Origin of the sequence: Dyella sp. 2RAB6, assembly GCF_052115385.1 — a bacterium.
Classification (GTDB): Bacteria; Pseudomonadota; Gammaproteobacteria; order Xanthomonadales; family Rhodanobacteraceae; genus Dyella_D.
Window position 1 is genome coordinate 391,460 of the sequence record NZ_JBFRGP010000004.1, and the last position, 56,701, is coordinate 448,160.

Consider the following 56,701-nt stretch of genomic DNA (forward strand, 5'->3'; position numbering starts at 1 on the left):
CAGTCCTCGGAGTTGGGCGTGATCAGGCCTAAGTGATAGCGCAGCGAACCGGCGAACGGATCGCGGTGCGGATTGAGCTTGCTGCCCGGCGGCAGCAGGGCGAACATCGCCGCCTTCACGCTGGGGATCGCGTTGAGCAGCTTCACCGTCTCCGGGCACAGCGTCTCGGCCGAAGCCAGCGGCTCGCCGTACCACTTCAGGTAGAAGCGCTTCCAGCCCTGCTTGAAGAAGCTGTTGAAGCTGGCGTCGTTATGCTTCTCCGCCGCGCGGATAAAGCCCTCGTCGAACAGGTGCATGGCCTCGTCGCGGATGGTCTGCCAGTTCGCCTGCAGCAGGTCCAGCTGGGGGAAGCCGCGGCGGTCCAGGATCGGCCGCGCCGGCACCGCCGAGAAGGTGTACATCAGCAGGTTGTACGGGGCGAAGAGCGCCGAATGGTCGACCAGCTGCCGGTCGAAGCGCAGCCGCGAGCGGCCGCGCAGATGCACCGCGAGCACGCACAGGGCGAACACGGCGAAGATGAGCAGCAGGATCAGGCGCGGGGCGAGGATCATGGAGTGGGCGGTGACGGCAGCAGACCAGCCGCCATTCTACTCCGAAGGCCGCCGGAGCCCCGCGCGCTCAGTGCCGCAGCACGCGCACGGCGCCCTTGCCGGGGCGATAGCCCTGGGCCAGCGCACGCTGCACGTAGGCCACCGCCTGGCGCACGGCGGCGCGCGGCGTGCGTCCCTTGGCCAGTTCCGCGGCGATTGCCGAGGCCAGGGTGCAGCCGGTGCCGTGGCCTTCCACGCGCAGGCGCGGGTGGCGCAGTTCCATCACGCCGGCGGCGTCGTAGAAACGATCGATCACTTCGCCGCCGCGGGCGTGGCCGCCCTTGAGCAGCACGGCGTCCGCGCCCAGTGCACGCAAGGCGGCGCCGGCACAGTTGTAGTCGCGGGCCGTGCGGATCGGCTGGCCGAGCAGCGCTTCGGCTTCCGGCAGGTTGGGCGTGAGCAGGTCAGCGAGCGGGATCAGCTCACGCACTACCGCCTGCACGGCGTCTTCGGTCAGCAGGCGCGCGCCGCTGGTGGCGATCATCACCGGGTCCACTACCAGCCACGCCGGTTGGCGGCGACGCATCTCACGTGCGACCAGCCGGGTGATCGCCGCATTGCCGAGCATGCCGGTCTTTACCGCGCCGATCGCGAAATCGTCGAATACCGCATCGAGCTGGCTGCGGATATGCGCCAGCGGCACCGGATGCACGGCGCTGACGCCGCGCGTGTTCTGCGAGGTGATCGCCGCGATGGCGGACAAGCCATGCACGCCGCGCGCATGAAAGGCCTTCAGATCGGCCTGGATTCCTGCGCCACCGCCGGAGTCGGAACCGGCGATGGTGAGGGCGATGGGGGGAATAGGTTCAGAGGTTTTCTGCATGGTGATCGCCGTCCGGCACAAGCCGGAACGGCGATTGTCCCATGAGTGCGCTTACAGCGCTTCGGAAGCGAAATCCGCCAACCGCGACCGCTCGCCGCGCCGCAGCGTGATATGCGCCGAATGTTCCCACCCCTTGAAGCGATCCACCGCGTAGGTCAGGCCGGAGGTGGTCTCGGTGAGGTAGGGCGTGTCGATCTGTTCCACGTTGCCCAGGCAGACGATCTTGGTGCCGGGGCCGGCGCGGGTGATCAGGGTTTTCATCTGCTTGGGGGTGAGGTTCTGGGCCTCGTCGATGATCAGGTAGCGTGAGAGGAAAGTGCGGCCGCGCATGAAGTTCAGCGAGCGGATCTTGATGCGCGAGGCGAGCAGGTCGTTGGTGGCCTGGCGGCCCCAGCTGCCGCCTTCCTCCGGGTTGGCGAGCACTTCGAGGTTGTCGGTGAGCGCGCCCATCCATGGCGTCATTTTTTCCTCCTCGGTGCCGGGCAGGAAGCCGATGTCCTCGCCGACCGAGACCGTGGCGCGGGTCATGATGATCTCGCGGTAGCGCTGCTGGTCCATCACCTGGGCCAGGCCGGCGGCCAGCGCGAGCAGGGTCTTGCCGGTGCCGGCGGTGCCGAGCAGGGTGACGAAGTCGACGTCCGGATCCATCAGCACGTTGAGCGCGAAGTTCTGCTCGCGGTTGCGCGCGGCGATGCCCCACACGGCATGGTTGGAGTGGCTGTGGTCGTCCAGCAGCACCAGGGTGGCTGCTTCCTCGTCGACGTGCAGCACGCGCAGCTCGACGCTGTTGTCGCCGGGCAGGAACAGGCACTGGTTCGGATGCCAGTCCTCGTCGTCGCGGCGCTTGACCTTGTAGAAGGTGCGGCCGCGTTCGTTCCACGACTGCACTTCCGGGTGGCGGTCCCAGAACTCCTCGGTCAGCTCGGTGGAGCCGGTGTAGAGCAGGGCGAAGTCGTCGAGCGCGCGGTCGTTCTCGTAGTCCTCCGCATCGATGCCGTAGATCTTGGCCTTGATGCGCAGGTTGATGTCCTTGCTGACCAGGATCACCGCGCGGTCGGGATTCTGGTCGCGCAGCTCGATCACCGCCGCCAGGATCAGGTTGTCGGCCTTGCCGTGGCCGTTGGTGGCGCGCTGCTGGAAATACAGCCGGCCCACCGTGTTGTTGCGTTTGAGCTTGATGCCTTGCGGGTTGCTCAGTTCCAGCCCGTTGCTGATGCCGTGGCCGTTGCCGCGTTCGATCAGCTCGTTGAGGAAGCGGCTGACCTGGCGCCCGTTGCGGGAGACTTCCGAGGCGCCTTTCTTCTTTTCGTCCAGCTCCTCCAGCACTGTCATGGGGATGAACACGTCGTGTTCCTCGAAGCGGAACAGCGAGGTGGGATCGTGCAGCAGAACATTGGTATCGAGAGCGTAAATGCGCTTGCTTCCGGTCATACGGAAGTTGCCTCGCTGGCTTGCTGGTGGATGGAACGCGGCATGCTGGATGCCGTGGGAATCCGGCCCCGCGGGCCAGAAAAAGCGTGTCCGCTGCGCCTGCGCGGGTGGCGCCGACAGAACCCAGCGGATAGGTCGGAAGGGTTCACTTGGCGGGGATGGCGTCGAGCACGGCCTGGGCGTGACCTGGGACTTTCACGTTGCGCCATTCCTGTACCAGCCTGCCTTCGGGGTCGATGAGGAAGCTACTTCGTACGACACCCATGTGACGTTTTCCATACAGCACCTTCTCGTGGATCACGTCGAAGGCCTGGCACCAGGTTTCCTCGGGGTCGGAAACCAGGGGAAACGGCAGTTCCTGCTTGGTGGCGAAGTTGGCGTGCGACTTGACCGAGTCGCGCGACACGCCAAGCACCTGCGCGTTGCGCTTGCGGAATTTCGGGTAGAGGTCGCGGAAGTCCTTGGCCTCGTTGGTGCAGCCCGGGGTGCTGTCCTTGGGATAGAAATAGACCACCACCCATTGGCCCTTGAGGCTGTCCAGTTTCAGCTCGGTGCCGTCGCCGAGCGGACCTTTGAGCTTGGGGACTTTCTTGCCGACGTCTGGCATGACTGCTCCTGCGGGGCCGCTGACGGGCTCCGTCTTGTGATTGTGATGGGGGAGGGAAGCTGGCGGCCGGCGGGCGGCACGGAGGGGAAGGCGGCGCGTCGTGCGATGGTGCTCGCTCGATCTGCGTACTGCATGCGCGCCGGCCCTCCGGTATTGCCTCTTCGGGGCCAAGACTAGCGCGCCTGTGGCGGCGGATGACAGCCCTTGCCAACCGCGGCGTGGCGGGGGCATGCTGGCTCTCCCGCGCGATGGGGCCCGAAGGAAGTTTCTGGCGGCCCCGCTGTCGAACAACAGCCCTTAGAACTTCAGCCCTTAGAACTTCACCGGATCCATGATGGCGTCCAGGTTGAGGCCGTCGCAGAACTCCAGGAAGTCGTCGCGCAAGGCGGCGATATGGGTGTCGGCGGGAATGCCCACCGTGATCTGCGCCTGGAACATTGCCGCGCCGGTCTGCATGGCCTGGTAGCGCATCGAGTGCAGCTGTTCCACCGCGATGCCGTGGCGGTCGAAGAAATCGATGATGCGCACCAGGATCCCCGGCCGGTCGGCCGAGATCACTTCCACCAGGTAGGGCAGCAGGCGCGAGGCCTGGCTGCGGCCGTCGGTGCGGTAGTGCATCAGCTGTATGTCTTCCTCGCGCGCGAACTTGGCCAGGGCGGACTCCAGCTTGGCCACCGCGTCCCAGGAGCCGGTCGCCAGCAGGGTCAGCGAGGTATCCACGCCGATGGTCGACACGCGCGCGTCGGCCAGGTTGCAGCCGGCGTCGGCGATGCGGCGGGCCAGGCTCAGCAGGGGAGTGCGCGGCGACGGGGTCAGGGCCTGGATCAGCAGCTGGTGGTCGTTGCCGGTACGCGAGGAACGGTTCAAGGATGTCGGCCTGTAGCGTGGGCCCGCGCAGCGCGGGACGGCGGCGCAGGGCTCGGCGAGCTTACTTGTCGCCCCTCCGAGGTCGCAAGTAACATGCAGGGCTTGGCTTCTGGCCGGAGTATGTCTTGAAGATTGGTGGAAGCATCTGCGCCCTGGCGACCCCGTTCACGTTGGACGGCGCGCTGGATCTGGACGCCTTCGGGCGGTTGCTGGACTACCAGATCGCGGGCGGGACGCAGGCGGTGGTGGTCGCCGGTTCCACCGGCGAAGCCCATATGCTCGAGCACGACGAATACGAAATCCTGCTGGCCTTCGCGGTGAAACGCGTGGCGGGGCGCATCCCGGTGCTCGCCGGCACCGGCGAAGCGGGCACGGCCAAGACCGTGGCGTTGACGCGCCGCGCGCGCGAACTGGGCGCCGATGCCGCGCTGGTGGTGGCGCCGTTCTACGTGCGGCCCACGCAGGAAGGCCTGCGCCGCCATTTCCTCGAGGTCGCCGATAAGGGCGGCCTGCCCGTGCTGCTCTACAACGTGCCCGGCCGCACCGGCTGCGACCTGCTGCCGGAGACCGTCGCCGCGCTGCGCGAGCATCCGGCCATCGTCGGCATCAAGGAAGCGGTGGGCAGCGACGAGCGCATCCGCGCCCTCGCGGAACTTGCGCGCGCGGATTTCGTCTACCTGTCCGGTGACGACCCGACCGCCGGCAAAGCCATGCTGGCCGGCGCGGTCGGCACCATCTCGGTGGTCGCCAATCTGGCGCCCAAGGCCTTCCGCGCGCTGTGCGACGCGGCGGTCGCGGGCGACCGGGCGGCTACCGCGCACTGCGACGATGTCCTCGCCGCGCTGGTTCAGGCGTTGAACTGCGCACCCAACCCGATCGCCGTGAAGGCCGGCCTGCCGGCGCTGGGGCTGGGTTCGGCGGCGCCGCGCCTGCCCCTGGTCGAACTGCAGGAAGGGCCGGAGCGGGCGCGCATCGCCGAAGCGCTGGCGGCTCTGGCATCCTTGGCAAACGCGGCCTGACGGCCGCCCGATCTCTCAACGGAACTCCAATTCAATGAAGAAATCCCCGCTCCTCGTCGCCATGCCGGCCCTGGCCCTGTCCGCCTTGCTGCTTTCCGGTTGCGGCATGTTCCGCTCGGAGAAGGCCTGGGAGGCCGCCAAGCAGGAAACGCCGCTGGAGATCCCGCCGGGCCTGGATACGCCGTCGACCAGCGCCGCCCTGGTGATCCCGGAGCAGGGCGCCAACACCCCGACCTCCAACGGCGCAACCGCGCGCGTGGGCAAGGGCGGCGGCGTGATCGCCGACGGCTTCGTGCTCACCGAGAGCGTCGACAACGCTTATCGCCGCGTCGGCCAGGCGCTGGAGCAGGGCGACATCGGCCAGGTGGTGAGCCACGATGACGCCGGCCACGCCTATACGCTGAGCGTGGTGGCCTCGGCCGTGCAGGGCAGCAAGCCGGGCTTCTTCCGCCGCATGTTCGGCGCCGGCAAGAAGGACAGCTCGGCCCCGGCACCGGGCGCCGCGCCGCACCAGGTGCAGGTGGTGGTCGGCCCCAGCGGCCAGAGCGCCAGCGAAGTGCGCGCGCAGGGCGATGCCGCTGCCGTGGCTAAGGTGGTGGATACGCTGAAGTCGCGCCTGGGCGGGAATTGATCCCATCCGGCGGCCTCGCCGCCAACGAAAAAGCCGCCCTTCGGGGCGGCTTTTTTCGTATTCGACATAGGAAAAGTCGGAATCAGCGCTGCAATTGATCCAGCTTGTCCGGCTTGTTTTCCCATTCCTTGGCGTCCGCCAGGCCGTCCTTGCGCTCGGTGATCACCGGCCAGGCCTTGGCCAGTTCGGCGTTGAGCGCCACGAAGGACTCCTGCCCGGCGGGCACGTCGTCTTCCGGATAGATGGCGTTGATCGGGCATTCCGGCTCGCACAGGGTGCAGTCGATGCACTCGTCCGGATCGATCACCAGGAAATTCGGGCCTTCGTGGAAGGCGTCGACAGGGCAGACTTCGACGCAGTCGGTGTACTTGCACTTGATGCAGTTGTCGGTGACGACAAAGGTCATGCGATCACGGGCCTGTATATGCCGGGGGGCCTGTGCAGGCCCGGAAGTGGCGCTCCCTACGAGGTTCGAACTCGTGTTCCCGCCTTGAGAGGGCGGTGTCCTAGGCCACTAGACGAAGGGAGCGAAAAGCACCGGAGCGCGCTAGTATAGCGAAATTGTTGCGGCCGGCAATGCCCTCCGTGACAGCTGTCTCATGCCCGAAGCCATGCTGCGCAGCCTCGGATTCACCCGACGCGAGCTTGAAACCGAGGCCATGCGGCAACCCTTCCGCTGCAAGGATTCAAACCGCTTGAACTTGAAAGCAAGGAACGAGGCCACGCCGTCGCTGCGCATCATTCCGCGCGAGCAGCACGTGATATCGCGCAAGAACATCAGCAAGGCCGCGCTGCGTGTGCTGTACCGCCTCCACGAAGCCGGCTATGACGCCTTCCTGGTCGGAGGCGCCGTGCGCGACCTCCTGCTCGGCGGCCATCCCAAGGACTTCGACGTGGCCACCAATGCCACGCCGGAAGACGTCAAGAAGCTGTTCCGCAACTGCCGCCTGATCGGCCGCCGCTTCCGCCTCGCCCACGTGGTGTACGGGCCGGAGATCATCGAGGTGGCGACCTTCCGCGGCACCGGCGAGGAAGACGGCAGCGAGGGCGGCGGCGACCGCCACATCGTCGACGGCCGCATCGTGCGCGACAACGTCTGGGGCAGCATCGAGGAAGACGCGCTGCGCCGCGACTTCCGCGTCAACGCGCTGTACTACGACATCAGCGACTTCTCCGTGCGCGACTACGTCGGCGGCATGCCGGACGTGGAAAACCGCGTGCTGCACCTGATCGGCGATCCGGTCACGCGCTACCGCGAGGACCCGGTGCGCATGCTGCGCGCGGTGCGCCTGGCGGCCAAGCTCAATTTCCGCATCGACGCCGCGGCCTTCGCGCCGTTCGAGGAACTGGGCCCGCTGCTGCTGGACGCCTCGCCGGCGCGCCTGTTCGACGAGTCGCTCAAGCTGTTCCTGAGCGGGCACGGCCTTAAGAGCTTCCGCCTGCTGGAGCACAGCGGCCTGCTCAAGTTCATGTTTCCCGCCACCGCGCGTTCGCTCAAGCGCGGCGACGAAGCCCTGCGCAAGCTGATCGAAGAGGGCCTGGGCAGTACCGATGCGCGCGTGGCCGAAGGCAAGTCGGTGACGCCGGCCTTCCTGTTCGCGGTGCTGCTGTGGGGCGAAGTGCGCGATCTGGCGCATGCCTGGATCGTCAAGGGCGTGGAGAGCACGCAGGCCTGGGGCCGCGCGGTGGCGCACGTGGTGTCCGAGCAGTGCCAGCGCGTGGCGATCCCGCGCCGCTTCACCATCACCATGGAAGAGATCTGGGCGCTGCAGCCACGCTTCGAGCAGGTGCAGCGCAAGCGCGTGTTCCGCCTGATGGCGCACCCGCGTTTCCGCGCCGCCTTCGACTTCCTGCTGCTGCGCGGCACCGAGTCACAGGCGATCGATCAGCTCGGCCAGTGGTGGGCGCATGCCCAGCAGCTGTCGCACGAGACGCTGGCCGCCGCGCTGTCCGGCAGCGGTGCCGACGTGCCGTCGGCGGGCGATGTCGAGCCCGCGCCGGCGAGCAAGCCGCGCAAGCGTCGCCGCCGCAAGCCGGGCGGCAAATCCGGCGGCAAATCGGGCGCGGCGTGACCGCTGCCTATGTGGCGCTGGGCAGCAATCTGGGCGATTCCCGGCGCTATCTGAGCGAAGCCATCGAAGCGATGGCGCGGCTGCCGTCCACCCGGGTGGAGGCGCGCTCGCGCGTCTACCGCACGCCGCCGTGGGGGATGCTGGAGCAGCCGCCGTTCCTCAATGCCGCCGTCCGGCTGGACACCGCGCTGTCCGCCGACGAACTGCTGGACGCCCTGCTGGCGATCGAACGCGCCGCCGGCCGCAGCCGCGAGGGCGAGCGCTGGGGCCCGCGCACGCTGGACCTGGACCTGCTGCATATGGACGGCGTGCGCCTGGCCGGCGAACGCCTGACCCTGCCGCATCCGCGCATCGCCGAGCGCGCCTTCGTGCTGCTGCCGCTGGCGGAATTGGCGCCGACGCTGGACCTGCCCGGCCAGGGCCAGGTCGCCGAACTGCTCGCCGCGCTGGACTGCAGCGGTTGCGAAGCGCTGCCTTGAGCCTTTTGTGCAATGCGGCGGATAATCTGTTTCTTCCCTACCTGAAGGCGTCCCCGTGTACGTCCAGAATGCCAACGCCCCCGCCCGCAAGCCCGTGACGGTGCCTGGCCTGCGGGCCATGAAGGCGGAAGGGCGGCCGATCGTGGTGCTGACCGCCTACGACTACAGCTTCGCCTGGCAGCTCGAAACGGCCGGCATCGACATTGCCCTGGTCGGCGACTCGCTCGGCATGGTGGTGCAGGGGCATGCGAGCACGCTGCCGGTGACGCTGGAACACATGGTCTATCACACCAGCGCGGTGGCCCGCGGCCTGTCGGCCACCTTGCTGGTGAGCGACCTGCCGTTCATGAGCGACCGCGATGTGCCGCACATGCTCGACGCCGGCGCGCGGCTGGTCGGCGAGGGCGGTGCGGCGATGGTGAAGATCGAGGGTGCGGCGCCGCATATCCTCGATGGCATCCATGCGCTGGCGACCCGCGCCATTCCGGTCTGCGCACACCTGGGGCTCACCCCGCAGTCGGTGCACAAGTTCGGCGGTTTCCGTATCCAGGGCCGCGAGCAGGAAGCCGCCGACCGCGTGGTGGCCGAGGCCAAGGCGGTGGAACAGGCCGGCGCCGACCTGCTGGTGATGGAGGGCGTGCCCACCTCGCTGGGCCAGCGCGTGACCCAGGCCGTCGGCATCCCGGTGATCGGCATCGGCGCCGGCCCGCATTGCGACGGCCAGGTGCTGGTATTGCAGGACATGCTGGGCATCACCCCGGGCAAGCGACCGAAATTCAGCAAGGATTTCCTGGCCGGACGCGATTCTGTGGCGGCTGCGCTCGCCGCCTATGCCGGGGACGTGCGCAGCGGCGCCTTCCCGGCCCCCGAACACTGTTTCAGCTGAGACACACCTCCATGCAGACTGTGCAAGACGCCGCGGCCCTGCGCGCCGTAATCCGCGGCTGGCGCTCCCAGGGCCAGACCGTGGGTTTCGTGCCGACCATGGGCAACCTCCACGCCGGCCATTACTCGCTGATCAAGCTGGCGCGTGCGCGCACCGACCGCGTGGTGGCGAGCGTATTCGTCAATCCCACCCAGTTCGGCCCGAACGAGGATTTCGAGCGCTATCCGCGCACCCTGGTGCAGGACCAGGCCGGCCTGGCCGAGCAGCAGTGCGACCTGGTGTTCGCGCCCGACGTGGCCACCCTGTATCCGTTCGGCCCGGACAGCAGCGTCAGCGTGCACGTGCCGCAGGTCACCGACACGCTGGAAGGCGCGCACCGTCCCGGTCATTTCGACGGCGTCGCCACCGTGGTGTGCAAGCTGTTCAACCTGGTGCAGCCGGATGTGGCCGTGTTCGGCCAGAAGGACTTCCAGCAGCTGAAGGTGATTGAGCGCATGGTGCGCGACCTGGCCTTGCCGGTGAAGGTGATGGGCGCGCCCACCCTGCGCGCCGACGACGGCCTGGCGCTGAGCTCGCGCAACCAGTACCTGTCGCGCGACGAGCGCGAGCTGGCCCCGCAGGTCTACGCCACCTTGCAGCAGATGCGCGAGCTGGTCGGCAAGGGCCACGCGATCAAGGTGGTGGAGCAGGCCGCGGCCTCCAAGCTGGCCCGTAGCGGCTTCGAGCCCGACTACGCCGTGATCCGCCGCGCTGAGGACCTGTCCGAGCCGGCCGAGGGCGAGCGCGACGGCCTGGTGGCGCTGATCGCCGCCCGCCTGGGCAAGACCCGCCTGATCGACAACTTGCCTTTCGATTAAGCCCCCCCCACATAGCGCGACAACCGGTCTCGTTGCAGCGAGCCGGTCCGCACACCGATAATTGCCCGCTACGCAGACCTTTTTGCTGGAAGTCATGCCATGAACCTGAACATGCTCAAGGCCAAGATCCACCGCGCCACGGTGACGCACGCCGAGCTGCACTACGAAGGCTCGATCGCGATCGACGGCCTGCTGCTCGATGCCTCCGGCATCCGCGAGTACGAGCAGATCCACGCGTGGAACATCAACAACGGCAAGCGCTTCGTCACCTATGCGCTGCGCGCGGAAGAAGGCTCCGGCATCATCTCGGTGAACGGCAGCGCGGCCCATCGCGCCCAGCCGGGCGACCTGGTGATCATCGCCGCGTTCGCTCAGCTGTCCGAGGCGGAGCTGGAGAAGTTCCAGCCGACCCTGGTGTACGTCGATGCCGACAATCGCATCTCGCACACCAACCGCTCGATCCCCAAGCAGATGGCGGCAGCCTGAGGCCAGGCTGCCCATTGTCGTCACCCCAGCGCAAGCTGGGGTCCGGCGCCTCCAAGGCACTGGATTCCAGCTTGCGCCGGAATAACGAGTTCGAAGGACGGCAAGTTTTTCAGTCATTCCAAATTGGCATGTCGCGCGCTACTCACGCGCCACTTATTGGCTCTAAGATCGGGGTTCCCTCCCCGCCAAGTACGAGCCCATGTCGCAGCAGCGCAGTCCGTCCTTCCTGGCAGCACACGTCGAACGTCTCGCGCGCATCCATCTGCGCGATTTGCTGAGGGACCAGGAGCGCGGCAGCCGCCTGCGCCATCGCGTGGGGCCGCTGCTGCTGGACCTCAGCCGGCAGAAACTGGACCACCAGGCGCTGCAGGCGCTGGGCGAACACGTCGAGGCCAGCGGCTGGCAGCGTGCGCGCGACGCCATGTTCGCCGGCGAGCCGATCAACACTTCCGAACATCGCGCCGTACTGCACACCGCGCTGCGCGGCAGCGCCTCGCACCTGCCGCCGGTGGCGCCGCGCGAAGTGCGCACGGAGATCGAACGCACCCTGCTGCGCATCGAAGAACTGGTGCGCGCGATCGAGCGCGGCGATGCGGCCAGCATGGGCCTGCCGGCCAAGATCACCGACGTGGTGAACATCGGCATCGGCGGTTCCGACCTCGGCCCGCGCCTGGCCGTGCGCGCGCTCGCGCCGTTCCACGTACCGGAGCTGCGCAGCCACTTCCTCACCAATGTCGACGGCCAGGCAGCGTACGAGCTGATGCGCCAGCTCGATCCGCGCCGCACCCTGGTGATCGTGGTCTCCAAGACCTTCACCACCCAGGAAACCCTGCTCAACGGCAACGTGCTGCGCGACTGGATCGTGCGCTCGTACGAGGGCGATGCGGGCGCGGCCTCGAAGCATTTCCTCGCGGTCAGCGCCAACACCGCCGAAGCCGAGCGCTGGGGCGTGGCCACCTCGAACATCTATCCGATGTGGGATTTCGTCGGCGGACGCTTCTCGCTGTGGTCCGCGGTGGGCCTGTCGCTGGCGCTGGCCATCGGCATGGAGCATTTCCGCGCGCTGCTGTCCGGTGCCGCACAGGTCGACGATCACTTCCGCAGCAAGCCCTGGCAGGAAAACCTGCCGGTGCTGCTGAGCCTGGTCGAATACTGGAACCGCAATGGATTGGGCCGCACCAGCCGCGCGGTGGTGCCGTACGCCGACCTGATGGGCGACCTCACCTCGTACCTGCAGCAGCTGGAGATGGAAAGCCTGGGCAAGCAGGTCACGCCGCAGGGCGAGCCGGTGGCGCAGTCCACTTCGCCGGTGGTGTGGGGCAGCGTCGGCACCAATGCGCAGCATGCGTATTTCCAGTCGCTGCACCAGGGCACCGACACCGTGCCGCTGGAATTCATCGGCGTGGTGCGGCCCGCGCATCCGCTGCGCGCCAATCACGACGCGCTGCTGTCGAACCTGCTGGCACAGGCCGCCGCGCTGGCACTGGGCAAGACCTTCGAGGAGGCGCTGGCCGAGAGCAAGGGCGACGACGAACACGCACGCCGCGTGCTCGCCGCGCAGCGCACCTTCCCGGGCGATCGGCCGAGCACGGTGATCCTGCTCGACTCGCTGACCCCGGAAAGCCTGGGCGCGCTGATCGCGCTGTACGAGCACAAGGTGTTCATGCTCGGCCATCTGTGGAGCATCAACGCGTTCGATCAGTGGGGCGTGGAACTGGGCAAGTCGATCGCGCGGCAGATCCTGCCCGCGCTGGAAGGCCAGGTCGACGACCTCTCCATGTTCGACAGCGCCACGCGCGCCTTGCTCGACGAGATCGCGCAGCGCCGCGAAGGCTGAGCGCCTTACGCCGCCTGGTGCCGCGCCAGCGCCCAGGCGACGTGTTCGCGCACTACATCCGAGGGATGCGTAGTGCGCGAACGTAAAGCTTCGACGACTTCCGCCGACGCCGGCGCATTGCCCAGCGCCACCGCGATATTGCGCAACCAGCCCTCGTAGCCCGTGCGGCGGATCGCCATGCCTTCGGTGCGGCGCAGGAATTCCGGTTCGCTCCAGGCGAACAGCTCGGTCAGGCGCGCGCCGTCCAGGCTATGGCGCGGTGCGAAGTCCGGTTCGGCCGCGTCGCGCGCGAACTTGTTCCACGGGCAGATCAGCTGGCAGTCGTCGCAGCCGAAGATGCGGTTGCCCATCGGCGCACGCAGCTCTTCCGGAATGCTGCCTTTGAGCTCGATGGTGAGATAGGAAATGCAGCGGCGCGCATCCAGCCGGTACGGCGCCACGATGGCCTGGGTCGGGCAGATATCGATGCAGCGGCGGCAGCTGCCGCAATGCGCGGTGGCCGCTTCGTCCACCGGCAGCGGCAGGTCGGTGTACAGCTCGCCGAGGAAGAAATACGAACCGGCGCTGCGGTTGATCAGCACCGTGTGCTTGCCGATCCAGCCCAGGCCGGCATTGCGGCCCAGCGCCTTCTCCAGCACCGGCGCCGAATCCACATAGGCGCGATAGCCGAAATCGCCCACCTTGGCGTGGATGCGTTCGGCCAGCTTCTGCAGGCGGTTGCGCATCAGCTTGTGGTAGTCGCGGCCCAGCGCGTAGCGCGCGACGTAGCCTGCGTCCGGATCTTCCAGCACGGCCCAGGCATTGCGCGTGCCGGGCGGGATGTAGTCCATGCGCACCGAGATCACGCGCAAGGTGCCCGGCTCCAGCTCGGCCGGACGGCTGCGCTTGGTGCCGTGGCGGGCCATGTAGTCCATCTCGCCGTGGTGGCCGTCGTCCAGCCAGCGCTGCAGGTGCTGCTCGTCCTCGCCCAGTTCGACCCCGGCGATGCCGGCGTCGGCGAAGCCCAGTTCGCGCGCCCAGCGCTTGATGTCGCTGGCGAGTGCGGCGTAGTCGTGGGCGAGGGCGGTCGGAGAGGACATGCCGCCCATTGTAAGTCCCTCGGGCGCGGCGCCCGCCTATAATCCGCTGCATGACGCCACGCCCGCACCGCCACGAGCTCTATTCCGTCGACCAGGTGCGTGCGCTGGATCGGCGCGCGATCGATGTGCTGGATATCCCCGGCATCGAACTGATGCGCCGCGCCGCTGCGGCGGCTTTCGCTTCGCTGCAGCGCCACTGGCCGCAGGCACGGCGCATCGCGGTGTACTGCGGCCCCGGCAACAACGGCGGCGACGGCTTCCTGCTCGGTGCGCTCGCGCTGCAGGCCGGCTATCAGGTGATGCTGTTCGCGCTCAGCGGCGAATCGCGCGGCGATGCCGCGACGGCCCGTGCCCGCTTCGAGGAAGCCGGCGGCCAGCCGCAGCTATGGAGCGCGGTGACCGGCCTGCCGGTAGCCGACGTGCATGTGGATGCGCTGTACGGCACCGGCCTCACGCGCGCGCCGGAACCCCCGGTGGCCGACCTGCTGTGGCGGCTGAACGCTGGTGGCGAACCGATCCTCGCGCTGGACGTGCCGTCGGGCCTCAACGCCGACAGCGGGCAGTGCCCGGGCGAGGCGATCAAGGCCGACGTCACCGTCAGCTTCATCGCGCACAAGCGCGGCCTGCATACCGGCCAGGCGGCGGATCGCGTGGGTGTGCTGGAACTGGACACGCTCGCCTTGCCGGAAGAACTCTGGGACGGCGTCGCGCCGGATGCCGTGCGGCTGCAGCCGGCCACGCTGCCGCCCCGGCCGCGCCATGCGCACAAAGGCAGCAATGGCCATGTGCTGGCGATCGGCGGCGACCTCGGCACGGCCGGTGCGATCCGCCTGTGCGGCGACGCCGCGCTGCGCGCCGGCGCCGGGCTGGTGAGCGTGGCGACCCGCGAGGCGAACCTGGTCGCGCTCAACAGCGCCCGCCCGGAACTGATGGCGCATGGCGTGGACGGCCCACAGGCCTTGCAGCCGCTGCTGCAGCGCGCCGACGTGCTGGCGCTAGGGCCGGGCCTGGGGCAGGGCGCCTGGGGCCATGCGCTGTGGCTGACCGCGCTGGATATGGCCATGCCGCTGGTGCTGGATGCCGACGGTCTCAATCTGCTGGCGCGCGAGCCGCGCACGTTCGAAGCGGCCACGGTGCTCACGCCGCATCCGGGCGAGGCGGCCCGGCTGCTGGAAAGTTCGGTCGCCGAGATCGAGGCCGACCGCTACGCCGCCGTCCGCGCATTGGCGCGCAAGTACGGCGCGGTGGCGGTGCTGAAGGGCGCCGGCAGCCTGATCGCCGATCCGCATGGCCGCGTCGCGGTCTGTCCCTGGGGCAACCCCGGCATGGCCACGGGCGGCATGGGCGACCTGCTGACCGGCATCGTCGCGGCCCTGCTCGCCCAGGGCTGCGAGCCCTGGGAGGCGGCCTGCCTGGGCGTAGGGCTGCATGCGCGCGCGGGCGACCTGGCCGCTGCGGACGGCGGCGAGCGCGGCCTGCTGGCGACGGATCTGCTGGCGCCGCTGCGCCGGCTGCTCAACGGGCGCGACGCATGAGCACGCTGCAGCAGGAGCTTCCCGACGAAGACGCCACCGCCAGCTTCGCCGCCAAGGTGGCCGGCGCGGTCGACGACGGCGCGGTGATCTACCTGCACGGCGACCTCGGTGCCGGCAAGACCAGCTTCGCCCGCGCCTTCCTGCGCGCCCTGGGCGTGGGGGAGCGGGTCAAGAGCCCGACCTACAGCCTGGTCGAGTCATATGGTCTTGATGCGGGGCGCCTCAACGCCCGCACCGCCTGGCACCTCGACCTGTACCGCATCGCCGACCCGGGCGAGCTGGAATGGCTGGGGCTGGATGCGCTGGCCGACCCCACCGCCCTGGTGCTGGTGGAATGGCCGGAGCGCGGCGCGGGCGCCTTGCCGGCGCCGGATCTGCAGATCGACCTGGCCTATGCCGGCACCGGCCGCGTCGTTCAGGTAGCTGCACGCAGTCCGCGCGGCACCCGCCTGCTGGCCCGCCTGCCGGCTTCAAGCTGAGGCGCAGCGCTAAGTATCGGTAGTTAATGAGATTTTGGGTTTCGCCCCAGCCCCGGGCGAAACCCTTCCCGCAGCGCGGTTTGCGTCCGATAGCTGGACCCAGCCTGACAAAACGGCTGCAGGTTATGGATATTTCAAGGAAAAAGCACTTGCATTCAGGAAAGTGCTGAGCTTCAATGCGCGACCATGAGGGGATATCCGGCCACCATCCGTCAGTTTTCCTGTCTCGTCGCCCTGGCGATCGCGCCGCTGTGCGCCGTCCACGCCGCCGACGTGAAGTCCGCGCGCGTCTGGGCCGGTCCGGAATACACCCGGCTGGTGCTCGACGTATCCGGCCCGGTCGACTTCAAGGCCCGCCAGGACGGCGACCAGCTGGTGCTCGACCTGGGCCGCAGCAGCCTGGGCGACGATTACGCCGCGCCGAAGGCGCAGGGCCAGCTCAAGGGCCTGGACAGCAACCAGCAGGGCAACCGCCTGCAACTGGTGGCCAAGGTCGACCCCTCCAGCCACTACAAGAGCTTCGTGCTGCAGCCGGCGGCCAATTACGGCTATCGCCTGGTGGTGGACGTCTACCCGGGCAACGGCGCGGCGGCATCCAGCAAGGCCGCGCCAGCGCCGGTCCAGGACGACGGCGACGACGATGCCGCGCCGGCCCCCGCGCCGGTGGCGATCAAGGCCGCCGCGTCCGGCAAGAACAGCGTCAAGTCCACCCAGAGCGGCATGGCCTCCACCCGCCAGGCCGCGGCGCTGCTGAATGGCGAGCGCAAGGTGGTGGTCGCGGTCGACGCCGGCCACGGCGGCCAGGATCCCGGCGCGCACGGCCCCGGCGGCACGCTGGAAAAGAACGTCACCCTGGCGGTGGCGCGCGAGCTGGCCGCGCAGATCAACAAGCAGCCGGGCATGAAGGCGGTGCTGACGCGCGATGCGGATTTCTTCATCCCGCTGAAGCAGCGTTACGAGATCGCCCGCCGCAACAACGCCGACCTGTTCGTCTCCGTCCACGCCGACGCCTTCGTCAACGGCGACGCCAAGGGTTCCTCGGTGTGGGTGTTGTCGCCGCGCGGCAAGACCAGCGAGGCGGCCCGCTGGCTGGCCGACCGCGAAAACCGCGCCGACCTGATCGGCGGCGTGTCGCTGGACGACAAGGACGACAGCCTCGCCGCCGTGCTGCTCGACCTGCAGCAGGGCTATGCGATGCAGGCCAGCGAGGCCGTGGCCACCAACGTGCTGAAGGCGCTGGGCGGGCTGGGCCCCACCCATCGCGGCTTCATCGAGCGCGCCAACTTCGTGGTGCTGCGCTCGCCGGACGTGCCTTCGATCCTGGTCGAGACCGCCTTCATCAGCAATCCGGACGAGGAGCGCAAGCTGCGCGATCCCTCGCACCAGTCGCACCTGGCCGAAGCCGTGATGGGCGGCGTGCGCAGCTATTTCGAAGCGACGCCGCCGCCGGGTTCGTGGTTCGCCGCGCAGGCCGGGCGCCGCAACGGCAGCGTGGTGGTGTCGGTGCCGAAGAACGGCGATGACGACGGCGACAACAACTCCGACAACCGCCCAGACAACCGTATGTCCACCGCCGCCAACAAGGCGGTGGCGCAGGCGATGACCGGCTCGGCCAGGTCCGGCGACGTGAAGGTGGCCAGCGCGAAGCTGGACAGCGACCGTGCCGATGCCAACGTCCGCGACCTGCACCGCGTCACCGCCGGCGAGAGCCTGCGCAGCATCGCGCGGCAGTACGGCGTCAGCATCACCGCGCTGAAGAACGCCAACCGCAGCATCAACAACGATTCGGTGCGCGCAGGCATGGTGCTGGCGATTCCGTCCGGCTGATCAGTCCGGCCGATCAGTCCGGCTAGTTCCCCTGCAACATATTGTTTTTACGGACGCCACCCATCGGGTGGCGTTCGCGCTTTCGTGACCGGGGTCCAGGTCTTAAGCTTGCGCGATGCCTGTCATCCGCCCCTTGCCCCCCGAACTCATCAACCAGATCGCCGCCGGTGAAGTGATCGAACGGCCTTCCTCCGTAGTGAAGGAGCTGGTCGAGAACAGCCTCGACGCGGGCGCCACGCGCATCGAAGTCGATATCGAGCAGGGCGGCCAGCGCCTGATCCGCATCCGCGACGACGGCGGCGGCATCGAACCGGACGACCTGCCGCTGGCGGTGGCCTCGCATGCCACCAGCAAGATCCGCAGCTTCGACGACCTGGAAAACGTGGCCAGCATGGGTTTCCGTGGCGAGGCGCTGGCCTCGGTGTCGTCGGTGGCGCGCTTTGCGCTGACCTCGCGTGCGCGCGGCCAGGACACCGCGTTCCGCATCGAAGTGGACGGCGGCCGCCTGCAGGCGGCGCGCCCGGCGCAGCATCCGCAAGGCACCAGCGTCGAGGTGCGCGACCTGTTCTACAACGTGCCGGCGCGGCGCAAATTCCTCCGCGCGGAGCGCACCGAATTCGCGCATATCGATGACCTGCTGAAGTCGCTGGCGCTGGCGCGCGGCTCGGTGGAATTCCGCCTCAGCCACAACGGCAAGCCGGTGCGCATCCTCAAGGCGGCGAAGGACGAGCAGGCCGCCTTGCAGCGCGTGGCCGAAGTGCTCGGCGACGAATTCCCCGCGCAGAGCCTGCGCATCGATCATGCCGCCGCCGGCTTGCACCTGTCCGGCTGGGTGGGCTTGCCGACGGCGTCGCGCTCGCAGGCCGACTCGCAATACTTCTACGTCAACGGCCGCCTGGTGCGCGATCGCATCGTGGCGCATGCAGTGCGGCAGGCCTATGCCGACGTGCTGTTCCATGGGCGCCACCCGGCCTTCGTGCTGTACCTGGAGCTCGATCCGGTCGGCGTCGACGTCAACGTGCATCCGGCCAAGCAGGAAGTGCGTTTCCGCGAGCAGCGCCTGGTGCACGACTTCCTGTTCCGCACGCTGCACGAAGCGCTGGCGCAGACGCGCGCCGGGCAGGTCGGCGGCGTTGCCGAGACCTTGGATGCCACGCCGATGGCGAGCTATGCCGCTGCCGCATCCATGGGCATGCCGGTTACCTCGACACCGGCCTGGTCCGGCCAGTTCAGCCAGAGCCGCCTGAGCCTCGGCGTGCGCGAAGCGCCGCTGGGCGAGTACGCGGCCTTGCTCGGCGAGCCATCGCGCATGGCGGAACCGGCCTACGCCGCGAACGCACCGATGCCGCCGGCGCAGGACGACGAAGCGCCGCCGCTGGGCTTCGCCATCGCGCAGCTCAAGGGCATCTACATCCTTGCCGAGAATGCGCACGGCCTGGTGCTGGTCGACATGCACGCCGCGCATGAGCGCATCACCTACGAGAAGCTCAAGAGCGGGCGTGCCTGTAGCAATCTGCGCTCGCAGCTGCTGCTGGTGCCGCTCAACGTGTCGGTGAGCGCGAAGGAAGCCGCCGCTGCCGAAGAGCATGCCGACGCGCTGGCCGAATGGGGCCTGGAGCTGTCGCGCAGTGGTCCCTCCGGCGTGGTGGTGCGGCGCATTCCGGCCCTGCTCGAGGGCGCCGACGTGGCGCAGCTGTGCCGCGACGTACTGGCCGAGCTGGCCCTGCACGGCAGTTCGCGCCGCCTGCAGGAGCTGGAGAACGAACTGCTCTCCACCATGGCCTGCCACGGCTCGGTGCGCGCCGGCCGGCGCCTCACCCCGCCGGAGATGAACGCGCTGCTGCGCGAGATGGAAGCCACCGAGCGCTCGGGGCAGTGCAACCATGGCCGCCCGACCTGGACCCAGCTCGGCCTGGCCGAGCTGGACAAATTGTTCCTGCGGGGACGCTGAGCGGGGCGCTTGCGGGTCCGGCAAATAGACGTCCATACTCGGGCTTCCTTTGTCGAGCGGGCCGTGCCATGTCGCGTAGCGTTGCGTTCGCCCTCGTTGTCGCCTTGAGCCTTGGAGCTGTCACCGTGCAAGCCGAAACCGCCACCGCCGCCGCCAGCGGCGACTACCAGCACGAGATCGAGCAGTGGCGCGCCAAGCGCACCGCCAACTTGACCTCACCTACCGGCTGGCTCAGCCTGATCGGCCTGGAGTGGCTGCACGAAGGCGCCAACCGCATCGGCAGCGCCAGCGACAACGACATCGTGCTGAAGGCCGGCCCCGCGCAGCTTGGCGTGGTGACGCTGGGCAAGGATGGCGCGCTGCAGATCGCGCTGGACGAAAAGGCCGGCGCCACCGTCGACGGCAAACCCGTGCGTACCGCCACGCTGGTCGACGACATGCATGCCGGCGAAGCGACGCCCACCACGGTGGCATTCGGCAGCGCCAACTTCTACGTGATCGAGCGCGATGGCCGCAAGGCGCTGCGGGTGAAGGACAGCGCAGCGGAAACGCGCAAGGACTTCCTCGGCATCGACTACTTTCCGATCGACGCGTCCTGGCGCGTGGTCGCCGACTGGGTGCCGTTCGATCCGCCGCACCAGCTGGAGATCGGCTCGGTGATCGGCACCATCGACAAGGTGGACGTACCGGGCAAGGCGGTGTTCCAGCGCGACGGCCACACCTTCGAGCTGCTGCCGTACCAGGAAGAGCCGGGCGGCGAATTGTTCTTCGTGCTGGCCGACCGCACCTCCGGCAAGGAGACCTACGGCGCCGCGCGTTTCCTCTACGCCGCCTTGCCGAAGGACGGCAAGGTGGTGCTGGATTTCAACAAGGCCTACAACCCGCCGTGCGCGTTCACGCCGTTCGCCACCTGTCCGCTGGCGCCGCCGGAGAACCGGCTGGACGTGGCGGTGACCGCGGGTGAGAAGAAGTATCGCGGCGGGCATCATTGAGCGCCGCGCGTTCAATCGCTTGCGCAGGCGCGGCGTTCGTCGCGCTGTGGGTTGCGTCGGCGCAGGCGCAGAACGCGAGCTATGCCACGCAAGTCGAACAGGCTCGCGCTGAGCGTGTGACTAAGCTGAAGCAGGCGGACGGCTATCTCACGCTGATCGCTTCCGGTTGGCTGGAGCCGGGTGACAACACGCTGGGCGCCGCTGCGGACAATCGCTTCCAGGTGCCGGGCGCACCGGCGCATCTGGGCGTGCTGCATCTGGATGCCAGCGGTGCGGTGGATCTGCGCACGACCGATGGAGTTACGGTGACGATCGACAAGCGTCCCGTCACCGCCGCACCGATGCTGACCCAAGGCGCGCATGGCGAACGCAAGCCGACGCGCGCCTATCTCGGTGCGCAGCGCTATCTCTACGTGGTGGAAAGCGGCAAGCAGCGCGGGCTGCGGGTAAAGGACAATGCCGCGCCGCTGCGCACGGATTTCCCCGGCATCCCGTACTTCCCGGTCGATCCGTCATGGAAGATCGAAGCGCAGTGGCAGGCGTTCACCACGCCGCACACGCTGCGCATCGCCAACGTGGTCGGCACGGAAAACGACGAGCCGGTGCCGGGGCAGGCGGTGTTCGAACGCAACGGCCAGCGCTACACGCTGACGCCGATGGAGGAAGACGGCCGTTTGTTCTTCGTGTTCAGCGACCGCACCGCCGGCAAGCTGACCTACGGCGGCGCGCGTTTCCTCTACGCCGACGTGCCGAAGGACGGCAAGCTGGTGCTGGATTTCAATCTGGCCGAGAACCCGCCGTGCGCGATCACGCCGCACGTGGTGTGTCCGCTGGCGCCGCCGGAGAATCGGCTGCGCCTTGAAGTGACGGCGGGCGAGAAAAAGTTCCAGGGCGCGGGACACTAGATCGAACGGCGTAGGTTGGGGTGAGCGCAGCGAACCCCAACAATGCGCAACGCTCGATGTCGCGATGTTGGGGTTCGCTGCGCTCACCCCAACCTACGCCGGCAGGTTTCCCTTCGGATCAGCGCCCCTTGAACTCCGCCTTGCGCTTCTCCAGAAACGCCGTCGTTCCTTCGCGCATGTCCTCGGTGGAAAACGCCAGCGCAAACGCCTGCGTCTCGAACTCCAGCCCCTGATCCAGCGCCGTCTCGCCGCCCTGCAGCACGGCGTCGAGGATGCCCGCCGCGGCCAAAGGTGCGGAAGCGGCGAGCTGGTCGGCCAGGGCGTCGACGGTTGCGTCCAGCGCCTCCGGCGCCACCACGCGGTTGACGATGCCTAGCTCGTAGGCGCGCTGGGCGCCGATCATCGCGCCGGTCAGGCACAGCTCCAGCGCGGCGCCGCGGCCGGCCAGGCGCAGCAGGCGCTGGGTGCCGCCGAAGCCGGGGATCAGGCCGAGATTGATCTCCGGCTGGCCGAAGCGCGCCTTCTCGCTGGCAATGCGCAGATGGCAGGCCATCGCCAGCTCCATGCCGCCGCCGAGGGCGAAGCCCTGGATGCGCGCGATCACCGGCTTGCCCAGCCGCTCGATGGAACTCATCAAGCGCTGGCCGGCGCGCGAGAAACCCTGCGCCTGGACCGGTGTGTAGCCGTTCATCTCGGCGATGTCGGCACCCGCGACGAAGGCCTTGTCGCCGGCGCCGGCCAGCACTACCGCACGCACGGCGTCGTCCTGGGCGGCCTGGGCGAAGGCCAGGGTCAGTTCGTTGAGCGTGTCGCGGTTCAGCGCGTTGAGCTTGTCCGGGCGGTTGACGCTGATCAGGCGCACCGCGCCGCGGTTGCCGATCTCGAGGTTGCGATAGGCCATGGTGGTTCCCAGCGGAGGTCGAAAGCGCAAATGGTAGCAGTGGGGTAACGCTGGGGTAGCAGTGGGTAGCAGTGGGGTAGCCGCGGGAACCTTTGCCACCCCGGGCGTTCTCATGCCGGTGATGCCGGCACCCCCGCCGGCCCGCTGCACGCGGCCCGTAAACCCCTTACGATGTCCGGGCTTCGCGCACCGCGATGGAGGATAGGCATGACACGACTGCGTTGGTTGGCCCATGGCGCGATGCTCACGATGCTGATGGGTGCGGCAGTGGCCACGCATGCGCAGAACCGGGACAGCGCGGCCGACGCGCAGGCGGCCGGCTTGGACAAGAACAAGCTGTCCTATGCGATCGGCTACCAGATCGGCAGCCAGTTCTCCAACGGCGACCCCGAGGTGGACATCGCCGTGATGCAGCGCGCGATCCAGGACGCGTACAACAAGCGCCGCCCCGGCGTGCCGATGCAGGACATGCACGAACAGCTGCGCCGCCTCGATAAGCACATGCACGACAAGGCGGAGTCGCAGTTCGAGCAACTGGCCAGTTCCAACGCGAGCAAAAGCGCCGATTTCCTCGCCAAGAACCGGCAGAAGCCTGGCGTAGTGCAGTTGCCTTCGGGCATCCAGTACCAGGTGCTCAAGCAAGGTACGGGCAAGGATCAGCCGGCGCAGAACAGCACCGTCACCGTCAACTTCCGCGCCACGCTGATCGACGGCACCGAGTTCGACAGCTCCTGGGCGCATGGCTCGCCGGTGAGCTTCATCGTCAACAACAAGGTGATCCCCGGCTGGCAGGACGTGATCCAGCGCATGCGCGTGGGCGACAAGTGGCGGGTGGTGATCCCGCCGTCGCTGGCCTACGGCGAACGCGGCAACCTGCCGCGCATCGGCCCGAACGAGGCGCTGGTGTTCGAGATCGAGCTGCTGGAAATCAAGCAGTAAGCGCTGCCGCCGCGCCTGGCGCGGCGGCGTTCGCTGCCCGGGGAGAGAGGCCTTCGGCTAAGATGTGCGGTCCATGCCGAACGATCCCGCCCCCATCCCCGCACTACCCCTGAGCCCCTGCATCGGCATCTGCCGGCTCGACGAGCGCGGCTATTGCGAGGGCTGCCTGCGCACCGGCGACGAGATCGCGCGCTGGCGCGGCATGAGCGACGCGGAACGCCTGTATTACATGCGCGAGGTGCTGCCGGCGCGGGAGCAGGAGCCATGAGCGACCCGCTGTCGCTGGTCGCCTCCGCCGTGCGCCCGCTGGCCGAGCCGCCGGATGGGCCAGGCTGGAACTACCACGAGATGGCCGAGTTGATCGGCGATGCGCCCCGCCGCCCCGCCGCCGTACTGGTGGGTTGGCGCGAAGGCGTGCAGCCGCGACTGGTGCTGACCGTGCGCAACGACAGCCTGCAGGCGCATGCGGGGCAGGTGGCATTCCCCGGCGGGCGCACCGATCCCGAGGACGCCGACGCCGTGGCCACCGCGCTGCGCGAGAGCGAGGAAGAGGTAGGCCTGGATCGCCGGCTGGTCACGCCGATCGGCTATCTCGATAGTTTCGACACCATCAGCGGCTACCGCATCACGCCGGTGGTGGCACGCATCGCATCGGAAGCGAGCCTGTATCCGGCGCCGGCGGAAGTAGCCGAAGTGTTCGAGGTGCCCTTGGCCTTTTTCCTCGATCCGGCCAATCTGCGCCGCTACAGCATGGATTTCCGCGGCCATCGCCGCGAGATGGTGGAATTCATCCACGGCGGCCATCGCATCTGGGGCGCGACGGCCGCGATGCTGGTCAACCTGCTGCAACGCATGGGGCGTCTATGACTGCATACACCACCTTGATCGATGCGCCGACGCTGGCTGCCTTGCCGCCGCGCGAAGTGCTGATCGTCGATTGCCGTTTCGAACTGGCCGTGGCCGGCGGCGATCCGGACAAGGGCGAGCGCGCGTATCGCGAGGGGCATATCCCCGGCGCGGTGTACGCGCATCTGGATCGCGACCTGTCGGACCTGTCGCGCCAGCGCGAAGGGCTGGGCCGGCATCCGATGCCGTCCGAGCCGGCGTTTTCCGCGGTGCTGTCGCGCTGGGGTTGGCATTCGGGTTTGCAAGTCGTTGCCTACGATGCAGCCGGTGGTGCGCTCGCCGCGGCGCGGTTGTGGTGGCTGCTGCGGCTGGTCGGGATCCGCGAGGCGGCAGTGCTCGATGGCGGCTTGCAGGCCTGGCAGGCGGCTGGATTGCCGTTGGAGCCGGGCGAGGTGGTGCGCGAGGCGAGCCAGGTGTCGCTGCGATACGACGCATCGCGTTACATCGTCGACCATCGTGCGCTCGCCGAGCGCTCGCAGGAGTTGCTGATCGATGCGCGCGCCACGCCGCGCTATCGCGGCGAAGTCGAACCGATCGACCGCGTCGGCGGACATGTGCCCGGTGCATTGAATCGTCCTTACTCGGACAATCTGGATGCGCAGGGACGCTACAAGTCCGCCGCGTTGCTGCGCGGCGATTTCGCCGCACTGATCGGCCACACCGCGCCCGCGCAAGTGGTGCACATGTGCGGCTCCGGCGTCACCGCCTGCCACAACCTGCTGGCGATGGAACACGCGGGGCTGGAAGGTTCGCGCCTGTACGCGCCGTCGTGGAGCGGCTGGGTCAGCGATCCGGCGCGGCCGGTCGAGACCGCGTAACCGCGTAGGTTGGGGTGAGCGCAGCGAACCCCAACATCGCACCGTCAGGCGCTTGGCATCGTTGGGGTTCGCTGCGCTCACCCCAACCTACGCCGTGGCGATTATTTCTTTTTCAGGCGCGCCACCAGCTGCTGCAGCACCGCCTGCGTCTCCTCGCCGAAGAACGCGTCGACGAACACATCGATCGGCAGCTGTTCCGGATCCGCCCACACTTCGGTCAGATCCGCGCGCGCCAGTTGGCGCGTGGCCAGCATCGCGCCCGGCGGCAGCGCCAGCAGTTCGTTGAGCCAGTGCAGGGCGCGCGTGGTGACCTGGTCTACGCCGGTCAGCTCGTCGACGAAGCCGAAGGACAGCGCCTGCTGCGCATCGATCATCGCGCCGGCCACCAGCAGCCGCTCGGCGCGATAGGTGCCGACCACGCGGCGCAGCGCGAGCTGGATGCAGTCCGGCACGACCAGACCGACCTGCACTTCGTTCAAGCCGATGCGGTACGGGCCTTCGGCCATCACCCGGTAATCGCAGAACAGCGACAGCACCGCGCCGCCCGCCGGCGCGTGGCCGGTGATCGCGGCCACCACCGGCACCGGCGCCATGGCGATGGCGGAGCAGGTGGCGAAGAAGCTGCTCCAGAAGCGGCGTACGCCGTCGCGGTCCTGGCTGAGCAGGGCGGGTACGTCCACGCCGGCGGAGAACATGCCGGTGGTGCCGGACAGCACGATGCCGGCCGCGCCGTCCTGCAGGGCAGTGGCGATCGCGGCCTGGATCGCGTGCAGCAGTTCGATATTCAGCGCATTGACCGGCGGCCGCGCGAGATTGATCTCGACAATGGCGTCGTGCTTGACGAGGTTGAGCATGGCGGCGTCCCCGGACAAAGAAGTAAGGCCCGCGAGCGTAGCAAACTCGCGGGCCTTGTCGCCGCTTTAAACGCTGGCCTTACTGCTGCGGCTGGTCGGTCTCGGCCCAGCGGTAGCGCACCGCGTAGTCCAGCGTGGCCTTGCCGCCGGCCGGCACTTCGATGCGGAATTCCAGCAGGTCGGGCTTCTGTTCCGAAGGTTTGGAACTGGACGACTGCAAGGTCCATTCGCGCCAGCGGCTCGGGTGTTCGCGCACTGTCACCGTGCGTGCCGTATCGCCGGCGTTGGTGAGGGTGATGCGGAAGGCCTCGTCCATCGAGCGGCCGGCTTTGTCCAGCTTGAATTGCGTGCGTTCGCGCTCGGCGCGCAGGTCGAACGCATTGCCCAGGGTGATGGTGGCGTCGCTGCCCTTGGGCGTGTCTTCGATGCGGCCCTCGCCGATGAACTGCGGCGTGCCGTTGCGATCGGCGGTCATCACGCGCAGGTTGCCGGCGGGCAGGCTGTCGAACGCGCGCAGCTTCAGCGTGCTGGTCACGGTATTGCTGCCGCCGGTGTTGAAGTCGCGGTTGGTCGCCGGCTGCGGCGGCGTCCAGTGGCCGCCGGTTTCGTACAGCAGGGTGCGTTCGCAATCGAGCTGGCGCGTTTCATACAGCGGCACCTGGCTGACGCTGCCGTCGGGCAGGTTCACTGCGCCGGGCAGGGTGTAGCTGCGGTAGTCGGCGACCGAACCCTGCTGCGGCATGTCCGCCATCTGCGCCTTGCCGCGGAACGACATGGCCATCGGCGCGGCGGCCGGCATCGGGCCGGGCGTGCGGGTGATCTGCGGCTCGCCGGCGATCAGGGTCAGGTGCACTTCGTTCCAGTCGCGGCCGCTGCGGTTGGCGATGCTGGCGCGCGATTCGAAGCGCAGCTTGCAGCCGGCGCCCGGCAACAGCGTGCCGATGTACGCCGCGCGCCAGCCCAGGCCGGCGGTGGGGTAGCTCAGCGTGGCGCGTGCATTGCCTGCCTTGGCGGCGTCCACCCGCAGCTCCAGGCTGGAGCCGGTGTTGAAGTGGCCGCTGGCGCGCACGGCGGCGTAGTCGCGGATCAGGCTGGTGCGGCCGCTGCCGTCGCTGACCAGCAGGCCGTTGCCGGCGCGCAGCAGGGTGCCGCTGGCCAGCGGCTGGCCGCTGCTGCCGAGTACTTCCACCGGCTGGCCGACCAGGCTGCCCAGCGCGGCGTCGCGGCCCTGCGCCAGCTGCAGGCGCTGCGACAGCACCTTGGCGGCGTCGCCTTCGACGTCGAGCGAGAGCGCTTCGGTATCCAGGAAGGCCGGCAGGCCGCCGAGGCTGATGTCCTGCACGCCCTGTTTCAGGTCCAGGCGACGCGGTTCGCGTGCCATGGCGTAGCCGGCGTCCACGTTGCTGCCGTCGCCGCCGGTGAACAGCGAGGCGTCGTCGCTGCGGTACAGGGTCAGTTCGGTGCGTTCGGGCGTGGCCGCGGCGGCGGTGCCGGCCAGGGTGGTGGCGCAGGCCAGGGCGAGAGTGGTGAAGGGGAACTTGCTCACGTGCGAACTCCTTTCGTTGGGCCCCGCCGATCTTACGCAGCGCGCATGAAGATGCGGCATCCGCCGTCGCCGGCGGGTTAACCCCGGAGCGAACGTGCTGCGTTCAAGCCAGCTCAGTGCGTGGCGAAATAGTCGCGCAGCGCGGCCAGCTCGCGCGTCTGCGTCAGGCTCAGCGCGAGCAGGATGCGCGCCTTCTGCGGGCTGAAATCCTCGCCGGCGATCCAGCCCGCCTCGCGCAGATAACGCCGCTGCGCCACGCTGCCCAGCGGCGAGCGGGTGCACTGCACCACGGCGATGCCGCGGGCGATGGCCGCTTCCAGCGCCACGCGTTCGGCCTGGGTGACCAGGCCCGGGGCCAGGCCGGCGGAGACGATGCCCTGCGCGCCCTTGGCCAGCGCAGCTTCGATCATGGTGTCGTCGGCGCCGACGTAGGAATAGGCAATGTCCACGCGCGGCGGCCGCGCATCGTCCGGCAAGGCAGCGAACGCCGCGTCCGGCGCGTGGCGGCCTTCGGGGCGGCGGCGATAGCGGATGCGGTCGGGATCGACGCTGCCGAGCACGCCGTGGTCCATCGAGCGAAACGTATCCAGCCGCAAGGTGGATACCTTGATCACGTCGCGCGCCGGATAGATGCCATCGTTGAACACCACCAGCACGCCGCGCCCGCACGCCTCGGCATCGCCCGCCACGCGGATCGCGCCGAGCAGGTTCGCCGGCGCATCCGAACTCACCGCGCTGAGCGGCCGCTGTGAACCGGTCAGCACCACGGTCTGCGGGATATCCAGCGTGAGGTTGAGGAAGAACGCAGTCTCTTCCAGCGTGGCCGTGCCATGCAGGATCACGAAACCTGCGAGTTCCGGCTGCTCGCGCGACAAGCGCCGCAGGGTGGCGCGCAGCTCGAACCAGTCGGTCATGGTGAGGTTGTTGCTGCCCACCGAGCGGAACGGCACCGGCACGGCCTCGGCGACGCCAGCGATTTCCGGCACGCGCGCCAGGATCTGCGCGACGTCCAGCTTGCTGCCGTGCTCCGGGTAGTCCATCAGGTCGGTGCTGGAGGTGCCCAGCGAGGCGATGGTGCCGCCGCAGCCGATGATGGCGACGCGGGGGAGGGCGGTGGGCGTGGGCATGCGGGGCGGATTCCGTGGATGCAATCCGATCAGTGTCGCAAAGCCCCTCTCCCATTGGGAGAGGGGTTGGGGTGAGGGTACGGGCGGAGTGGAGTGCACCACTCCGCCCGTACCCTCATCCGGCTGCCGCCACCTTCCTCGCTCCTCACAGCCGGGCACATCCCTGTGCCCTCCCCGCGTGCTCCCGGAGGGAGAAGGATTCCAAATTGTTGTGCTTCAGGCCTGCTCAGCCGCGTCGCGGATCGCCTGCGGCAGCGGTACCGGCTTGCCGGTGTGCGGGTTCATCCAGACCATCACCACATGCCCGTCGCTGTACAGCTTCTCGGGCTGTTCGGCATCGACGATGCGATGGCCGATCGTCATCGAACTATTGCCCAGGCGCAGGCAGAACAGCTCGACATTCAACTGCGCCGGCCATTCGATCGGAAAGCGATAGTTGATCTCGCTCGCCGCCAGCACCGGCATCGACTGCTCGTCGAACCACGGCCCGGGCACGTGCTTGAGCCACTGCAGCCGCGCCTCCTCCAGATAGGTGAGGTAGTTGGAGTTGTTGACGTGGTTGAAGGCGTCGAGATCGCGCCAGCGCACGCCGAGCGAGGCGGTGAACAGCGGGTGCAGCTCCGCCGCGGCTGCGGCGGAGGGTGAATCGGTGGTGCTGGAACTCATGCGATCTTTTTCCGTGCGGTCTTGCTGCTGCCGCTGTTTTTCTGCGCGCTGCTCTTTTGTGTACTGGCCTTCGACGGACTGCTCTTCGGCGTCTCGTTCTTCGGCGCCTTCGCCGGCACCAGGCCCAGATGCGGCGCGAGGAAGCGGCCGGTGTGCGAAGCGGCGGTCTCGGCCACCGTCTCCGGCGTACCGGCGACCAGGATGCGGCCGCCGCCGGCGCCGCCTTCGGGGCCGAGGTCGACGATCCAGTCGGCGGTCTTGATCACGTCGAGGTTGTGCTCGATCACCACCACCGTATTGCCCTGGTCGACCAGCTGGTGCAGCACGTCGAGCAACTGCTCGATATCGTGGAAATGCAGGCCGGTGGTCGGTTCGTCCAGGATGTACAAGGTGCGGCCGGTATCGCGCTTGGACAGCTCCTTGGACAGCTTCACGCGCTGCGCTTCGCCGCCGGAAAGAGTGGTCGCGCTCTGCCCGAGCTTGATGTAATCCAGCCCGACCGCACGCAGAGTTTCCAGCTTGCGCGCGATGGTCGGCACGTTCTCGAACAGCTTCAGCGCGTCTTCCACGGTCATGCCGAGCACGTCGGCAATGGTGTGGCCCTTGTAGGTGATTTCCAGCGTTTCGCGGTTGTAGCGCTTGCCGTGGCAGACGTCGCAGGGCACGTACACGTCCGGCAGGAAGTGCATCTCCACCTTGATCATGCCGTCGCCTTCGCAGGCCTCGCAGCGGCCGCCGCGCACGTTGAAGCTGAAGCGGCCGGCGGTGTAGCCGCGCGAGCGCGCTTCCGGCACCTGCGCGTACAGCTCGCGCAGCGGAGTGAACAGGCCGGTATAGGTGGCCGGGTTCGAACGCGGCGTGCGGCCGATCGGCGACTGGTCGATGTCGACCACCTTGTCGAACAGCTCCAGGCCCTCGACCGACTTGTGCGCGGCCGGCTGCTCGCTGGCGCCGTTGAGTTCGGCGGCGGCGAGGCGGAACAGCGTGTCGTTGATCAGGGTCGACTTGCCCGAGCCGGAGACCCCGGTGACGCAAGTGAACAGGCCGGCCGGAATGGCCAGGTCCACGTTCTTGAGGTTGTTGCCGTTGGCGCCGCGCAGATGCAGCCAGGACTCCTGGTCCTGCTGCTCGCGCCGCTCCTTCGGCACCTCGATCGCGCGCCGGCCGGACAGGTATTGGCCGGTGACCGAACGCTTGGAAGCGAGGATGTCCTTCAGCGTGCCCTGCGCCACGATCTCGCCGCCGTGCACGCCGGCACCGGGGCCGATGTCCAGCACGTGGTCGGCCATGCGGATGGCGTCCTCGTCGTGCTCGACCACGATCACGGTATTGCCGAGGTCGCGCAGGCGGGTGAGGGTGCCGAGCAGGCGTTCGTTGTCGCGCTGGTGCAGGCCGATCGACGGCTCGTCCAGCACGTACATCACGCCGACCAGGCCGGCGCCGATCTGCGAGGCCAGGCGGATGCGCTGGGCTTCGCCGCCGGACAGCGAATCGGCCTGGCGGTCCAGGGTGAGGTAGTTCAGGCCCACGTCGTTGAGGAAGCTCAGGCGCTCGCGGATTTCCTTGACGATCTTCACCGCGATCTCGCCGCGCCAGCCGCTGAGGGTGAGCGTGTCGAAGAAGCCGAGCGCGTCGTCGATCGAGCGCGAGGTGAGCGAGGGCAGCGCGTGGTCGGCGACGAACACGTTGCGCGCCGAGCGGTTCAGGCGCTGGCCCTGGCAATCGGGGCAGGCATGGTCGGCGATGTACTTGGCCAGTTCCTCGCGCACCGCCGGCGACTCGGTTTCCTTATAGCGGCGCTCCAGGTTCGGTAGGATGCCTTCGAAGGAGTGCTCGCGGGTGACCTTGCCGCCGCGCTCAGTGAGGTAGCGGAACTGGATCTTGTCGTTGCCGCTGCCGTACAGCACGGCCTTCTGCACCGTGGCCGGCAGCTTCTGCCACGGCGTGTCGACATCGAAGCGGTAGTGGTTGGCCAGCGAGATGATCAGCTGGAAATAGTGCGCGTTGCGGCGGTCCCAGCCGCGGATCGCGCCGCCGGACAGCGGCAGCTCCGGATGGCCGACCACGCGCGCCGGATCGAACACCTGGGTCACGCCCAGGCCGTCGCAGGTGGGGCAGGCGCCGACCGGCGAGTTGAAGGAGAACAGGCGCGGTTCCAGCTCCGGCAGCGAGTAATCGCAGACCGGGCAGGAATAACGCGAGGAGAGCAACTGCTCCGGCGCCTTCGTGTCAGCCGCTCCTGCGCGTCCTGCGCCCGCGGCACTTGGGCTTCCCTGCCCGGCGTCCATGTTGGCCAGGATCACCAGGCCGTCGCCCAGGCGCAGCGCGGTTTCGAACGATTCGGCCAGGCGCTGCTTGATGTCGTCGCGCGGGCGGAAGCGGTCGATCACCACTTCGATGGTGTGCTTCTGGCGCAGGGTCAGCGGCGGCACGGCGTCCAGCTCGTACACCACGCCGTCGACGCGGGCACGCACGAAGCCTTGCGCACGCATCTGCTCGAACACCTGCACGTGCTCGCCCTTGCGCTCGCGGATCACCGGCGCCAGCAGCATGAAGCGCTTGTCCGCATCCAGCGCCAGGGTGGCGTCGACCATCTGGCTGACCGTCTGCGCCTCCAGCGGAATGCCGTGGTCCGGACAGCGCGGCGTGCCGACGCGGGCGTACAGCAGGCGCAGGTAGTCGTAGACCTCGGTGATGGTGCCCACGGTGGAGCGCGGGTTGTGCGAGGTCGACTTCTGCTCGATCGAGATGGCCGGCGACAGGCCTTCGATGTGGTCGACGTCCGGCTTCTCCATCATCGAGAGGAACTGGCGGGCGTAGGCCGACAGCGATTCGACGTAGCGGCGCTGGCCCTCCGCATAGATGGTGTCGAAGGCGAGCGAGGATTTGCCGGAACCGGACAGGCCGGTGATCACGATCAACTGATCGCGGGGCAGATCCAGATCGATGTTCTTGAGGTTGTGCGTGCGCGCGCCGCGGATGCGGATGGTGTCCATTGAACGCCGGGGAGAGGTGAGGAGGAGGGGAAAAACTGTACTATACCAAACTCGTCAGGTCAGTTATTACCCCTGGCCAGGTTCGTGCGTGGTTGCGGTAGACCCCTGAAAGTGGGGTGGCATCAAAGTGTTAACAAGTGGATTGGCTTAATAGCTGTTTTGGCCGCAAGGCCGATACAGCGAGACCAGTACACATGCGCAAGTGGAAAGGATGGGGGCTCTCCCTGGCGCTGGTGGCATCGATGGGCACGGCCTCGGCCGCGACTCAACCCAGCGAAGAGCAGGTGCGCCAGCTGATGGACGTGGTGGGGGTGGGCAAGATGCTCAGCCAGATGAACAGCCAGGCCATGACGGTGATGCAGCAGTCGCTGCCGTGCATCCCGTCCAGCTACTGGCAGGGCTATATGGATAGCAACGGCACGCAGCAGTTCATCGGGCGGCTGGTGCCGATCTACCAGCGCCATTTCAGCGCCGACGAAATCGACGGGATGCTGAAGTTCTACCGCTCGCCCCTCGGCCAGAAGGTGATCACCGAGATGCCGACCACCATGGGCGAGGCCAACCAGGCCGGCCTGCAGTGGAGCAAGGAGCGCAGCGACCAGATGATCGCCGAGCTCAAGCAGAAAGGCAGCCTGGATGCCGGCGGGCGCTGCCCGGCCGAGCATGCTGCGGCGGGCGGCGGCGTAGCCGCAGGTGCCGCGGCAGCGAACCTGGCGGGTGCCAACGCTGCGGATGACGACGACGAGGCCGCAGCGGTTCCCGCCAAGAAGGCGGCGCCGGCGGGCAAGGCGAAGTCGAAGGCGGCCACCAAGTCGAAGTCGACCAAGAAGGCCCCGGCTAAGAAGGCGCCCGCGAAGACCACGACCAAGGCGCCGGCCAAACCCGCCACCACGCCGGCCAAGCCGGCGACCGACGCGAAGACGACCACGCCCGCTCAATAAGCGGCGCGTCCGCCGGGGACGAAAAAGCGCCCCCGGCGGGCAAGCGCGGGATCGTATGACGATGCCGCGCCGCTGTTTCATTCCCTTCCAAAGCCTGTTCAGCTTTCGAAAGACCTTGCTGAATGAGCGTCGACCGCGGCCCCTTCCGGGCGCCCGCGGCCGCTGCACAGCCACGTTTCCCGGCCCTAAGCTGCGCCGCAACAGTTTGCGGTTCACTCATTCGGAGCGAAGGAGACGGGGGCATGGGCAGATGGACGAAGCTGGGCATGGTGCTGGTGGCGTCGCTGGGGCTGGCCGGATGCGGCCTGGCGATCAACGTGAATTACCAGACCGAACCCGGCGGCGCGACGATCGAATCCGGTGGCGAGTATCTGGGCCGCACCGCCGCCACACGGACGTATTTCATCAGCCAGAAGGCGCTCGAAGGCGGCGTGCACTGCGTGCTGACCGACACCGCCAGGGCGAAATGGATCAGCGGCGCCGAGGTGATGCAGTCCGAGCAGATCTGCGCACCCCAGGGCAGCCAGGGCGCCTACGAGGTCACCCGGGTGCTGCGCCGTCCGGCGGACGCCCCGAACCTGGCGCTGGACCTCAATTACGCCAATGACATGGCCCAGCAACAGCTGGCCCAGCGGCAGGTCGCCGTCCAAGAAGCGGCCGCCAGCGCGCAGGCCACCGCGGCCTACGCCGAGCTGGAGGAGGCCAGGGCCCGGCGCGAGGAGGCCAGGGCCGAACGGGAGCGCCTCAGGCAGAACAAGGGGAATTGAGTCCAGGCGGACCCTATCGGTTTGATCCCAGGGATTTTTTTGGTTATGATCGCCGGCTCGCGCAAGCGAGAACACCCAAGAGAATAACGACAGAAGGGATAATCCCATGAGTTATGCAGTCATCAAGACCGGCGGCAAGCAGTACCGCGTCCAGCAGGGCGATGTCCTGCGCGTGGAGCTGCTGAACGCCGAAGAAGGCGCCAGCGTGAAGTTCGACGAAGTGCTGCTGGTCGGTTCGGGCGAGACCGTCACCGTCGGCGCGCCGACCGTGACCGGCGCCACTGTCTCCGCCACCGTGCGCAAGCATGGCCGCGCCGACAAGATCCGCATCATCAAGTTCCGCCGCCGCAAGCACCACAAGAAGCAGCAGGGACATCGTCAGCATTTCACCGAAGTCGAGATCACGGGCATCAACGCCTGATCCGCCAATCTGGAGTAATCAGTCATGGCACATAAGAAAGGCGTAGGTTCGTCGCGCAACGGTCGCGATTCGAACCCCAAGTATCTCGGCGTGAAGATCTACGGTGGCCAGGCCATCGAGGCCGGCAACATCATCGTGCGTCAGCGCGGCACCAAGTTCCATCCCGGTACCGGCGTGGGCCTCGGCCGCGACCACACCTTGTTCGCGCTGGTCGACGGCACGGTCGAGTTCAAGACCCGTGGCGAGAAGAACCGCAAGTATGTGAACGTCGTCCAGGGCTAAGCCCGGGCCGATGTAGCGCAAGGGCCCCGCTTCGGCGGGGCTTTTGTTTTTAAGACGAGGACGGAAATCGGAATGCGCCAAGAGCGCGCGGCCGGGTTCCCTATATGATGCGCAGTGGCGCGTGCGTTCCTCGTCTCCCTTCCTGTTCGCGATCCCTTCCCATGAAATTTGTCGACGAAGCCATCATCAAGGTCCTGGCCGGTGACGGCGGCAACGGATGCATCAGCTTCCGTCGCGAAAAATTCATTCCCTTCGGCGGTCCCGACGGCGGCGACGGCGGCAGCGGCGGCTCGGTGTGGCTGGTGGCCGACGAAGGCCTCAACACCCTGGTCGACTTCCGCCACCAGCGCGCGTTCAAGGCGCAGCGCGGCGAGAACGGCATGGGCAGCGACATGTACGGCAAGGGTGGCGACGACACCGAGGTCCGCGTGCCGATCGGCACCGTGGTCACCAATGTCGACACCGACGAAATCATCGGCGACCTCACCGCCCACGGCCAGCGCCTGCTGGTGGCGCAGGGTGGCAAGGGCGGTCTGGGCAATATCCATTTCAAGAGCTCGGTGAACCGCGCGCCGCGCAAGTCCACCCCCGGCACGCCGGGCGAGGTGCGCGAGCTGAAGCTGGAGCTGAAGCTGCTGGCCGATGTCGGCCTGCTGGGCTTCCCCAACGCCGGCAAGTCCACCTTCATCCGCGCCGTGTCGGCCGCCACGCCGCGCGTGGCGGACTACCCGTTCACCACCCTGCATCCGGGCCTGGGCGTGGTCAGCCTGGGGCCGGACCAGAGCTTCGTGATCGCCGACATCCCCGGCCTGATCGAGGGCGCCGCCGAAGGCGTGGGCTTAGGGATCCAGTTCCTGCGCCACGTCGCGCGCACGCGCCTGTTGCTGCATCTGGTAGACATCGCGCCGATCGACGGCGCCGACGTGGTCGAGCAGGTGCATGCGATCGAGCACGAGCTGCAGAAGTTCGACCCCGAGCTGCTCGACCGCCCGCGCTGGCTGGTGCTGAACAAGGCCGACATGCTGCCGGAGGACGAGCGCCAGGCGGTGGCCGAGGACATCGTGCAGCGCCTGGGCTGGAGCCAGCCCTGGTTCCTGGTCTCGGCGATCGCGCGCGACAACACCCTGGCGGTGTGCCAGCAGATCCAGCGCTTCTTCGAGGCGCAGCGCGAGGCGAACTCGGGCCGCAGCGACATGCTGCCGGGCGACGTGCGCCTGCGCGGGGAAGCACCGCGCGACTGAGCGCGGCGCGCCACGCCGTGTTCCGCGCCGCCAGGAGCCACCTCCACGCATGAAGCTGCAAGCCCGCATCGCCGGTTACCGCCGGCTGCGCGAACTAGCCCTGTGGCGGCTGCTGGCCGCCGACCACGCGCCTGAACTGATCGGCCTGCTGCAGTCCCTGCTGCAGGACGGCGAGCGCCGGCTGCCCGCCTCGGCGCTGCACGAGCGCCTGCAGGATCACCTGGACACCATCAACGCCTCCGAGCTGCCCACCGAGCTGCCGCGCACCGCGCAGGCCTATGTGGCGCACTGGCTGGCGCAGGGTTATCTCGAACGCCGCCTGCCGGAAGGTTCGAGCGAAGAGGAATACGAGCTGTCGGCCCAGGCCGCGCAGGCCGTGCGCTTTATCGCGGCGCTGCACTCGCCGCGCCAGGCCGCCACCGAAAGCCGCCTCTCGCTGGTGATCCAGCAGCTGGTGCAGTTGGCGGAACAGACCGAGACCGATCCCGCCGCGCGCCTGGACAGCCTGCTGGCCGAACGCGCGCGCCTGGATGCGGAGATCGAACGGGTAAGGAGCGGCAAGCTCGACACCGTCGGCGGCCAGCGCGCGCTGGAGCGCACGCGCGAAGTGATCCAGCTCGCCGATGAGCTGGCCGAGGATTTCCGCCGCGTGCGCGAGGATTTCGAACGCCTCAACCGCGAGTTCCGCGAACGCATCATCGACGACGAAGGCCAGCGCGGCGACCTGCTCGACAAGCTGTTCGAAGGCGTCGACGTGATCGCCGGCAGCGAGGCGGGCCGCAGCTTCGGCGCGTTCTGGAAACTGCTCAACGACGTCGAGCAGAGCAACCAGCTCGACGCGGCGATGGAAACCGTGCTCGCGCGCGGCTTCGCCCGCCGTCTGCAGCGCGAGGAACGCCAGCTGCTGCGCAGTTTCACCCGCGTGATGCTGGAACGCGGCGGCCAGGTGCACGACGTGATGCAGCACTTCGCGCGCAGCCTGCGCGGCTTCGTGCAGAGCCGCGGCTATCTGGAACAGCGCCGCCTGAATCAACTGCTCAAGCAGGCGCAGGCCGAAGCGCTGCAGTTGCGCGACGACATCGGTGCGCACCAGCGCCTGCCGCTGGAACTGCCGCTGACCGGCGCGCGCCTGCGTTCGCAGTCGCAATGGCGCCTGCACGATCCGCGGCACACACGGATCGACGGGCGCATCGATCTGTCCGGTGCGGCTGCGATTTCGCTGGACAGCGTCGGCGCGCTGGTGGCGCAGTCGGAAATCAATTACCGCGGCCTGCGCCGCGATCTGCACGAACTGCTGCAGCACAAACCTCAGTTGTCGATCGGCGAGGTGCTCGCCGCGCGCCCGGCCGAACAGGGCCTGGGCAGCATCATCGGCTACCTGTCGCTGGCCACGCGCCACGGTGTGGTGGCCGAGGGCGAGCTGGAAGAAGTGTCGTGGCAGGGTGGCGACGGACAGTGGCGTCGCGCGCGCGTGCCGCTGGTGTGGTTCCTGGGAGAGAAACGCCATGAATTTGCATGAAGCCGACGAGCTGGCCGTAATGGTGCCGCCTGTCGTGGACGCGACCGCCAAGGGCGCGCTGTTCGAAGGCGACACCGGCGTCTTGCCGCTGGAGGTGCGCCGCGTGCTGTGCCAGCTGCTGGCCGGACCGAGCATCGACGCCGGCCGCCACGCCACGCTGTGGCCGGTGCTGCTGCGCTACGAAGCCAGCCTGCATTCGCAGCTGTGCGAGCTGTTCCTGCAGCTGGTGATCGACCGCGAAGCCGGCGTCGCCTTCGTGCGCCAGGCCGACACCGGCGAGCTGGACACGCCGGTGCTGCTGCGCTCGCTGCCGCTGACCTTCATCGACACGGTGCTGCTGCTGCACCTGCGCCAGCAACTGCTGGAAGGCGAGGCGCAGGGGCGCCGCGCGGTGGTGGAAGAGGGCGCCTTGATCGATGCGCTGTCGGTCTACGAAAAAAATGTCTCCACCGACCGCGCCGGCTTCGCCAAGCGCGTCGCCGCGGCGATCGGCAAGCTGCGCGAGAGCCACGTGCTGGAACGCCTGCGCGGCAGCGAGGACCGCTACGAAGTCTCGCCGACCTTGAAGCTGCTGTTCTGTGCTGAGGACGTGCAGGCGCTGACCCAGGTCTATCGCGAGCTGCGCGGCGCGGACACGCTGCTGCAGGAGGGTGCGGATGAGCAGTAAGGGCAAGGCGCCGGCGAAGAGCGCAGCGAGCAGCAAGCAAGCGGTGAAGACACCGAAGGCGAAGGCCAAGGGCGCCGGCAAGGCGCCGGTCGCCAAGGCGACACTAGTCAAGGCGAAAGCCGCCAAGGCGGCCGTTCCGGTCGAGCCAGCAACGCTTCCCGCATCTGCGGCGGCGACAAGCGTCGAAGCCCCCGCCGCGCGTCCTTCGAAAGCCAAGGCCGTCCGTCCCGCCGCGCCTTCGCTGTTCCTGTCCGACCTGCCGGACCCGCGCGACGAACAATTCCGCATGCGCCGCCTGCAGGTCTTCAACTGGGGCACCTTCAGCGGCCTGGTCGATATCCCGATCGCCGAGAAGGGCTTTCTGTTCGTCGGCCGCTCCGGCTCGGGCAAGTCCACCCTGCTCGACGCGATGTCCGCGTTGCTGGTGCCGCCGAGCCTGGTCGACTTCAACGCTGCCGCGCGCGAAGCGGACCGCAGCGGGCGCGACCGCAGCCTCGCCTCGTACGTGCGCGGCGCCTGGGCCGATCAGCACGACAGCGATTCCGGCGAGATCGCCACCCAGTACCTGCGCAAGGGCACGACCTGGTCCGCGCTGGCGCTGGAGTACCGCAATGCGCTGGGCGAGTCGGTCTCGCTGATCCGCCTGTTCTGGATCGCCGGCAACGGCTCGGCGGCGGCCGACGTGCGCAAGCACTACATGGTCACCGAGCGCGGCTTCGACGTTGCCAGGGACATGGACGGTTTCGACCTGGACCTGCGCCGCCTCAAGGCCAGGCTGGGCGACGAGGTGCATCACTTCGACGCCTTCGCCGGCTATGCGGAGCGCTTCCGCCGCCTGCTCGGCATCCACAACGACATGGCGCTGAAGCTGCTGCACAAGACGCAGTCGGCCAAAAACCTGGGCGACCTCAATCATTTCCTGCGCGGCTTCATGCTGGAGGAACCGCAAACCTTCACCGCGGCGGACCGCCTGGTGGCGGATTTCGCCGAACTCGATGCGGCACACAAGGCGGTGGTGATCGCGCGCGAGCAGGTGCAGACCCTGGCGCCGGCGCGCCAGTCCCACGACGAGCTGCAGGCGCTGCGCCGCCAGACCAGTGCGCTGCGCGAGCAGCAGCAAGGTGTGGACCTGTTCCGCGAGCAGCGCCGCCTGCGGCTGCTGGACGACCGCCGCGCCGAGCTCGAGGTGCTGGCACAGGGCCTGGAGGGCGAGCAGGCGCAGCGCAAGCAGGGGCTGGAGAACCACGACCGGCGCCTGGCCGATATGCAGCGCCAGCGCCGCGAGCAGGGTGGCGACGCGGTCGATCAGCTCGAACGCGAACGCGGCCAGGTGCAGCGCGAACGCGACGAGCGCCTGCGCCGCCGCGACAAGCTGGACAGTGCCTGCCGCGAGCTGGGCTGGACCCTGCCGGGCACCGCGCGGGCGCTGGCCGAGCTGGCCGGGCAGGCGCGCGAGCTGGTCAGTGGCGTGCACAGCCAGGGCGGCGCGCTGGAAGAACAGATGGACGCGATCAAGCGCGACAGCGGCCAGGCCGCGCAGCGCTTCGCCACCGTGCGCGCGGAAATCGATGCGCTGCAGAAGCATCCGTCCAATATTCCGGCGCCGGTCCAGGCCATGCGCGCGCGGCTGTGCCAGGAGCTGGGCTGGTCCGACAACGCCGTGCCGTTCGTCGGCGAGCTGCTGCAGGTAAAAGACGAATTCGCCCCCTGGCGCGGCGCGGTCGAACGCGTGCTGCACGGCTTCGCGCTGTCGCTGCTGGTCGACGAGTCGCAGTACGCGGCGGTGGCGGCGTGGATCAACAAGACCCACCTGGGCGGCAAGCTGGTGTACTACCGTGTCGGCCGCGTGGAAGCCTTCGGCCAGCGCAAGCCGGATGGGCGTTCGCTGGTGCATCGGCTGGAATTGCGCGACCACGCGCATCGCCCCTGGCTGCAGGCCGAGCTGGCGCGGCGCTTCGACTATGCCTGCGTGGACAACGCCGCGGCGCTGCGCCAGGCCGATCGCGCGATCACCCGCGAAGGCCAGGTCAAGCATCCGGGTGACCGCTACGAGAAGGACGACCGCCGCGCCGTCGATGACCGCCGCCATTGGGTGCTGGGCTTCGACAATCGCGACAAGCTGGTGCTGTTCGAGCAGGAAGGCCGGGAGCTGGCGCAGTCCCTCGTGCGTACCGGCGACGCGCTGGCCGCACTGAAGGCGCAGCGCGAGCGCGAGGGCGACCGCCGCGTCGCCGCCGCCGCGTTCACCGGCATCGAATGGGAAGAGATCGATATCGCGCCCAAGCTGCAGCGCCTGGGCGATATCGAGGACCAGCTGCGGCAATTGAACGAAGGCGACGAAGGACTCAACGAACTCGGCCGCCGCCTGGATGCCGAGCGCGCGGCGCGCCAGCAAGCCGCCAAGGCCTTCGAGGAAACGGCCGCCGAGCGCATTGCGGTGGAACGCGAGCGCCGCGCTGTGGAAACCCAGCGCGAAGCCTGCGCGATGCGAGCGAGCGTCGCCGCGTTGACCCCGCTGCAACAGGAAGGCTTGCAGTCCCGCCTGCCGCTGCAGCCGCTGCTGTCGCTGGACAATATCGACAGCCAGTTCCGCGCGCTGGAACGCTCGCTGCACGAGGTGCTCGACGAGCAGGCCGAGCGCGATCACCGGCTGGTGCAGGCGGTGGAGGAATGCTTCCGCGCGTTCTGCCGCCGCTGGCCGCAGGACAGCGCGGACTTCACCCCGCGCATGGATTCCGCCGAAGGCTTCCTGGCCCGCCTGCGGCGCCTGGAACTGGATGGCCTGCCCAAGCACGAAGCACGCTTCTTCGAACTGCTGCAGAGCCAGAGCAAGCAGGACCTGCTGGTGCTGCAGAAACATATGACCGAGGCGCGCAAGTCGATCGGCCAGCGCATGGAAGAAGTCAACGAAAGCCTGGAGCGCGTGCCGTTCAACCGCGGCACCTTGCTGCAGATCGAGGTGAGCGACCGCGGCCTGCAGGAAGTGCGCGATTTCCAGGCCCAGCTGCGCGAGGTGCTGATGCAGCACCCGACCGAGGACCGCGAGCGCGCCGAGGCACAGTTCGGCGTGCTGCGCGGCCTGGTGCAACGGCTGGGCGCGCCGGACCCCGAGCTGCGCCGCTGGCGCGAGCAAGTGCTGGACGTGCGCCTGCATGTGGAATTCATCGGCGTGGAAATCGAGGCCGAGACGCGGCGCCAGGTCGAGGTCTACCGCAGCGGCGCGGGCAAGTCCGGCGGCCAGCGCCAGAAGCTGGCCACCACCTGCCTGGCGGCCGCGCTGCGCTACCAGCTCGGCGGCGACGACGGCCATCTTCCGCGCTATGCGCCGGTGGTGCTCGACGAAGCCTTCGACAAGGCCGACAACGAGTTCACCGCCCTGGCGATGAATATCTTCGAGAACTTCGGTTTCCAGATGGTGGTGGCGACACCGCTGAAATCGGTGATGACGCTGGAGCCGTTTATCGGCGGCGCGTGCTTCGTGGACATCAACGGGCGGCACGACTCGGGTGTGCTGCTGATCGAGTACGACGCGGAGGAAAAGCGGCTGGCGTTGCCGGAGCGGGCGCGCGAGGCGGTGGCGTAGGGATGGCGCTTGAAGCCCCTCTCCCGTCGGGAGAGGGGTTGGGGTGAGGGTACGGGCGGAGTGGGGCGCCGCACTCCGGCCGAACCCTCATCCGGCTGCCGCCACCTTCTCCCAAAGGGAGATGGATTTCAGTTTGAAAACTGAGGAAGCGGCAAAACGCGCAAAAACAAAAAGGCCGGCTTCCGCCAGCTCGATTCTTTACAAACAACAAAAAGGCCGGCTTCCGCCGGCCTTTTCGCCAACCCGAATCGCGTAAGTAAAGCTGGCTTACGCCAGTTCGTGGATCTTCGCGTTCAGGCGGCTCTTGTGGCGAGCGGCCTTGTTCTTGTGGATCAGGCCGCGGGCGGCGTAGCGATCCATCACCGGCTGGGCGATAGCGAACGCCTCGACGGCGGCAGCCTTGTCCTTGGCCTCAATGGCCTTGGTGACCTTCTTGAGGGCGGTGCGCACCATGGAACGGGCGCTGACGTTGCGCAGGCGGCGCTGCTCAGACTGGCGCGCGCGCTTCTTCGCGGACTTGATGTTGGCCAAGGTAGAACTCCGGAATCGCTTTAGTGGGTTGGAAAAAGGCGGTGATTATGACGGTAATGAGCCGTTGCGTCAACAGCTTAGCCGCGCCGCGGCCCACATGGACGGGGCTGGCGGGCGGGGCGGTCGGGCATTCCCGTGAACAGAGCCGGGATTTTGCCACACCTGCGCTGTCTTCTGGCCTGTAGCGGCTGTCAAACTATGCGCTTTGCCGGCCTGCCGCCCGGGGCGCGGGGCCGGGCATCCATCCCATGACAAGAAAGGTACCGGCGCGCGCATGAAGTCACCGAGCATGTTCCGAGGGCTGCTGTCGTTCAGCAGCATGACCATGATTTCGCGCGTGCTCGGGCTGGTCCGGGATATGTCGATCAACGCGGCCTTCGGCGCCAATGCGGCCACCGACGCGTTCTGGGTGGCCTTCCGCATCCCCAACTTCATGCGCAGGCTGTTCGCCGAGGGTTCGTTTTCGACCGCCTTCGTGCCGGTCTTCACCGAGGTGAAGGAGAAACGCAGCCACGAGGAGCTGAAGACGCTGATGTCGCGGGTCTCCGGCACCCTCGGCGGCGTGCTGATGCTGATCACGGCGCTGGGCGTGATCTTCGCGCCGCAGGTCACCATGCTGTTTTCGCCGGGCGCGATCGAGACGCCGGAGAAGTTCGCCCTCACGGTGAACCTGCTGCGCCTGACCTTTCCGTTCCTGCTGTTCGTTTCGCTGACCGCGCTGTCGGGCGGGGCGCTCAACAGCTTCCACCGCTTCGGCCTGCCGGCGCTGACGCCGGTGATCCTCAACCTGTGCATGATCGCCGGCGCGCTGTGGCTGGCGCCGCGGCTGCATACGCCGATCATGGCGATGGGCTGGGCGATCCTGGCGGCGGGCATCCTGCAGCTGCTGTTCCAGCTGCCGGCGCTGCGCCAGCTCAATCTGCTTGCCCTGCCGCGCTGGGGCTGGAGCCATCCGGACGTGCGCCGCATCCTCAAGCTGATGGTGCCGACCCTGTTCGGCTCCTCGGTGGCGCAGATCAACCTGCTGCTGGATACGGTGATCGCCTCGCTGCTGTACATCGGCTCGCAGAGCTGGCTGTCGCAGGCGGACCGCTTCCTCGAATTGCCGCTGGGCGTGTTCGGCGTGGCGCTGGGCACGGTGATCCTGCCGTCGCTGTCGCGCCATCACGTGGCCACCGACAGCGAGGGTTTTTCCAAGGCGCTGGACTGGGGCCTGCGCATCACCCTGCTGATCGCGGTGCCGGCGATGTTCGCGCTGATGCTGCTGGCCGAGCCGCTGGTCGCCACGCTGTTCCAGCATGGCCGCTTCACCCCGTTCGATACGCGCATGGCGATGCTGTCGATTTCCGCGCTGAGCTTCGGCCTGCCGGCGTTCGCCCTGGTCAAGGTGGTGCTGCCGGCCTTCTATGCCCGCCAGGACACCCGTACGCCGGTGCGCGCCGGCGTGGCCTCGCTGATCGCCAATATGGTGTTGAACGTGCTGTTTCTCGCCGTGCTGTTCACGCTGTGGGCGCCGGCCGACGTCAAGCACGGGCCCCTGCTCGAAGGCCTGGCCAAGATCCCCGGCCTGCATATGGCACTGGGCGCCGCCAGCGCAGCAGCGAGCTATATCAATCTGGGACTGCTCTGGCACTGGCTGCGCAAGGCCGGGGTTTATCAGCGGCAGCCGGGCTGGATGCGCCATCTGGGGCGGCTGGCGCTGGCCTGTGCGGTGATGATCGTGGTGCTGCTGGCAGGGCTGTGGCTGTGGCCGGATTGGACCGAGGCGAACAAGTGGACCCGCGTCTGGCATCTGGCTGCGCTGGTCTGCGCGGGTGGTGGCGCCTACCTCGCCACGCTGTTCGCGGCAGGCTTCCGCCTGCGTGAACTGCGCGGCGTTTGATGCGCCGCCGCAGGCTGCGGTTCCACGGCTATACTCGGGCGATGACAAGACTTTCCAGGGATATCGCCGGTCCGTGCCTGGCGCCCGGCGGTAGCGTGGTTGCCGTCGGTGCGTTCGACGGGCTGCACCGGGGGCACCAGGCACTGCTGACCCAGGTGCATGAGCGCGCGCAGGCGACCGGCCTGACGCCGGTCGTGGTGAGCTTCGAGCCTTTGCCCCGCGCGTTCTTTTCCAAGGAACCGGTGCCGCGGCTGTCCAGCGTGCGCGAGAAGCTGCTGGGCTTCGACGCGGCCGGGGTGAACAAAGCGCTGATCCTGCGCTTCAACCACGAGCTGACCTCGATGCCCGCCGAAGACTTCGTGCGCCGCGTGCTGGTCGAGCGCCTGGCCACCCGCGAAGTGTGGGTCGGCGGCGATTTCCGTTTCGGCCACAAGCGCGGCGGTGACGTCGCGCTGCTTGAACAGATGGGCGCGGAACTGGGCTTCGCCGCCCGCGTGATGCCGCCGGTGCTGCTGGACGGCGCGCGCGTCTCCGCCACCCGCGTGCGCATGCTGCTGGCCGCTGGCGAATTCTCCGGCGCCGCGCCGCTGCTCGGTCGCCCGTTCGTGATCGAAGGCAAGGTGGAATACGGCAACCAGCTCGGCCGCGAACTGGGTTTCCCCACCGCCAATATCCACCTGCGCGATCGCGTGCCGCCGGTGCAGGGCATCTTCGCCGTGCGCGTCGGCCTGGGCGAAGGCGAATGCGCCTGGCCGGGCGTGGCGAGCCTCGGCATCCGTCCGACCGTGAACGAAGTGACGCAGCCGCTGCTGGAAGTGCACCTGTTCGATTTCGAAGGCGATCTCTACGGCCAGCGCATGGCGGTGGAATTCGTCGCCAAGCTGCGCGACGAGCTGAAGTTCGACGGCCTGGACGCGCTCACCGAGCAGATCCGCCGCGACGCCCGCATGGCGCGCGAGGTGCTCGGCATGAATCCGCGGCTGGCCGAGGCATGAAATAGGTTTCCGGTTTTCGTCCGGCGCGTTCAGGCCGGCAGTACACCCGACGGCGACGGCACCAGGGCCGCGCCCGACAACCCCGATGGCATCCGAGCAATGACCCAGGATTACAAGCACACCATCAACCTGCCGCAGACGGATTTCCCGATGCGCGGCGACCTGCCCAAGCGCGAGCCGCAGTGGCTGGCGCAGTGGGAGAAGATCGGCCGCTACGCGCAGATTCAAGAGCGCACTTCCGGCCGCGACAAGGTATTCGTGCTGCACGACGGCCCGCCGTACGCCAACGGCGTGATCCACCTGGGCCATGCGGTGAACAAGGTGCTCAAGGACGTGGTGGTGAAGTCGCGCCTGCTGGCCGGCTTCCGCTCGCCCTACGTGCCGGGCTGGGACTGCCATGGCCTGCCGATCGAGATCGCGGTGGAGAAGAAGCATGGCAAGGCCGGCGACAAGCTCGACGCCGTGGCCTTCCGCCAGAAGTGCCGCGAATACGCGCAAGCCCAGATCGACCTGCAGCGCACCGACTTCAAGCGGCTGGGCGTGCTCGGCGACTGGGAACGCCCCTATCGCACCATGGACTTCAAGTTCGAGGCCGACATGCTGCGCGCGCTGGCGCGCATCGTCGACAACGGCCACGTGATGCGCGGCTTCAAGCCGGTGTACTGGTGCTTCGATTGCGGCTCGGCGCTGGCCGAGGCGGAGATCGAATACGCCGACAAGGTTTCGCCGGCGGTCGACGTCGCATACGACGCGCTCGATCCGAAGGCGCTGGCCGCGAAGTTCGGCGTGGACGCGGGCGACGCCATCGTCGCCATCCCGATCTGGACCACCACGCCGTGGACGCTGCCGGAAAGCCAGGCGGTGTCGATGGGCGCGGAGCTCGAATACGCGCTGGTCGAAGGCCCCGCGCGCGACGGCCGCCGCGTGCTGCTGGTACTGGCTTCCGCGCTGGTGGAGAAGGCTTCGCACCGCTACGGCGTGGAGCATCCGGCGGTGCTCGGCCACGTCGCCGGCCAGGCGCTGGAAGGCGTGCTGCTGCAGCACCCGTTCTACGACCGCAAGATCCCCGTGCTGCTGGGCGAGCACGTGTCGGCCGAGGACGGCACCGGCGCGGTGCACACCTCGCCCGACCACGGCGTGGAAGACTTCGTGGTCTCGCGCAAGTACGGCATCGAGACGCTCAACTACGTGGAGCCGCGCGGCACCTATCGCGCGGACACGCCGCCGGCCGGTGACTTGACCCTGGCCGGCACGCATCTGTGGAAGGCCAACGACAGCATCGTCGAGATGCTGCGCGGCCGCGGCATGCTGCTGGCCCACCACAAGATCGAGCACAGCTATCCGCATTGCTGGCGCCACAAGACGCCGGTGATCTTCCGCGCCACCCCGCAGTGGTTCATCAGCATGGAGCAGGCCGGCCTGCGCAAGGCGGCGATGGATTCGATCCGCCAGGTGCGCTGGGTGCCGGGCTGGGGCGAGGAGCGCATCGCCGGCATGGTCGGCGACCGTCCGGACTGGTGCATCTCGCGCCAGCGCACCTGGGGCGTGCCGATCGCGCTGTTCGTGCACAAGGGCACGCAGGAGCCGCATCCGCGTTCGGTCGAGCTGCTGGAGCAAGTGGCCCGGCACGTCGAACAGGGCAGCATCGACGCGTGGTACGCGCTCGATCCGGCCGAGCTGCTCGGCGATGAGGCCAAGGACTACGAGAAGGTCAACGACGTGCTGGACGTGTGGTTCGATTCCGGCGTCACGCATTTCACCGTGCTCGGCCAGCGTCCGGAACTGCAGCAGGGCAATGCCGCGTCGTACAAGGTGATGTACCTGGAAGGCTCGGACCAGCATCGCGGCTGGTTCCAGTCCTCGCTGCTCACCTCGGCCGCCATCCATGGCCGCGCGCCCTACGACGACGTGCTCACCCACGGCTTCACCGTGGATGCGCAGGGCCGCAAGATGTCCAAGTCGCTGGGCAACGGCATCGAGCCGCAGGACATCATGAAGAACCTGGGCGCGGACATCCTGCGCCTGTGGATCTGCTCCACCGATTACCGCAACGAGATGTCGCTGTCGGACGAGATCCTGAAGCGCGTCTCCGACATGTACCGCCGCATCCGCAATACGGCGCGCTTCCTGCTGGGCAACCTGGACGGCTTCGATCCGGCGAAGGACCTGTTGCCGGTGGAAGACTGCCTGCTGCTGGACCAGTGGGCGATCCAGCAGGCCTACGACACGCAGCAGGCGGTGACGGCGGCCTACGACCGCTACGATTTCCCGGAGATCGTCCAGCGCGTGCAGAACTTCTGCACCACCGAGCTGGGCGCGCTGTACCTGGACATCACCAAGGACCGCCTCTACACCATGCCGACCGACAGCCGCGGCCGGCGCAGCGCGCAGAGCGCGATGTACCGCATCGCCGAGGCGCTGGTGCGCTGGCTGGCGCCGGTGCTGAGCTTCACCGCCGAGGAAATCTGGCAGGCGCTGCCGGGCCAGCGCAGCGAGAGCGTGCTGTTCGAAACCTGGTACGACGGCCTGGCCGCCGCCCAGGGTTCGCCGGAGCAGCGCCGTTACTGGTCCGATCTGCTGGCGATCCGCGACACCGCCTCGCGCGTGCTCGAAGGCATGCGCAAGGCCGAGCAGATCGGCGCCTCGCTGGAAGCGAAGCTGGCGATCCATGCCGACCCGGCCCTGGTCAGCCGCTACGCGCCGGCGGCCGATGAGCTGCGCTTCTTCTTCATCACTTCGGACGTGCGCCTGGACGTGGCCGGCGGCCAGCCGGACACGGCCGTGCTGTCGGAGCTGGAGGGCGCGGACGTGTGGGTCTCCGCCACCGTCAGCGATGCCGTCAAGTGCGTGCGCTGCTGGCATCGCCGCGACGACGTCGGTCAGCACGCCGAGCATCCGGAGCTGTGCGGACGTTGCGTCGGCAACGTCGACGGTCCGGGCGAAGACCGCCGCTGGTTCTAAGACGCGAACGGCCGGCGCGAGCCGGCCGTTCGGTTTGGCCCCCTCCGAATAGAAGATGTATGAGCAAGCAATCCAACGCCCTGTCCTGGCTGTGGCTGTCCGCCCTGGTGATCGTGCTCGACCAGGCGAGCAAGTGGTGGGCGCTGTCCGCGCTGCCGCCGGCCGGCGTGCAGCACGTGATCGTCCCCGGTTTCCTCAACTGGACCCTGGCCTTCAATACCGGCGCCGCCTTCAGCTTCCTGGCCGACAGCGCCGGCTGGCAGCGCTGGTTCTTCGTCGGCCTGGCCGTGCTGATCAGCGGCGCGCTGCTGGTGTGGCTCAAGCGCACCGCGCGGGCCGACTGGCGCAGCGCGCTGCCGCTGAGCCTGATCATCGGCGGCGCGCTGGGCAACCTGATCGACCGCCTGCACGCGGCCCAGGTGACCGACTTCATCCAGGTCCACTACCAGGACTGGTACTACCCCGTGTTCAACATCGCCGACTGCGGCATCACCGTCGGCGCCGTGCTGCTGATCGTCTTTGGCCTGTTCACCGGCAAGCAGGCCGGGGGCGTGAGATAATTTCGTTCCCGGCGCCGCCCAAGCGCCGGCCAGCGACAGTCGAGGTTTTCTTGGACATTCTTCTCGCCAACCCCCGTGGATTCTGCGCCGGCGTCGACCGCGCCATCGCCATCGTCGAGCGCGCGCTGGAGGCCTACGGCGCGCCCATCTACGTGCGCCACGAAGTGGTGCACAACCGCTACGTGGTGGACAAGCTGCGCGCCAGCGGCGCGGTGTTCGTCGAGGAGCTGCACGAAGTGCCCGACGGCGCCACCGTGATCTTCAGCGCACACGGCGTGTCCAAGGCCGTACGCGAGGAGGCAGACAGCCGCCGCCTCAACGTGTTCGACGCCACCTGTCCGCTGGTGACCAAGGTGCATATGGAAGTGGCGCGGCTGGGCCGCACCGGGCGCAGCGTGGTGCTGATCGGCCATGCCGGGCATCCGGAAGTGGAGGGCACGATGGGGCAGTGGAATCCCGCCAACACCGGCGAGATCCTGCTGGTCGAATCGGTCGACTGCGTGGCGAAGCTGGAGCCGCGCTTTCCGCATGAGCTGTCCTACGTCACCCAGACCACGCTGTCGGTGGACGACACCAAGGCGATCATCGCCACCCTGCGCGAAAAGTTCTCCGACATCGAAGGCCCGCGCAAGGACGACATCTGCTACGCCACGCAGAACCGCCAGGACGCCGTGCGCCGCCTCGCCGACGCAGTCGACCTGATGCTGGTGGTCGGCTCGGTCAACAGCTCCAACTCCAACCGCCTGCGCGAGCTGGCCGAGAAGCAGGGCGTGCGCTCCTTCCTGATCGACGGCGCCGAACACATCCAGCGCGAATGGCTGGACGGCGTGCAGCACATCGGCCTCACCGCCGGCGCCTCCGCCCCGGAGAAGCTGGTACGCGACGTGATCGCCCGCCTGCAGTCGTGGGGCGCCGGCGAAGTGCGCGAGCTGGATGGCGAAGCGGAAACCATCACCTTCGCCTTGCCCAAGGAGCTGCGCCTGGCCGAGGGCGGGCCGTCCGCGAGGCTTTGAGCGAGGCTGTCAGACGGTGCATTACGAAGAGGCCCGCGCGATGCGGGCCTTTTTGCATGCGGGTGCCGGAAACAGCAGCCGGACCGGTGCTCGCCGCGGCGCCTTGACGAGACGTGGCGGATCCTTCGCCTATATTAAAGTATGTCCATGGATACCTTAAATAAGGTATCCATGGACATACTTTAGGAGAAATGATAAGCTAAGTGCATGAAAAATCTACGCGAACTGGTTTCCGGGCAGCAGCGTAAACCGCCTTCCTTGTCGGATTTCCCCCAGGAGGTCGGCGCCCGCCTGCGTCGTCAGCGCATGGCGTTCTCCTGGCGCCAGGCGGATCTCGCCGAGCGGGCCGGGGTGTCCGTGCAAACGGTCAAGTCGGTGGAGAAGGGCGACCCGGTCGCTTACGAAAGCCTGCTCCGCCTGTTGCTCGCGCTCGGCCATGGCGTGGACTTCCTGCGCATGCTGGAGTCACCGCATTTCCCCACGCTCCGTGCGCAGGAGCGATATCTGGAGTTGTCGGCGACGAATGCGCTGAAGGCCAGACGCGTGCGATCGACGCTGGAGGGCCGGCCGTGAGCTTTTCGGAGGCCTGGCTCAAGGCGAAGAACCACCAGCTCGAAGTCTGGACCGAACATCTGCCGGAGCCCGTTCTGATCGGTCGTCTCAACTACGAGACGCATGCCAGGGCCGGATTCTTCGAATGGAGCGACGAAGCGCGCGCGCGCCGGCTGGAGCTTTCGCCTTTCATGCTGCCCTTGCACGGAGGGGTCTGGTCCAGCCGCAACGCCAGCGACCTGCCGGCGGAATATCGCGGCTTGCCGGGCATGCTCAACGACGCGCTGCCAGATGGATGGGGCCTCTATCTGCTGGACAAGGCGCTGGCGCGGCTGGCGATCAAGCCCGAATACATTTCCCCCGCCGTTCGCCTCGCCTACCTGGGGCATCGTGCCTGGGGCTCGCTGAGCTTCCGTCCGGCGATCGACGACGAGCATGGCGAGGAGATGTCGCTCGACCTGTTGGGTCGCGGTGTCGAGGCCAGCATCGAAGGACATCTGGACGATGTTTCGGACGAACTGCTCAGAGCGGGCAGTTCTCCTCAAGGTGCCCGTCCCAAGGTGATGGTGGATCTGTCGGACGACCATCGACACGCGCGCGTGACCGCGGGAGTTGCGAAGCACGGATACAGCTCCTGGCTGATCAAGTTCGCCGCGCGGAACGAGCCGGCGGATGCGCCCGTTCTCGAACTCGCCTACATGCATGGCGCCCGCGCAGCAGGCTTGCAGGTGATGGACAGCATGCGGTTGGACATCCATGGCAAGCCTGCCTTCGCCACGCGCCGCTTCGACCGCACACCGGGCGGAAGGGTTTTCTGCCACTCGCTGGGTGGCCTGATCCATTTCTCGCATCGGGAGCCGGGTCTCGATTATGCGAACGTGGCTGAAATCATGCAGGCGCTTTCAATGCCGAATGCGTCCTATGAGCAGGCTTATCGACGCGCCGTCTTCAATGCCGCGATGAGCGTGCGCGACGACCATTCCAAGAACTTCGCTTTCATGCTGGACGGACATGGCCAGTGGCAGCTGTCGCCGGCCTTCGATCTGACCTATATGGATGGCCCCGGCGGCCATCACACGGCGAGCTTCGCAGGCGGTGCGTCGCTGGACCCCACGCGGGAAGATCTTCTGCGGCTGGCGGACTATTACCGCCTAGATCGCGACCAGGCTGCCCGCATCGTCGACGAGCTGCTGGGCGTGGCGGTGGAGGCCGGCACGGTGGCGCTTGAGCTTGGCGCGAACAAGCAGACGGTGACACCCATTGCTCGTCGACTGCAGGCGATTGCGCGTTCGCTGTCCAAAACTTAGCCCGAGCGCGGGCATGTCATAAAAAAGCTCCGGAACGCCTGCCTTCCGGAGCTTCTGTTTGGTCCGCCCGAATTACTTGCTGGCGAACGCCTGCGCCGCCGCCTTCAGGTCGGCGATGGTCTGCGCGAGTTCGTCGTTGGTAAGCACTTCGACGGCCGAGCGGGCTTCCAGCGGTCCCAGGTTGCTGATGGTGTTGGCGGCCTTGGCCAGGATGGAGATGCTCAGCTCGTTCATGGCCTGCTGGTGGGCCACGGCGTTCTGCTGGGACAGGTTGGTGACGGCCACCGTATTGGAATAAGCCAGGTTGGACAGCATGGCGGGCTGTTCGGAAATCGACTTGAGGTTGGCGATGGCGACAGCGCTGATGATGTCTTCGGGAAGAGTGGCCATGGTGATGCTCCTTGGAATGATGGTGGTGGGTTGGATGCGGTCCGGTCGATCCGCTGCATCGGTTTTCTGCTGCCGCCGCGATCGTTCGGGCCGTCAATACACTTACGGGGACGGGCTGTCGCCGGCGTTCCGGTCGATGCTGCGGCTCAGGTCCTGGAAGAGTTTTTCGGCGTTCCTGCCGATCTTCTCGATGGCTGCTTCATCGCTGCCATCGGCGTTTTCGATCATGCCCACGCACTTGGCGGCCACCGCCAGCCGGATCAGGTTCATCGCCTGCTGCTGGGCCACGGCGTTCTGCTGGCGCATGTTCTGGTTGAAGATCTGCTGGGCGAGATCGAGGTTAGCCAGGATCGACGGTTGATCCTCGATCGATTGGGCATTGGAAATGGCGATCGACTGCACGATGTCGTCCGGCAGCGAATCGGCCGTGCCGACGTAGCCGGAAGCGCGCGGCTTCGACGGTGCCCCTTCGGCTTTTTCGACCACCTCATTGAGGTTGGCGCAGGCGCGCGCGATCACGGCGATGTTCTCGCCGGTGGGAGGCACCGCCTGTCCGGTTGCGGTATCGATGATCCGATAGACGGGTTTGTCCATCGGCGGTGGCGAGTTGCTGCCTGGCGCAGTGTCCACACCCGGCTCGTGCATCGTCACGAACTTGGGTTCGATCAGGTATCGCTTCACTTCAAGCACTCCTTTCTTGATTTGACGGTCGTTGTCAGTGCGGAAAAGACGGTGGTCCTGCGCGAGGGCACGGCGGCATGCGTTCGGCAATAGCGAACGCGCCGGCGTCTTAGTCGACGGATATGCGAGGGTGCGGGGACGGCGCAGTAGATGCCGGGCCGGCAATGGCCAGCCAGCCACGATCCATGCGGAGTGCGCGCGCAAGACGCGCCGCGATTCGACGATCCATGGTCCTGCCCCCTGTGTCGTGCCCCTGTCACGAATGCCGGCGGCGAAGCGCTGGCCGCGACATCACAGCAGGGGAGGGTGCGGGCCGTCAAGGCGGGCTTGCCCGCTCTAGATAATCTCCTAATCAATTCCTAATCGCGGCGATCGACCATGCAGCCGTTCGGCCGCAGCCGATCCTGCGCATCTACCGCAATGGTTGGTTATGCGCGGACATGACCGGTTGAGCAGGCGTTCGATGCCTATGACAAATCCCGCTGCTTGAATCACTATGGCATGACCTCCGAAGGAACGGATTTGTCATGACTGTCATCTCGGCGATTTTATATTTCCTCACCCAGCATCCGTTCTGGGCCTGGCCCGTCATCATCATGACGGGCGTCGCGGTGTCCTGGTTGTTGTTCGTCCTGCGGCGCAAGAAGGGCGGGTTTGTGCTGATCCTGCTGTTCTTCATTTATGGGCAGGTCAATATCTTCGTCGCGCATATCTTCAACGCGCTGTTCCTCGAGGCGTTCGGGGTCGAAGGCAAGGCCGTCATCACCCATGCCGAGGAAACCAGTTCGACCCTGAACGACCAGAATGTCTGGGTCTACGATGCCGTGCTGAAAACGGCGGATGGCCGCGACGTGGTGGTGCAGTTCGACACCATGTCCGCCAGCATCTATCCGATCACCAACGCCATCCTGATCCCGCCCCAGGGCGAGATGTTCGTGGTGAGGTATATCCCGGGATTTCCGCGCAACTTCGTCGTCATGCGCGAGCAGTCTGCCTATGGCAAGGCATACTTGATCGGCGAGGATCGCGAGCCCGTCGACAAGGCTGCCGCACAGTTGGATGCCAGCCCCGGGAACAAGGAATTCATCGCGGAATACCGTGGCGCGTTGCGCGCATTCATCGATAAGCATCGCGACGATGCGCAACCTGGCCTGATCGAGGATTATCAGGCGAGGCTCGATGCGCTGCCGCCGGCGGATTAGACATCCGGCTTCGTCTCAGGTGGATGCGGCGGCATGGCTTCCAGCCCGCTTAAAATAAGCAGCACGGTCCTCGACGGTTACAGCCAAGCGCCTCCCCGGCGAAAGATGGCCGGGGCAATCCGGGGGCAGACAGCGGCGGAAAGCGACTTTTTGGCCCCGGAAACCGCCGGACAGATGAGGGCACCCAAACGAAAAAGCCCTGGAAAGCATGCTTTCCAGGGCTTTTCGTTTTTCAAGCTGGTGCCGGAAATAGGAATCGAACCTACGACCTACGCATTACGAATGCGCCGCTCTACCAACTGAGCTATTCCGGCAGTGAGCCGCGAATTCTACGTAACGGCCGTTGAGGGCGCAAGCGCCAGGGATGTCCGCTGTTTTGCCGAACGATTCATGGGCTTGCGTTATCCGCCTGATTTTTCGGACTACTCCCATGCCTTATGCAGCGTCGTCCGTTCCAGAATGCCTACAGCCGATTCCGGCCACATGTAGGCGCAGCGGTAATGGGAAGTCCGATACGGACGACCGAAAGGGGCATGCAGGCGTCTGATCCGCAGTGATCCAAGCAGCTGGCCGGGATGGAAGCGTCCACGGCGGCAGGAGGAAGTCGGGCAATGCGTCTCATGAGTACCGAGATATGGACCGAGATTGGGAAGGGATGGATAGGACAACTCAGTGGGCACCTGTCAGAGCGAGTGCAGACGCTGGTCCGGCCGCGGGAGTACGGCTTCGTCCATGTCGCCCTCGGCGTGGTGCTGCTTGGCGCGGTCGCGCTGGCATGGCGGCTCTCTCGCCGCCGTCCCATCGAGCCGGCGCGCGCCGCAGACGAAACCGCTGCCACGGATGCGTCGTCGACAGCGGCACCGTCGACAGCGGCACCATCGACAGCGGTACCGTCGACAGCGGCGCCGACGGGAACTGGCGGCGCTGCGATCGCGCTGGACCGCGCCACGCTCGCAGCAATCAGCCATGACGTGCGCACGCCGCTTACCGGCATCGTCGGCGCGCTCGAGCTGCTCGGTTACTCCGAACTCACGCCGCGGCAACGCGCCTTGGTCGATGGCGCCGAACAGGCGTCGCGCACCTTGCAGGCGCGGCTGGAGGACGTGCTCGTGCTGGCCCGGCTGGAGGCCGATGCCGCGCCACCCGCTCATCATCCCTTCGATCTGCGCGAGCTGGTGGCGGGCGTGCTGGGCAGGCACGCGGGCGGCCAGGAGATCCAGCTGGAACTGGACCCGCGCATCGCCGCGCGCTTTATCGGCGATGGCGGCGGCCTGCGCCAGATCTTGGACAAGCTGCTGGCGCATTTCCTTTCTCGCGGCCTGGGCCGGCCGCCGCAATGGCAGATCAGCGTGCTGTCCGAGGGCGCGCATTGGCAGTCGCTCGAACTGGTGTTGTCCGCGCGGCAGTCGCCATCGCCTTCCGCCGACGCCACCGGCCACGGCGACGAGCTGGCGTGGGTCGCCGCCTGCAAGCTGTGCGAGTGGATGGGCTTCTCGCTGCACGAGCAAGGCAGTACCTGGTCGGATCCGCGCTTCGTCATGCGCGGCTGCATGAACATCGCGGCCTGTGATGCATCGAAGGCGCCAGCAGGGCTGGCCGTGCGCCAGCCATCGGAGGAGCCGGCGGCTCCGGCGCGGGAAGACGCGCAGCGGGTGGCGCGGCGCCTGGTCGACGTGTTCGGCGAGGATGCGGCTGCGATGGACGACTACCTGCAACTCGTGCGCAACGAGGAGCAGCGCCTGCTGGTCCATCTCGACGCAGGCCATGTGCAGCGCCTGCGCGAAGTGGCGCACTACCTGTGCGGCATGGGCTCGTTCTTCGGCGCGCAGCGGCTTGCCGGCATGGCTATCGCGGTCGAGCTCGGCCAGGGCGAGGAAGAAGTGCTCGGACATGCGAAAGCCTTGCACGAGTATCTGGCCGGCTTTATTGACGCCTTGCACTGGAATGGCCCCGAGGCCTTCGCGAATACAAACAATACGAATGCGATTTCGGACTTTTCGTATGGAAACACATCGGGCGCCGCACTAGAACGTTGAACTCTGCGTGCAGAACTACCCGACGCGAGTCTTCCCGGGATGGCGCATCGGCGGATCAGCCATGGCGAACCCCGGTCTATCCGCTACCCAGGCGCTACGTAGCCAAGGAGATTGCTCAGTGAATACCACGAACGACGCGAACATCCGGATCATTCTGGCGGACGACCACCCGATCATTCGCAAGGGGGTCATGGCCGTACTCGCCGGCAGCGACATCCGTGTCGTCGGCGAAGCGTCCTGTCCGGTGGAGCTGGTATCCCTGCTCAGCCGGGTCGAATGCGATGCTGTCGTCACCGACTACATCATGCCCAGCGACAGTTCGCCGGACGGCATCCGCCTGATCGAGCGGCTGCGCGCGCTGCGGCCGGAGCTGCCGATCGTGGTGCTGACCATGCTGCGCAACGTCGCCCTGCTGCAGGCGCTGCTGGCGGCGGGGGTGAAGGCGATCGTGGACAAGTCCACCGCCATGGCCGAGATCCACACCGCAGTGCGGCTCGCCGCGACCGGCCACGTGTTCGTCAGTGCCACCTTCGAAGGCCGGCTGGCGCGTTTCGGCGCCCACTCGATCACCCGCCTGACCGACCGCGAAGGCGAGATCATCCGCCTGCTCGTCGCCGGCATGAGCGTTACCGAGATCGCGCGCAAGCTGGATCGCAGCGTGAAGACCGTGAGCAAGCAGAAGACCGACGCGATGAAGAAGCTCGGGCTGCGCTCCGACATGGAGATCTACGCGTACGCGAGCGAAGTGGGCTACTGACGGCAGCGGGCTGCCGACGGCTGCAGCGGCTGCCTGCCAGCCGCGAGCCATGGTGATTCACTACAGGGAGGCCGCGGCATGTTCACCGCCGTCATCGTCGACGATCACCCCATGATCAATGGAGCGATCCGCTCCATGCTGGAACGCACCGGGGAATTCAAAGTGCTGGCCGAATGCACCAGCGGCCAGTCGGCGCTGTCCGTCGCGACGGAATTGCAGCCGGATCTGCTGGTGATCGATCTGGACATCCCGCAGCCGGATGGCATCGAAGTGATCTGCCGCCTGCGCGAGGGCGGTGGGCCGATCG

Annotated in this window: 50 protein-coding genes, 2 tRNA genes and 2 pseudogenes (2 of these 54 cut by a window edge); 36 read left to right on the top strand and 18 right to left on the bottom strand. The window is 67.6% G+C overall.

Annotation, left to right across the window (positions count from 1 at the left end):
- From AB4083_RS09625 to AB4083_RS09645, 5 genes are all read right to left on the bottom strand, one after another.
- On the bottom strand, positions 1-533 hold the 5' portion of the coding sequence (locus AB4083_RS09625; RefSeq protein WP_441607628.1) for an aspartyl/asparaginyl beta-hydroxylase domain-containing protein. 394 nt of this gene lie to the left of the window's left edge; the window shows 533 of its 927 coding nt (coding positions 1-533); its start codon is at positions 531-533; its stop codon lies beyond the left edge, outside the window.
- 85 nt (positions 534-618) lie between these two features.
- On the bottom strand, positions 619-1,413 hold the full coding sequence (gene thiD / locus AB4083_RS09630) for a bifunctional hydroxymethylpyrimidine kinase/phosphomethylpyrimidine kinase (protein WP_441607569.1): 795 nt from the start codon (positions 1,411-1,413) through the stop codon (positions 619-621).
- A gap of 51 nt (positions 1,414-1,464) precedes the next feature.
- On the bottom strand, positions 1,465-2,844 hold the full coding sequence (locus tag AB4083_RS09635; RefSeq protein WP_441607570.1) for a PhoH family protein: 1,380 nt from the start codon (positions 2,842-2,844) through the stop codon (positions 1,465-1,467).
- A 145-nt stretch (positions 2,845-2,989) separates the two neighbouring features.
- Positions 2,990-3,451, bottom strand: coding sequence for a peroxiredoxin (locus AB4083_RS09640; protein ID WP_441607571.1), 462 nt, complete (start codon positions 3,449-3,451; stop codon positions 2,990-2,992).
- A 312-nt stretch (positions 3,452-3,763) separates the two neighbouring features.
- Positions 3,764-4,318 carry a glycine cleavage system protein R gene (locus AB4083_RS09645; RefSeq protein ID WP_441607572.1) on the bottom strand — a complete coding sequence of 185 codons (555 nt, stop codon included), beginning with the start codon at positions 4,316-4,318 and terminating at the stop codon, positions 3,764-3,766.
- Positions 4,319-4,443: 125 nt separating this feature from the next.
- Between AB4083_RS09645 and dapA the strand changes: the two genes are divergently transcribed.
- Both dapA and AB4083_RS09655 read left to right on the top strand, forming a co-directional pair.
- Positions 4,444-5,337, top strand: a complete 894-nt coding sequence (dapA, locus tag AB4083_RS09650; RefSeq protein WP_441607573.1) for a 4-hydroxy-tetrahydrodipicolinate synthase — start codon at positions 4,444-4,446, stop codon at positions 5,335-5,337.
- A gap of 34 nt (positions 5,338-5,371) precedes the next feature.
- Positions 5,372-5,968 (top strand): hypothetical protein, encoded by a 597-nt coding sequence (locus tag AB4083_RS09655; protein ID WP_441607574.1) that lies wholly within the window; start codon positions 5,372-5,374, stop codon positions 5,966-5,968.
- Positions 5,969-6,050: 82 nt separating this feature from the next.
- Here the strand turns inward: AB4083_RS09655 and fdxA are convergent, their stop codons facing one another.
- Both fdxA and AB4083_RS09665 read right to left on the bottom strand, forming a co-directional pair.
- Positions 6,051-6,374 carry a ferredoxin FdxA gene (gene fdxA, locus AB4083_RS09660; protein ID WP_441607575.1) on the bottom strand — a complete coding sequence of 108 codons (324 nt, stop codon included), beginning with the start codon at positions 6,372-6,374 and terminating at the stop codon, positions 6,051-6,053.
- 47 nt (positions 6,375-6,421) lie between these two features.
- A tRNA-Glu gene (locus AB4083_RS09665) sits at positions 6,422-6,497 on the bottom strand.
- Between the two features lie 166 nt (positions 6,498-6,663).
- Between AB4083_RS09665 and pcnB the strand changes: the two genes are divergently transcribed.
- From pcnB to pgi, 6 genes are all read left to right on the top strand, one after another.
- A complete protein-coding gene (gene pcnB / locus AB4083_RS09670; protein ID WP_441607576.1) occupies positions 6,664-8,040 on the top strand; it encodes a polynucleotide adenylyltransferase PcnB in 1,377 nt (458 codons plus the stop codon).
- Complete coding sequence (gene folK, locus AB4083_RS09675) at positions 8,037-8,519, top strand: 2-amino-4-hydroxy-6-hydroxymethyldihydropteridine diphosphokinase (RefSeq protein WP_441607577.1); 483 nt, start codon at positions 8,037-8,039, stop codon at positions 8,517-8,519. The genes pcnB and folK overlap by 4 nt, the downstream gene beginning before the upstream one ends.
- A 55-nt stretch (positions 8,520-8,574) precedes the next feature.
- A complete protein-coding gene (gene panB, locus AB4083_RS09680) occupies positions 8,575-9,405 on the top strand; it encodes a 3-methyl-2-oxobutanoate hydroxymethyltransferase (RefSeq protein ID WP_441607578.1) in 831 nt (276 codons plus the stop codon).
- Between the two features lie 11 nt (positions 9,406-9,416).
- Positions 9,417-10,262, top strand: coding sequence for a pantoate--beta-alanine ligase (gene panC, locus AB4083_RS09685; protein WP_441607579.1), 846 nt, complete (start codon positions 9,417-9,419; stop codon positions 10,260-10,262).
- Positions 10,263-10,361: 99 nt separating this feature from the next.
- Complete coding sequence (panD, locus tag AB4083_RS09690; RefSeq protein WP_441607580.1) at positions 10,362-10,748, top strand: aspartate 1-decarboxylase; 387 nt, start codon at positions 10,362-10,364, stop codon at positions 10,746-10,748.
- Between the two features lie 199 nt (positions 10,749-10,947).
- Positions 10,948-12,585 (top strand): glucose-6-phosphate isomerase, encoded by a 1,638-nt coding sequence (gene pgi / locus AB4083_RS09695; protein WP_441607581.1) that lies wholly within the window; start codon positions 10,948-10,950, stop codon positions 12,583-12,585.
- Between the two features lie 5 nt (positions 12,586-12,590).
- On the opposite strand, the gene queG is transcribed toward pgi, so the two are convergent.
- Complete coding sequence (queG, locus tag AB4083_RS09700; protein WP_441607582.1) at positions 12,591-13,664, bottom strand: tRNA epoxyqueuosine(34) reductase QueG; 1,074 nt, start codon at positions 13,662-13,664, stop codon at positions 12,591-12,593.
- Positions 13,665-13,714: 50 nt separating this feature from the next.
- Here queG and AB4083_RS09705 point away from each other — a divergent pair, with 50 nt between their 5' ends.
- The 6 genes from AB4083_RS09705 to AB4083_RS09730 all read left to right on the top strand — a co-directional run bounded on the left by AB4083_RS09705 (position 13,715) and on the right by AB4083_RS09730 (position 21,353).
- The gene (locus AB4083_RS09705; RefSeq protein ID WP_441607583.1) at positions 13,715-15,199 is read left to right on the top strand and encodes an NAD(P)H-hydrate dehydratase; all 1,485 of its coding nucleotides are present in this window, start codon (positions 13,715-13,717) and stop codon (positions 15,197-15,199) included.
- The gene (tsaE, locus tag AB4083_RS09710) at positions 15,196-15,678 is read left to right on the top strand and encodes a tRNA (adenosine(37)-N6)-threonylcarbamoyltransferase complex ATPase subunit type 1 TsaE (protein ID WP_441607584.1); all 483 of its coding nucleotides are present in this window, start codon (positions 15,196-15,198) and stop codon (positions 15,676-15,678) included. Before AB4083_RS09705 ends, tsaE begins: the two co-directional genes overlap by 4 nt.
- Positions 15,679-15,864: 186 nt before the next feature.
- A complete protein-coding gene (locus AB4083_RS09715) occupies positions 15,865-17,505 on the top strand; it encodes an N-acetylmuramoyl-L-alanine amidase (RefSeq protein WP_441607585.1) in 1,641 nt (546 codons plus the stop codon).
- 115 nt (positions 17,506-17,620) lie between these two features.
- Positions 17,621-19,456, top strand: coding sequence for a DNA mismatch repair endonuclease MutL (gene mutL / locus AB4083_RS09720; protein ID WP_441607586.1), 1,836 nt, complete (start codon positions 17,621-17,623; stop codon positions 19,454-19,456).
- A 68-nt stretch (positions 19,457-19,524) separates the two neighbouring features.
- Complete coding sequence (locus AB4083_RS09725; protein ID WP_441607587.1) at positions 19,525-20,448, top strand: DUF1684 domain-containing protein; 924 nt, start codon at positions 19,525-19,527, stop codon at positions 20,446-20,448.
- Positions 20,449-20,564: 116 nt separating this feature from the next.
- Positions 20,565-21,353: a DUF1684 domain-containing protein gene (locus AB4083_RS09730; RefSeq protein WP_441607588.1), complete on the top strand. Its 789-nt coding sequence runs from the start codon at positions 20,565-20,567 to the stop codon at positions 21,351-21,353.
- Positions 21,354-21,471: 118 nt separating this feature from the next.
- On the opposite strand, the gene AB4083_RS09735 is transcribed toward AB4083_RS09730, so the two are convergent.
- Positions 21,472-22,254: an enoyl-CoA hydratase-related protein gene (locus AB4083_RS09735; RefSeq protein ID WP_441607589.1), complete on the bottom strand. Its 783-nt coding sequence runs from the start codon at positions 22,252-22,254 to the stop codon at positions 21,472-21,474.
- Between the two features lie 207 nt (positions 22,255-22,461).
- On the opposite strand from AB4083_RS09735, the gene AB4083_RS09740 reads away from it, so the two are divergent.
- From AB4083_RS09740 to AB4083_RS09750, 3 genes and pseudogenes are all read left to right on the top strand, one after another.
- Positions 22,462-23,193 carry an FKBP-type peptidyl-prolyl cis-trans isomerase gene (locus AB4083_RS09740; protein ID WP_441607590.1) on the top strand — a complete coding sequence of 244 codons (732 nt, stop codon included), beginning with the start codon at positions 22,462-22,464 and terminating at the stop codon, positions 23,191-23,193.
- 73 nt (positions 23,194-23,266) lie between these two features.
- A pseudogene (locus AB4083_RS09745) lies at positions 23,267-24,060 on the top strand (CoA pyrophosphatase).
- Positions 24,057-24,917: a sulfurtransferase gene (locus AB4083_RS09750; protein ID WP_441607591.1), complete on the top strand. Its 861-nt coding sequence runs from the start codon at positions 24,057-24,059 to the stop codon at positions 24,915-24,917. Before AB4083_RS09745 ends, AB4083_RS09750 begins: the two are co-directional and overlap by 4 nt.
- 101 nt (positions 24,918-25,018) lie before the next feature.
- Here the strand turns inward: AB4083_RS09750 and AB4083_RS09755 are convergent, their stop codons facing one another.
- The 5 genes from AB4083_RS09755 to uvrA all read right to left on the bottom strand — a co-directional run bounded on the left by AB4083_RS09755 (position 25,019) and on the right by uvrA (position 32,106).
- Positions 25,019-25,771 carry an enoyl-CoA hydratase/isomerase family protein gene (locus AB4083_RS09755; RefSeq protein WP_441607592.1) on the bottom strand — a complete coding sequence of 251 codons (753 nt, stop codon included), beginning with the start codon at positions 25,769-25,771 and terminating at the stop codon, positions 25,019-25,021.
- 79 nt (positions 25,772-25,850) lie between these two features.
- A complete protein-coding gene (locus AB4083_RS09760) occupies positions 25,851-27,317 on the bottom strand; it encodes a DUF4139 domain-containing protein (RefSeq protein WP_441607593.1) in 1,467 nt (488 codons plus the stop codon).
- Positions 27,318-27,430: 113 nt separating this feature from the next.
- Positions 27,431-28,444, bottom strand: coding sequence for an asparaginase (locus AB4083_RS09765; RefSeq protein WP_441607594.1), 1,014 nt, complete (start codon positions 28,442-28,444; stop codon positions 27,431-27,433).
- Between the two features lie 216 nt (positions 28,445-28,660).
- Complete coding sequence (locus AB4083_RS09770; protein WP_441607595.1) at positions 28,661-29,110, bottom strand: acyl-CoA thioesterase; 450 nt, start codon at positions 29,108-29,110, stop codon at positions 28,661-28,663.
- Positions 29,107-32,106 (bottom strand): excinuclease ABC subunit UvrA, encoded by a 3,000-nt coding sequence (gene uvrA / locus AB4083_RS09775; protein ID WP_441607596.1) that lies wholly within the window; start codon positions 32,104-32,106, stop codon positions 29,107-29,109. Before uvrA ends, AB4083_RS09770 begins: the two co-directional genes overlap by 4 nt.
- 194 nt (positions 32,107-32,300) lie before the next feature.
- Here uvrA and AB4083_RS09780 point away from each other — a divergent pair, with 194 nt between their 5' ends.
- The 8 genes and pseudogenes from AB4083_RS09780 to AB4083_RS09815 all read left to right on the top strand — a co-directional run.
- Positions 32,301-33,047, top strand: coding sequence for a DUF2059 domain-containing protein (locus AB4083_RS09780; protein WP_441607597.1), 747 nt, complete (start codon positions 32,301-32,303; stop codon positions 33,045-33,047).
- A gap of 242 nt (positions 33,048-33,289) precedes the next feature.
- Positions 33,290-33,814, top strand: coding sequence for a hypothetical protein (locus AB4083_RS09785; protein WP_441607598.1), 525 nt, complete (start codon positions 33,290-33,292; stop codon positions 33,812-33,814).
- 106 nt (positions 33,815-33,920) lie between these two features.
- Positions 33,921-34,235 carry a 50S ribosomal protein L21 gene (gene rplU, locus AB4083_RS09790; protein WP_441607599.1) on the top strand — a complete coding sequence of 105 codons (315 nt, stop codon included), beginning with the start codon at positions 33,921-33,923 and terminating at the stop codon, positions 34,233-34,235.
- Positions 34,236-34,259: 24 nt separating this feature from the next.
- On the top strand, positions 34,260-34,517 hold the full coding sequence (rpmA, locus tag AB4083_RS09795) for a 50S ribosomal protein L27 (protein WP_026636285.1): 258 nt from the start codon (positions 34,260-34,262) through the stop codon (positions 34,515-34,517).
- A 161-nt stretch (positions 34,518-34,678) separates the two neighbouring features.
- A complete protein-coding gene (cgtA, locus tag AB4083_RS09800) occupies positions 34,679-35,758 on the top strand; it encodes an Obg family GTPase CgtA (RefSeq protein WP_441607600.1) in 1,080 nt (359 codons plus the stop codon).
- A gap of 49 nt (positions 35,759-35,807) precedes the next feature.
- The gene (locus tag AB4083_RS09805; protein WP_441607601.1) at positions 35,808-37,277 is read left to right on the top strand and encodes a DUF3375 domain-containing protein; all 1,470 of its coding nucleotides are present in this window, start codon (positions 35,808-35,810) and stop codon (positions 37,275-37,277) included.
- On the top strand, positions 37,264-37,944 hold the full coding sequence (locus tag AB4083_RS09810; protein WP_441607602.1) for a DUF4194 domain-containing protein: 681 nt from the start codon (positions 37,264-37,266) through the stop codon (positions 37,942-37,944). Before AB4083_RS09805 ends, AB4083_RS09810 begins: the two co-directional genes overlap by 14 nt.
- A pseudogene (locus tag AB4083_RS09815) lies at positions 37,934-41,512 on the top strand (ATP-binding protein); the annotation flags it as partial. The gene AB4083_RS09810 and the pseudogene AB4083_RS09815, both read left to right, overlap by 11 nt.
- Positions 41,513-41,794: 282 nt before the next feature.
- Here the strand turns inward: AB4083_RS09815 and rpsT are convergent.
- Positions 41,795-42,058 (bottom strand): 30S ribosomal protein S20, encoded by a 264-nt coding sequence (gene rpsT / locus AB4083_RS09820; RefSeq protein ID WP_441607603.1) that lies wholly within the window; start codon positions 42,056-42,058, stop codon positions 41,795-41,797.
- A 274-nt stretch (positions 42,059-42,332) separates the two neighbouring features.
- Here rpsT and murJ point away from each other — a divergent pair, with 274 nt between their 5' ends.
- From murJ to AB4083_RS09855, 7 genes are all read left to right on the top strand, one after another.
- Entirely contained in the window at positions 42,333-43,940 is a 1,608-nt protein-coding gene (gene murJ / locus AB4083_RS09825) for a murein biosynthesis integral membrane protein MurJ (RefSeq protein WP_441607604.1), read from the top strand.
- Between the two features lie 41 nt (positions 43,941-43,981).
- Entirely contained in the window at positions 43,982-44,935 is a 954-nt protein-coding gene (locus AB4083_RS09830) for a bifunctional riboflavin kinase/FAD synthetase (protein WP_441607606.1), read from the top strand.
- Positions 44,936-45,034: 99 nt separating this feature from the next.
- Positions 45,035-47,896 carry an isoleucine--tRNA ligase gene (ileS, locus tag AB4083_RS09835; RefSeq protein WP_441607607.1) on the top strand — a complete coding sequence of 954 codons (2,862 nt, stop codon included), beginning with the start codon at positions 45,035-45,037 and terminating at the stop codon, positions 47,894-47,896.
- Positions 47,897-47,955: 59 nt separating this feature from the next.
- Positions 47,956-48,456, top strand: coding sequence for a signal peptidase II (gene lspA / locus AB4083_RS09840; RefSeq protein ID WP_441607608.1), 501 nt, complete (start codon positions 47,956-47,958; stop codon positions 48,454-48,456).
- A 50-nt stretch (positions 48,457-48,506) separates the two neighbouring features.
- Complete coding sequence (gene ispH, locus AB4083_RS09845; RefSeq protein ID WP_441607609.1) at positions 48,507-49,469, top strand: 4-hydroxy-3-methylbut-2-enyl diphosphate reductase; 963 nt, start codon at positions 48,507-48,509, stop codon at positions 49,467-49,469.
- A 207-nt stretch (positions 49,470-49,676) separates the two neighbouring features.
- Positions 49,677-50,042 carry a helix-turn-helix domain-containing protein gene (locus tag AB4083_RS09850; protein WP_441607610.1) on the top strand — a complete coding sequence of 122 codons (366 nt, stop codon included), beginning with the start codon at positions 49,677-49,679 and terminating at the stop codon, positions 50,040-50,042.
- Positions 50,039-51,328: a type II toxin-antitoxin system HipA family toxin gene (locus tag AB4083_RS09855; protein ID WP_441607611.1), complete on the top strand. Its 1,290-nt coding sequence runs from the start codon at positions 50,039-50,041 to the stop codon at positions 51,326-51,328. The genes AB4083_RS09850 and AB4083_RS09855 overlap by 4 nt, the downstream gene beginning before the upstream one ends.
- Positions 51,329-51,400: 72 nt before the next feature.
- Here the strand turns inward: AB4083_RS09855 and AB4083_RS09860 are convergent, their stop codons facing one another.
- Positions 51,401-51,718 (bottom strand): R body protein, encoded by a 318-nt coding sequence (locus AB4083_RS09860; RefSeq protein ID WP_441607612.1) that lies wholly within the window; start codon positions 51,716-51,718, stop codon positions 51,401-51,403.
- A gap of 102 nt (positions 51,719-51,820) precedes the next feature.
- Complete coding sequence (locus AB4083_RS09865; RefSeq protein ID WP_441607613.1) at positions 51,821-52,603, bottom strand: hypothetical protein; 783 nt, start codon at positions 52,601-52,603, stop codon at positions 51,821-51,823.
- A 323-nt stretch (positions 52,604-52,926) separates the two neighbouring features.
- Between AB4083_RS09865 and AB4083_RS09870 the strand changes: the two genes are divergently transcribed.
- Positions 52,927-53,601: a hypothetical protein gene (locus tag AB4083_RS09870; RefSeq protein WP_441607614.1), complete on the top strand. Its 675-nt coding sequence runs from the start codon at positions 52,927-52,929 to the stop codon at positions 53,599-53,601.
- 238 nt (positions 53,602-53,839) lie between these two features.
- Here AB4083_RS09870 and AB4083_RS09875 read toward each other — a convergent pair.
- A tRNA-Thr gene (locus AB4083_RS09875) sits at positions 53,840-53,915 on the bottom strand.
- Between the two features lie 378 nt (positions 53,916-54,293).
- Here AB4083_RS09875 and AB4083_RS09880 point away from each other — a divergent pair.
- The 3 genes from AB4083_RS09880 to AB4083_RS09890 all read left to right on the top strand — a co-directional run.
- Positions 54,294-55,637 (top strand): sensor histidine kinase, encoded by a 1,344-nt coding sequence (locus tag AB4083_RS09880; protein ID WP_441607615.1) that lies wholly within the window; start codon positions 54,294-54,296, stop codon positions 55,635-55,637.
- Positions 55,638-55,755: 118 nt separating this feature from the next.
- Positions 55,756-56,394, top strand: a complete 639-nt coding sequence (locus tag AB4083_RS09885; protein WP_441607616.1) for a response regulator — start codon at positions 55,756-55,758, stop codon at positions 56,392-56,394.
- Between the two features lie 78 nt (positions 56,395-56,472).
- Positions 56,473-56,701, top strand: partial view of a response regulator gene (locus tag AB4083_RS09890; RefSeq protein ID WP_441607617.1) — the start only. Its footprint extends 401 nt past the window's final position; the window shows 229 of its 630 coding nt (coding positions 1-229); its start codon is at positions 56,473-56,475; its stop codon lies beyond the right edge, outside the window.

What these genes read in the sequence shown, in the direction of transcription:
- panD (WP_441607580.1), top strand. Translation starts at nt 10,362, where the DNA reads ATGAACCTGAACATGCTCAAGGCCAAGATCCACCGCGCCACGGTGACG.
- AB4083_RS09725 (WP_441607587.1), top strand. Translation starts at nt 19,525, where the DNA reads ATGTCGCGTAGCGTTGCGTTCGCCCTCGTTGTCGCCTTGAGCCTTGGA.
- AB4083_RS09735 (WP_441607589.1), bottom strand. Translation starts at nt 22,254, where the DNA reads ATGGCCTATCGCAACCTCGAGATCGGCAACCGCGGCGCGGTGCGCCTG.
- tsaE (WP_441607584.1), top strand. Translation starts at nt 15,196, where the DNA reads ATGAGCACGCTGCAGCAGGAGCTTCCCGACGAAGACGCCACCGCCAGC.
- rpmA (WP_026636285.1), top strand. Translation starts at nt 34,260, where the DNA reads ATGGCACATAAGAAAGGCGTAGGTTCGTCGCGCAACGGTCGCGATTCG.
- AB4083_RS09640 (WP_441607571.1), bottom strand. Translation starts at nt 3,451, where the DNA reads ATGCCAGACGTCGGCAAGAAAGTCCCCAAGCTCAAAGGTCCGCTCGGC.
- AB4083_RS09780 (WP_441607597.1), top strand. Translation starts at nt 32,301, where the DNA reads ATGCGCAAGTGGAAAGGATGGGGGCTCTCCCTGGCGCTGGTGGCATCG.
- AB4083_RS09715 (WP_441607585.1), top strand. Translation starts at nt 15,865, where the DNA reads ATGAGGGGATATCCGGCCACCATCCGTCAGTTTTCCTGTCTCGTCGCC.
- queG (WP_441607582.1), bottom strand. Translation starts at nt 13,664, where the DNA reads ATGTCCTCTCCGACCGCCCTCGCCCACGACTACGCCGCACTCGCCAGC.
- cgtA (WP_441607600.1), top strand. Translation starts at nt 34,679, where the DNA reads ATGAAATTTGTCGACGAAGCCATCATCAAGGTCCTGGCCGGTGACGGC.
- fdxA (WP_441607575.1), bottom strand. Translation starts at nt 6,374, where the DNA reads ATGACCTTTGTCGTCACCGACAACTGCATCAAGTGCAAGTACACCGAC.
- ileS (WP_441607607.1), top strand. Translation starts at nt 45,035, where the DNA reads ATGACCCAGGATTACAAGCACACCATCAACCTGCCGCAGACGGATTTC.
- AB4083_RS09740 (WP_441607590.1), top strand. Translation starts at nt 22,462, where the DNA reads ATGACACGACTGCGTTGGTTGGCCCATGGCGCGATGCTCACGATGCTG.
- rplU (WP_441607599.1), top strand. Translation starts at nt 33,921, where the DNA reads ATGAGTTATGCAGTCATCAAGACCGGCGGCAAGCAGTACCGCGTCCAG.
- AB4083_RS09785 (WP_441607598.1), top strand. Translation starts at nt 33,290, where the DNA reads ATGGGCAGATGGACGAAGCTGGGCATGGTGCTGGTGGCGTCGCTGGGG.
- AB4083_RS09870 (WP_441607614.1), top strand. Translation starts at nt 52,927, where the DNA reads ATGACTGTCATCTCGGCGATTTTATATTTCCTCACCCAGCATCCGTTC.
- AB4083_RS09850 (WP_441607610.1), top strand. Translation starts at nt 49,677, where the DNA reads ATGAAAAATCTACGCGAACTGGTTTCCGGGCAGCAGCGTAAACCGCCT.
- AB4083_RS09635 (WP_441607570.1), bottom strand. Translation starts at nt 2,844, where the DNA reads ATGACCGGAAGCAAGCGCATTTACGCTCTCGATACCAATGTTCTGCTG.
- uvrA (WP_441607596.1), bottom strand. Translation starts at nt 32,106, where the DNA reads ATGGACACCATCCGCATCCGCGGCGCGCGCACGCACAACCTCAAGAAC.
- AB4083_RS09860 (WP_441607612.1), bottom strand. Translation starts at nt 51,718, where the DNA reads ATGGCCACTCTTCCCGAAGACATCATCAGCGCTGTCGCCATCGCCAAC.
- AB4083_RS09770 (WP_441607595.1), bottom strand. Translation starts at nt 29,110, where the DNA reads ATGAGTTCCAGCACCACCGATTCACCCTCCGCCGCAGCCGCGGCGGAG.
- AB4083_RS09810 (WP_441607602.1), top strand. Translation starts at nt 37,264, where the DNA reads ATGAATTTGCATGAAGCCGACGAGCTGGCCGTAATGGTGCCGCCTGTC.
- lspA (WP_441607608.1), top strand. Translation starts at nt 47,956, where the DNA reads ATGAGCAAGCAATCCAACGCCCTGTCCTGGCTGTGGCTGTCCGCCCTG.
- AB4083_RS09830 (WP_441607606.1), top strand. Translation starts at nt 43,982, where the DNA reads ATGACAAGACTTTCCAGGGATATCGCCGGTCCGTGCCTGGCGCCCGGC.
- murJ (WP_441607604.1), top strand. Translation starts at nt 42,333, where the DNA reads ATGAAGTCACCGAGCATGTTCCGAGGGCTGCTGTCGTTCAGCAGCATG.
- panC (WP_441607579.1), top strand. Translation starts at nt 9,417, where the DNA reads ATGCAGACTGTGCAAGACGCCGCGGCCCTGCGCGCCGTAATCCGCGGC.
- AB4083_RS09750 (WP_441607591.1), top strand. Translation starts at nt 24,057, where the DNA reads ATGACTGCATACACCACCTTGATCGATGCGCCGACGCTGGCTGCCTTG.
- AB4083_RS09705 (WP_441607583.1), top strand. Translation starts at nt 13,715, where the DNA reads ATGACGCCACGCCCGCACCGCCACGAGCTCTATTCCGTCGACCAGGTG.
- AB4083_RS09755 (WP_441607592.1), bottom strand. Translation starts at nt 25,771, where the DNA reads ATGCTCAACCTCGTCAAGCACGACGCCATTGTCGAGATCAATCTCGCG.
- mutL (WP_441607586.1), top strand. Translation starts at nt 17,621, where the DNA reads ATGCCTGTCATCCGCCCCTTGCCCCCCGAACTCATCAACCAGATCGCC.
- AB4083_RS09805 (WP_441607601.1), top strand. Translation starts at nt 35,808, where the DNA reads ATGAAGCTGCAAGCCCGCATCGCCGGTTACCGCCGGCTGCGCGAACTA.
- AB4083_RS09655 (WP_441607574.1), top strand. Translation starts at nt 5,372, where the DNA reads ATGAAGAAATCCCCGCTCCTCGTCGCCATGCCGGCCCTGGCCCTGTCC.
- thiD (WP_441607569.1), bottom strand. Translation starts at nt 1,413, where the DNA reads ATGCAGAAAACCTCTGAACCTATTCCCCCCATCGCCCTCACCATCGCC.
- pgi (WP_441607581.1), top strand. Translation starts at nt 10,948, where the DNA reads ATGTCGCAGCAGCGCAGTCCGTCCTTCCTGGCAGCACACGTCGAACGT.
- AB4083_RS09765 (WP_441607594.1), bottom strand. Translation starts at nt 28,444, where the DNA reads ATGCCCACGCCCACCGCCCTCCCCCGCGTCGCCATCATCGGCTGCGGC.